59 protein-coding genes and 1 tRNA gene (2 of these 60 running past the window's edge) are annotated in these 55873 nt (G+C 71.6%); 17 read left to right on the top strand and 43 right to left on the bottom strand.

The genetic code is table 11. The annotated features are described in order from the left end of the window. From melA to HWD93_RS04560, 4 genes are all read left to right on the top strand, one after another. Nucleotides 1-107: the 3' portion of an alpha-galactosidase gene (melA, locus tag HWD93_RS04575; protein WP_261646153.1), read on the top strand. 1318 nt of this gene lie to the left of the window's left edge; the window shows 107 of its 1425 coding nt (coding positions 1319-1425); the start codon falls outside the window, past its left edge; the stop codon is at nucleotides 105-107. Between the two features lie 127 nt (nucleotides 108-234). After that, the gene (locus tag HWD93_RS04570) at nucleotides 235-1539 is read left to right on the top strand and encodes a sugar ABC transporter substrate-binding protein (RefSeq protein WP_261646152.1); all 1305 of its coding nucleotides are present in this window, start codon (nucleotides 235-237) and stop codon (nucleotides 1537-1539) included. Continuing rightward, complete coding sequence (locus HWD93_RS04565; RefSeq protein ID WP_261646151.1) at nucleotides 1523-2482, top strand: carbohydrate ABC transporter permease; 960 nt, start codon at nucleotides 1523-1525, stop codon at nucleotides 2480-2482. Before HWD93_RS04570 ends, HWD93_RS04565 begins: the two co-directional genes overlap by 17 nt. Continuing rightward, nucleotides 2482-3360: a carbohydrate ABC transporter permease gene (locus HWD93_RS04560; protein WP_261646150.1), complete on the top strand. Its 879-nt coding sequence runs from the start codon at nucleotides 2482-2484 to the stop codon at nucleotides 3358-3360. Before HWD93_RS04565 ends, HWD93_RS04560 begins: the two co-directional genes overlap by 1 nt. 42 nt (nucleotides 3361-3402) lie before the next feature. Here HWD93_RS04560 and HWD93_RS04555 read toward each other — a convergent pair whose 3' ends face one another. Continuing rightward, the gene (locus HWD93_RS04555; protein ID WP_261646149.1) at nucleotides 3403-4032 is read right to left on the bottom strand and encodes a TetR/AcrR family transcriptional regulator; all 630 of its coding nucleotides are present in this window, start codon (nucleotides 4030-4032) and stop codon (nucleotides 3403-3405) included. A gap of 52 nt (nucleotides 4033-4084) precedes the next feature. On the opposite strand from HWD93_RS04555, the gene HWD93_RS04550 reads away from it, so the two are divergent. Next, complete coding sequence (locus tag HWD93_RS04550; protein ID WP_261646148.1) at nucleotides 4085-5041, top strand: zinc-binding dehydrogenase; 957 nt, start codon at nucleotides 4085-4087, stop codon at nucleotides 5039-5041. A 70-nt stretch (nucleotides 5042-5111) separates the two neighbouring features. Here HWD93_RS04550 and HWD93_RS04545 read toward each other — a convergent pair whose 3' ends face one another. Together HWD93_RS04545 and HWD93_RS04540 are read right to left on the bottom strand one after the other, a co-directional pair. Next, complete coding sequence (locus HWD93_RS04545) at nucleotides 5112-5324, bottom strand: cold-shock protein (RefSeq protein WP_070419121.1); 213 nt, start codon at nucleotides 5322-5324, stop codon at nucleotides 5112-5114. A 14-nt stretch (nucleotides 5325-5338) separates the two neighbouring features. Continuing rightward, nucleotides 5339-6448 (bottom strand): acyl-CoA desaturase, encoded by a 1110-nt coding sequence (locus HWD93_RS04540; RefSeq protein ID WP_070416482.1) that lies wholly within the window; start codon nucleotides 6446-6448, stop codon nucleotides 5339-5341. A 167-nt stretch (nucleotides 6449-6615) separates the two neighbouring features. Here HWD93_RS04540 and HWD93_RS04535 point away from each other — a divergent pair, with 167 nt between their 5' ends. Further along, entirely contained in the window at nucleotides 6616-7653 is a 1038-nt protein-coding gene (locus tag HWD93_RS04535; RefSeq protein ID WP_261646147.1) for an LLM class flavin-dependent oxidoreductase, read from the top strand. A 53-nt stretch (nucleotides 7654-7706) separates the two neighbouring features. Continuing rightward, nucleotides 7707-8126 (top strand): GNAT family N-acetyltransferase, encoded by a 420-nt coding sequence (locus HWD93_RS04530; RefSeq protein WP_261646146.1) that lies wholly within the window; start codon nucleotides 7707-7709, stop codon nucleotides 8124-8126. A gap of 139 nt (nucleotides 8127-8265) precedes the next feature. Here the strand turns inward: HWD93_RS04530 and HWD93_RS04525 are convergent. Next, nucleotides 8266-8339: transfer RNA gene (locus tag HWD93_RS04525), tRNA-Pro, on the bottom strand. A 188-nt stretch (nucleotides 8340-8527) separates the two neighbouring features. On the opposite strand from HWD93_RS04525, the gene HWD93_RS04520 reads away from it, so the two are divergent. Next, a complete protein-coding gene (locus HWD93_RS04520) occupies nucleotides 8528-10036 on the top strand; it encodes a hypothetical protein (RefSeq protein ID WP_070416487.1) in 1509 nt (502 codons plus the stop codon). 62 nt (nucleotides 10037-10098) lie between these two features. Continuing rightward, nucleotides 10099-12237 (top strand): ATP-dependent DNA helicase RecQ, encoded by a 2139-nt coding sequence (locus HWD93_RS04515; protein WP_261646145.1) that lies wholly within the window; start codon nucleotides 10099-10101, stop codon nucleotides 12235-12237. 8 nt (nucleotides 12238-12245) lie between these two features. Here HWD93_RS04515 and HWD93_RS04510 read toward each other — a convergent pair whose 3' ends face one another. Further along, on the bottom strand, nucleotides 12246-12587 hold the full coding sequence (locus HWD93_RS04510) for a hypothetical protein (protein ID WP_071303689.1): 342 nt from the start codon (nucleotides 12585-12587) through the stop codon (nucleotides 12246-12248). Between the two features lie 108 nt (nucleotides 12588-12695). After that, complete coding sequence (locus HWD93_RS04505) at nucleotides 12696-13565, bottom strand: oxidoreductase (protein WP_071303705.1); 870 nt, start codon at nucleotides 13563-13565, stop codon at nucleotides 12696-12698. A gap of 102 nt (nucleotides 13566-13667) precedes the next feature. Between HWD93_RS04505 and HWD93_RS04500 the strand changes: the two genes are divergently transcribed. Continuing rightward, nucleotides 13668-14576 (top strand): helix-turn-helix domain-containing protein, encoded by a 909-nt coding sequence (locus HWD93_RS04500; RefSeq protein WP_261646144.1) that lies wholly within the window; start codon nucleotides 13668-13670, stop codon nucleotides 14574-14576. A 127-nt stretch (nucleotides 14577-14703) separates the two neighbouring features. On the opposite strand, the gene HWD93_RS04495 is transcribed toward HWD93_RS04500, so the two are convergent. From HWD93_RS04495 to HWD93_RS04470, 6 genes are all read right to left on the bottom strand, one after another. Further along, nucleotides 14704-15243, bottom strand: coding sequence for a hypothetical protein (locus HWD93_RS04495; RefSeq protein WP_229086680.1), 540 nt, complete (start codon nucleotides 15241-15243; stop codon nucleotides 14704-14706). Nucleotides 15244-15342: 99 nt separating this feature from the next. Further along, nucleotides 15343-15996 (bottom strand): hypothetical protein, encoded by a 654-nt coding sequence (locus tag HWD93_RS04490; RefSeq protein WP_261646143.1) that lies wholly within the window; start codon nucleotides 15994-15996, stop codon nucleotides 15343-15345. A 20-nt stretch (nucleotides 15997-16016) separates the two neighbouring features. Beyond that, nucleotides 16017-17537 (bottom strand): ribosome biogenesis GTPase Der, encoded by a 1521-nt coding sequence (gene der, locus HWD93_RS04485; RefSeq protein WP_071295441.1) that lies wholly within the window; start codon nucleotides 17535-17537, stop codon nucleotides 16017-16019. Nucleotides 17538-17605: 68 nt separating this feature from the next. Then, a complete protein-coding gene (cmk, locus tag HWD93_RS04480; RefSeq protein ID WP_267484435.1) occupies nucleotides 17606-18289 on the bottom strand; it encodes a (d)CMP kinase in 684 nt (227 codons plus the stop codon). 167 nt (nucleotides 18290-18456) lie between these two features. Then, nucleotides 18457-19581: a prephenate dehydrogenase gene (locus HWD93_RS04475; RefSeq protein WP_261646142.1), complete on the bottom strand. Its 1125-nt coding sequence runs from the start codon at nucleotides 19579-19581 to the stop codon at nucleotides 18457-18459. 19 nt (nucleotides 19582-19600) lie between these two features. Continuing rightward, nucleotides 19601-20356, bottom strand: coding sequence for a pseudouridine synthase (locus tag HWD93_RS04470; protein ID WP_070419123.1), 756 nt, complete (start codon nucleotides 20354-20356; stop codon nucleotides 19601-19603). Between the two features lie 234 nt (nucleotides 20357-20590). On the opposite strand from HWD93_RS04470, the gene HWD93_RS04465 reads away from it, so the two are divergent. Further along, entirely contained in the window at nucleotides 20591-21460 is an 870-nt protein-coding gene (locus HWD93_RS04465) for a hypothetical protein (RefSeq protein ID WP_261646141.1), read from the top strand. An 85-nt stretch (nucleotides 21461-21545) separates the two neighbouring features. Here the strand turns inward: HWD93_RS04465 and scpB are convergent, their stop codons facing one another. The 9 genes from scpB to HWD93_RS04420 all read right to left on the bottom strand — a co-directional run bounded on the left by scpB (nucleotide 21546) and on the right by HWD93_RS04420 (nucleotide 28479). After that, nucleotides 21546-22235: an SMC-Scp complex subunit ScpB gene (gene scpB, locus HWD93_RS04460; protein ID WP_254789341.1), complete on the bottom strand. Its 690-nt coding sequence runs from the start codon at nucleotides 22233-22235 to the stop codon at nucleotides 21546-21548. Further along, nucleotides 22225-23097 carry a ScpA family protein gene (locus tag HWD93_RS04455; protein WP_261646140.1) on the bottom strand — a complete coding sequence of 291 codons (873 nt, stop codon included), beginning with the start codon at nucleotides 23095-23097 and terminating at the stop codon, nucleotides 22225-22227. The genes scpB and HWD93_RS04455 overlap by 11 nt, the downstream gene beginning before the upstream one ends. Beyond that, on the bottom strand, nucleotides 23081-23959 hold the full coding sequence (locus tag HWD93_RS04450) for a ParA family protein (protein WP_070416496.1): 879 nt from the start codon (nucleotides 23957-23959) through the stop codon (nucleotides 23081-23083). Before HWD93_RS04450 ends, HWD93_RS04455 begins: the two co-directional genes overlap by 17 nt. Before the next feature lie 89 nt (nucleotides 23960-24048). After that, nucleotides 24049-24885, bottom strand: coding sequence for an SseB family protein (locus HWD93_RS04445; RefSeq protein WP_261646139.1), 837 nt, complete (start codon nucleotides 24883-24885; stop codon nucleotides 24049-24051). Between the two features lie 4 nt (nucleotides 24886-24889). Continuing rightward, a complete protein-coding gene (priA, locus tag HWD93_RS04440; RefSeq protein ID WP_071301666.1) occupies nucleotides 24890-25636 on the bottom strand; it encodes a bifunctional 1-(5-phosphoribosyl)-5-((5-phosphoribosylamino)methylideneamino)imidazole-4-carboxamide isomerase/phosphoribosylanthranilate isomerase PriA in 747 nt (248 codons plus the stop codon). A 63-nt stretch (nucleotides 25637-25699) separates the two neighbouring features. Then, on the bottom strand, nucleotides 25700-26341 hold the full coding sequence (hisH, locus tag HWD93_RS04435) for an imidazole glycerol phosphate synthase subunit HisH (RefSeq protein ID WP_070416498.1): 642 nt from the start codon (nucleotides 26339-26341) through the stop codon (nucleotides 25700-25702). Continuing rightward, complete coding sequence (gene hisB / locus HWD93_RS04430) at nucleotides 26338-26940, bottom strand: imidazoleglycerol-phosphate dehydratase HisB (RefSeq protein WP_071301667.1); 603 nt, start codon at nucleotides 26938-26940, stop codon at nucleotides 26338-26340. The genes hisH and hisB overlap by 4 nt, the downstream gene beginning before the upstream one ends. Next, nucleotides 26937-28061 carry a histidinol-phosphate transaminase gene (locus HWD93_RS04425; protein WP_261646138.1) on the bottom strand — a complete coding sequence of 375 codons (1125 nt, stop codon included), beginning with the start codon at nucleotides 28059-28061 and terminating at the stop codon, nucleotides 26937-26939. Before HWD93_RS04425 ends, hisB begins: the two co-directional genes overlap by 4 nt. 52 nt (nucleotides 28062-28113) lie before the next feature. After that, nucleotides 28114-28479 (bottom strand): LysM peptidoglycan-binding domain-containing protein, encoded by a 366-nt coding sequence (locus HWD93_RS04420; protein WP_261646137.1) that lies wholly within the window; start codon nucleotides 28477-28479, stop codon nucleotides 28114-28116. Between the two features lie 237 nt (nucleotides 28480-28716). Between HWD93_RS04420 and lexA the strand changes: the two genes are divergently transcribed. After that, entirely contained in the window at nucleotides 28717-29361 is a 645-nt protein-coding gene (gene lexA / locus HWD93_RS04415) for a transcriptional repressor LexA (RefSeq protein ID WP_070416502.1), read from the top strand. A 184-nt stretch (nucleotides 29362-29545) separates the two neighbouring features. Here the strand turns inward: lexA and hflX are convergent, their stop codons facing one another. Then, on the bottom strand, nucleotides 29546-31084 hold the full coding sequence (hflX, locus tag HWD93_RS04410; protein WP_261646136.1) for a GTPase HflX: 1539 nt from the start codon (nucleotides 31082-31084) through the stop codon (nucleotides 29546-29548). A 61-nt stretch (nucleotides 31085-31145) separates the two neighbouring features. Here hflX and HWD93_RS04405 point away from each other — a divergent pair, with 61 nt between their 5' ends. Beyond that, a complete protein-coding gene (locus HWD93_RS04405) occupies nucleotides 31146-31760 on the top strand; it encodes a class I SAM-dependent methyltransferase (RefSeq protein ID WP_071301669.1) in 615 nt (204 codons plus the stop codon). A gap of 273 nt (nucleotides 31761-32033) precedes the next feature. Here the strand turns inward: HWD93_RS04405 and dapF are convergent, their stop codons facing one another. The 17 genes from dapF to HWD93_RS04320 all read right to left on the bottom strand — a co-directional run bounded on the left by dapF (nucleotide 32034) and on the right by HWD93_RS04320 (nucleotide 50000). After that, on the bottom strand, nucleotides 32034-32924 hold the full coding sequence (gene dapF, locus HWD93_RS04400; RefSeq protein WP_070416504.1) for a diaminopimelate epimerase: 891 nt from the start codon (nucleotides 32922-32924) through the stop codon (nucleotides 32034-32036). Beyond that, nucleotides 32921-33871, bottom strand: a complete 951-nt coding sequence (miaA, locus tag HWD93_RS04395) for a tRNA (adenosine(37)-N6)-dimethylallyltransferase MiaA (protein WP_261646135.1) — start codon at nucleotides 33869-33871, stop codon at nucleotides 32921-32923. The genes dapF and miaA overlap by 4 nt, the downstream gene beginning before the upstream one ends. Beyond that, nucleotides 33858-35357 carry a tRNA (N6-isopentenyl adenosine(37)-C2)-methylthiotransferase MiaB gene (miaB, locus tag HWD93_RS04390; protein ID WP_261646134.1) on the bottom strand — a complete coding sequence of 500 codons (1500 nt, stop codon included), beginning with the start codon at nucleotides 35355-35357 and terminating at the stop codon, nucleotides 33858-33860. The genes miaA and miaB overlap by 14 nt, the downstream gene beginning before the upstream one ends. A gap of 29 nt (nucleotides 35358-35386) precedes the next feature. Continuing rightward, nucleotides 35387-36253, bottom strand: a complete 867-nt coding sequence (locus HWD93_RS19425) for a regulatory protein RecX (RefSeq protein WP_261646133.1) — start codon at nucleotides 36251-36253, stop codon at nucleotides 35387-35389. Beyond that, nucleotides 36250-37317, bottom strand: coding sequence for a recombinase RecA (recA, locus tag HWD93_RS04380; protein ID WP_070416506.1), 1068 nt, complete (start codon nucleotides 37315-37317; stop codon nucleotides 36250-36252). The genes HWD93_RS19425 and recA overlap by 4 nt, the downstream gene beginning before the upstream one ends. Nucleotides 37318-37579: 262 nt before the next feature. After that, nucleotides 37580-37804 carry a DUF3046 domain-containing protein gene (locus HWD93_RS04375; RefSeq protein WP_022907383.1) on the bottom strand — a complete coding sequence of 75 codons (225 nt, stop codon included), beginning with the start codon at nucleotides 37802-37804 and terminating at the stop codon, nucleotides 37580-37582. Between the two features lie 100 nt (nucleotides 37805-37904). Continuing rightward, nucleotides 37905-38213, bottom strand: coding sequence for a helix-turn-helix domain-containing protein (locus HWD93_RS04370; protein WP_058742950.1), 309 nt, complete (start codon nucleotides 38211-38213; stop codon nucleotides 37905-37907). A gap of 154 nt (nucleotides 38214-38367) precedes the next feature. Next, nucleotides 38368-38856, bottom strand: coding sequence for a CinA family protein (locus HWD93_RS04365; RefSeq protein ID WP_261646163.1), 489 nt, complete (start codon nucleotides 38854-38856; stop codon nucleotides 38368-38370). A 59-nt stretch (nucleotides 38857-38915) separates the two neighbouring features. After that, nucleotides 38916-39569, bottom strand: a complete 654-nt coding sequence (gene pgsA / locus HWD93_RS04360; RefSeq protein ID WP_083294987.1) for a CDP-diacylglycerol--glycerol-3-phosphate 3-phosphatidyltransferase — start codon at nucleotides 39567-39569, stop codon at nucleotides 38916-38918. After that, the gene (locus HWD93_RS04355; RefSeq protein ID WP_261646132.1) at nucleotides 39566-42508 is read right to left on the bottom strand and encodes a DNA translocase FtsK; all 2943 of its coding nucleotides are present in this window, start codon (nucleotides 42506-42508) and stop codon (nucleotides 39566-39568) included. The genes pgsA and HWD93_RS04355 overlap by 4 nt, the downstream gene beginning before the upstream one ends. A gap of 83 nt (nucleotides 42509-42591) precedes the next feature. Then, nucleotides 42592-43836, bottom strand: coding sequence for an ABC transporter permease (locus HWD93_RS04350; RefSeq protein ID WP_261646131.1), 1245 nt, complete (start codon nucleotides 43834-43836; stop codon nucleotides 42592-42594). Continuing rightward, nucleotides 43833-44579 carry an ABC transporter ATP-binding protein gene (locus tag HWD93_RS04345; protein ID WP_071295431.1) on the bottom strand — a complete coding sequence of 249 codons (747 nt, stop codon included), beginning with the start codon at nucleotides 44577-44579 and terminating at the stop codon, nucleotides 43833-43835. Before HWD93_RS04345 ends, HWD93_RS04350 begins: the two co-directional genes overlap by 4 nt. After that, nucleotides 44576-45577: an HlyD family efflux transporter periplasmic adaptor subunit gene (locus tag HWD93_RS04340; RefSeq protein ID WP_071295430.1), complete on the bottom strand. Its 1002-nt coding sequence runs from the start codon at nucleotides 45575-45577 to the stop codon at nucleotides 44576-44578. Before HWD93_RS04340 ends, HWD93_RS04345 begins: the two co-directional genes overlap by 4 nt. A 176-nt stretch (nucleotides 45578-45753) precedes the next feature. Next, nucleotides 45754-47430 carry a ribonuclease J gene (locus HWD93_RS04335; RefSeq protein ID WP_070416509.1) on the bottom strand — a complete coding sequence of 559 codons (1677 nt, stop codon included), beginning with the start codon at nucleotides 47428-47430 and terminating at the stop codon, nucleotides 45754-45756. Between the two features lie 48 nt (nucleotides 47431-47478). Further along, the gene (gene dapA / locus HWD93_RS04330) at nucleotides 47479-48456 is read right to left on the bottom strand and encodes a 4-hydroxy-tetrahydrodipicolinate synthase (protein ID WP_071295500.1); all 978 of its coding nucleotides are present in this window, start codon (nucleotides 48454-48456) and stop codon (nucleotides 47479-47481) included. A 195-nt stretch (nucleotides 48457-48651) separates the two neighbouring features. Next, complete coding sequence (locus HWD93_RS04325) at nucleotides 48652-49170, bottom strand: dihydrofolate reductase (RefSeq protein WP_261646130.1); 519 nt, start codon at nucleotides 49168-49170, stop codon at nucleotides 48652-48654. After that, nucleotides 49170-50000 carry a thymidylate synthase gene (locus HWD93_RS04320; RefSeq protein WP_092384850.1) on the bottom strand — a complete coding sequence of 277 codons (831 nt, stop codon included), beginning with the start codon at nucleotides 49998-50000 and terminating at the stop codon, nucleotides 49170-49172. The genes HWD93_RS04325 and HWD93_RS04320 overlap by 1 nt, the downstream gene beginning before the upstream one ends. A 58-nt stretch (nucleotides 50001-50058) precedes the next feature. Between HWD93_RS04320 and HWD93_RS04315 the strand changes: the two genes are divergently transcribed. Further along, nucleotides 50059-50970, top strand: a complete 912-nt coding sequence (locus HWD93_RS04315) for a TIGR01777 family oxidoreductase (RefSeq protein ID WP_175473607.1) — start codon at nucleotides 50059-50061, stop codon at nucleotides 50968-50970. Nucleotides 50971-51023: 53 nt separating this feature from the next. Here the strand turns inward: HWD93_RS04315 and HWD93_RS04310 are convergent, their stop codons facing one another. Further along, a complete protein-coding gene (locus HWD93_RS04310; protein WP_374115138.1) occupies nucleotides 51024-51485 on the bottom strand; it encodes a tetratricopeptide repeat protein in 462 nt (153 codons plus the stop codon). A 5-nt stretch (nucleotides 51486-51490) separates the two neighbouring features. After that, complete coding sequence (locus HWD93_RS04305; RefSeq protein ID WP_070419133.1) at nucleotides 51491-52237, bottom strand: 4-hydroxy-tetrahydrodipicolinate reductase; 747 nt, start codon at nucleotides 52235-52237, stop codon at nucleotides 51491-51493. Between the two features lie 23 nt (nucleotides 52238-52260). Between HWD93_RS04305 and HWD93_RS04300 the strand changes: the two genes are divergently transcribed. Both HWD93_RS04300 and HWD93_RS04295 read left to right on the top strand, forming a co-directional pair. Continuing rightward, nucleotides 52261-52737 (top strand): GNAT family N-acetyltransferase, encoded by a 477-nt coding sequence (locus tag HWD93_RS04300; protein ID WP_261646129.1) that lies wholly within the window; start codon nucleotides 52261-52263, stop codon nucleotides 52735-52737. Between the two features lie 33 nt (nucleotides 52738-52770). Next, complete coding sequence (locus HWD93_RS04295) at nucleotides 52771-53262, top strand: DoxX family protein (protein ID WP_261646128.1); 492 nt, start codon at nucleotides 52771-52773, stop codon at nucleotides 53260-53262. Here the strand turns inward: HWD93_RS04295 and HWD93_RS04290 are convergent. Further along, entirely contained in the window at nucleotides 53250-53852 is a 603-nt protein-coding gene (locus HWD93_RS04290; RefSeq protein WP_070419134.1) for a histidine phosphatase family protein, read from the bottom strand. The genes HWD93_RS04295 and HWD93_RS04290 overlap by 13 nt on opposite strands. A gap of 8 nt (nucleotides 53853-53860) precedes the next feature. Then, nucleotides 53861-55195, bottom strand: coding sequence for a pitrilysin family protein (locus HWD93_RS04285; RefSeq protein ID WP_070416515.1), 1335 nt, complete (start codon nucleotides 55193-55195; stop codon nucleotides 53861-53863). A 249-nt stretch (nucleotides 55196-55444) separates the two neighbouring features. On the opposite strand from HWD93_RS04285, the gene HWD93_RS04280 reads away from it, so the two are divergent. After that, on the top strand, nucleotides 55445-55873 hold the 5' portion of the coding sequence (locus tag HWD93_RS04280; RefSeq protein ID WP_071295424.1) for a TetR/AcrR family transcriptional regulator. Its footprint extends 219 nt past the window's final position; only the first 429 of its 648 coding nucleotides appear in the window; its start codon is at nucleotides 55445-55447; its stop codon lies off the right edge, out of view.

Raw genomic sequence — 55873 nt, 5'->3', positions numbered from 1 at the left:
AGCTGCTGCACGCGCACGCCGCGCTGCTCCCGGAGTCGCTGCGTCCGGCGACCGCGGCACCGGCCGAGCAGGGTGCCGTCCAGGAGGCGCGACCCGCCCTCGTCTGACCGCCCCGTCCGCCGACGGGGCCGGGTCCACCGCGCGACCCGGCCCCGTCACGGACGCACCCGGACCCCGGGACGCGCACCGCGCCTCCTGGACCACCACGGCACCACGACCTCGAAGGAGAGGACCATGCCGACCCGACCACCCACCCAGCTGGCCCGACGCGGGTTCCTCGCGCTGGCCGGCATCTCGATGGCCGGCGCACTCGCCGCCTGCGCCGGCCAGGGCACCGCTGCCCACGGCGGCACGAAGCACATCCGCTTGTCGACCTGGAACATCCCGTCCGACATCACGAGCTACCAGCGGATCGCCGACGAGTTCGTCGCGGCGCACCCCGGCACCAGCGTCGCCGTCGAGGTCACCACGGGCCAGTTCCACCAGTGGTTCATCACCCGGCTCGCCGCGGACCTCGCGCCCGACGTCATCCGGATCACCCCGCAGCAGATCGGCCGGTACGCAGCGAACGGCAGCCTCGTCGACATCTCCGGCTCGATCCCGAAGGACTACCAGCAGGACTACAGCACGCCGTTCTGGGCGATCGGTGCCCGGGACGACGGTGTGTACGGCGTCTTCCAGCACACCGACAACTTCATCACCTACTACAACCGCGAGGTCATGGACCGGATCGGGGTCACCCCGCCGGAGCGCCTCGCGGACGCGTGGACGTGGGACGAGTTCCTCGACGTCGCGAAGGAGGTCAAGCAGGTCACCGGCAAGTACGCGTTCGGGTACGGCTGGTCCGCGCCGGAGACCGCCTACCGGTGGCTGCCGTTCGTCTACCAGAACGGGGGTGCGTTCCTCGGCGAGGACGGTGCCACCCCCTCGATGGACACCCCCGAGGCGATCGACGCCCTGGCGTTCGGACGCAAGTGGTACGCCGACGGCCTCGCCACCACCGGCAACCTGTCGAAGAGCGGCGGCGGGGACGTCTCCCGCAACCTGTTCCTGACCGGGCAGATCGGCATGATGCTCAACAACCCGGAGTCGATCGTGCAGCTCGACACCGACATGCGGGACAACTGGGGCACGGCGCCGATGATCCGGAACGTCGGTGAGGCGAGTGACCTCGGCGGCAACGCCCTCGCCGTCACGAAGTCGAGCAAGCACCCCGAGCTCGCGGCCGAACTCGTCGCGATGATCACCTCGCGGCCGAAGATGCAGCAGTTCTGCCACGACGGCAACTGGCTGCCCGCCCGCGAGTCCCTCGACGCGGCGGACATCGGGTACGCCGCGAACTCGGACACCATGCAGCGGTTCATCGACCAGGGGTCGACCATCCCGCTGTCGATGGTGAAGGCCGAGAGCGGGCAGTACTTCTCGTCGCTCAACGCGGTGTTCGCCGACTACCTCGACCTGTGCCTGCTCGGGCAGCTCAGCCCGAAGGAGGCCTCGAGCCAGATGATGGAGGCGATGCGCAGTGTCACTGCGAACTGAGACCGCGCCGGTCCGGACCACGGCGTCGACCGCCCCGCCGACCGGTGGGCTCCCCGTCGGTGGTGCCGCACGACGACGCCAGGGCCGGTTCGTCCCCTGGGTGTTCGTCGGCCCCGCGGCGCTGCTGTTCCTCGGCTTCTCGCTCATCCCGATCGTGACCGCGATCGCCCTGAGCTTCCAGGACTCGAGAACCTCGCTCGGCGACGGCACCTGGGTCGGCGGGAAGAACTTCGTCGACATGGGCTCCGACCCGTTGATCGGGACGGCGCTGCGGAACACGCTCGTCTTCACGATCGGGACCGTCCCGACCGCGATGGCGATCGGCCTCGCCCTGGCGGTGGCGCTCAACCGACCGCTGCCCGGGCGTTCGGTGTTCCGTGCGCTCTTCTTCGTGCCGATGGTCGCCGCCGGCGTCGTGGTCGGCGTCATCATGTCGTGGATCTTCAACGGTGACTACGGCGTGGTGAACAACCTGCTCGAGGCGCTCGGTCTCGGCCGCGTGCCCTGGCTGACCGCGCCCGGCTGGGCGATGGCGACCCTGGTGATCGTCGTCGTGTGGACCCGGATCGGGTTCTGCATGGTGATCTACCTCGGTGCGCTGCAGTCCGTGCCCGCCGAGCTCAAGGAGGCAGCCGCGATCGACGGCGCCTCGCGGTGGGTGCGGTTCCGGACGATCACGTGGCCGCTCCTGCGCCCGACGACGTCGATCCTGCTCATCCTCAACGTGGTGTTCTCGCTGCAGGCGTTCGACGTCATCTACGTGATGACCGGCGGCGGCCCCGGCTTCTCCACCACGGTGCTCATCCAGTACGTGTTCCGGTCCGCGTTCATCGACGCGCGGATGGGGTACGCCGCGGCACTCGGGCTGGTGCTCGTCGCGATCCTGCTCGTGTTCACGCTGCTCCGGCAGCGGGCCAACAAGAAGGCAGAGGAGGCCATCTGATGGCGCTGTCCGTTGCGGGCTCGACCCGCGCCTCCCGTCCGACCGCCGGGCGGCGGAAGCCGCGCCCGGGCCGCTGGGTGCTCGTCGCCGGACTCACCGCGCTGGCGATCCTGATGGTCTTCCCGCTGTACTGGATGGTCGTCTCCGCGCTCACCCCTGGCGGCCAGTCGCAGAGCGGCACGTTCTCGCTCTTCCCGACCCGGCCCACCTTCGAGAACTACACGCAGGTGTTCAGCACGCAGCCGGTCTGGCGGTGGCTCGGGAACTCCGCGCTCATCACCAGTGTCGGCACCGCGCTGAGCGTCGTCGTCTCGCTGATGGCCGGGTACGCCCTGGCGAAGTTCCGGTTCGTCGGGCGGGGGCTGCTCTACTCGGCGTTCCTCGTCACGATCATGATCCCGATCCAGGTCACCCTCGTGCCGAGCTTCCTCGTCGTCGCGAAGATCGGGCTCGTCGACTCCCCCTGGGCGGTCATCCTGCCGACGGTCTTCGACGTGGTCGGGATCTTCATCGCCCGGCAGTTCATGCTCGGGGTGCCGGACGCACTGATGGAGGCCGCGCGGCTCGACGGCGCCGGCGAGTTCCAGACGTTCTTCCGGGTCGTGCTGCCGACCTGCGGTCCCCTCGTCGGGGTGCTCGTGATCCTCGGGTTCATGACGCGGTGGAACGACTTCCTCTGGCCGCTCGTCGTGCTGCAGGGCAACGAGAACCTCACCGTGCCGGTCGCGCTGTCGACGCTGACGAACAACCCGGCGTTCAGTTCGCCGTGGGGTGCCGTGATGGCGATCGCCACCGTGACGGTGCTGCCGCTGCTCGTGGTCTTCCTGGCGTTCCAGCGGCAGTTCGTGCAGGGCATCGCCTCGACGGGGATCAAGTAGGCCGCGGGCGCGCGGGCGTACCCGGTCGGGACGGCAGCACGGTCAGACCGCGGCGCGGAGCACGGCCCCCACGACGCGCGCGGGCTCGGGCAGCGGCTCGTTCGTGGCCGACGCCCGGAAGGAGTCGAGTGCGAGCGCGGCGAACCGCCGCGCGGCATCGAGTCGCTCGGCCGGGCCGTCCCCGCCCAGCCCCCGCGCCGCGAGCAGCACGAGGAGCAGGTCGTCGACGACGAAGTCGGGCCGCAACCGTCCCTCGGCCTTGGCTCGCAACGCCAGGCCCGCCATCGCGTGCAGGAGCTCGGCGCGGTGCCGTGCGAGCCGGTCGGACACCTGGCCCGCGGCGACGAGCGCATCGACGAAGCCCTGGTTGCGGGCGTTCAACTCGACGGTCCGCTCGACGACGGAACGCAGGCCCAGCCAGGGGTCCGGGAGCGCGGCACCCTCGAGGACGATGCTCCGGCAGAGCTCGAGCTCGTCCTCGAACGCGGCGTCGACGAGGTCCTGCCTGGTCGGGAACCGCCGGTAGAGCGTCGCCGGCCCGACCCCCGCGTGCCGGGCGATGTCCCGCATCGTCACGTCGAGGCCGCGCGCGCCGAACAGCTCGCGCGCGGCCTGCAGCACGCGGTCGCGGTTCTCGCGTGCGTCGGATCGGAGGTGAGACGTCTCGTCCATCATCGCTCCCACTTTAGTCAAGTGGACGTGGGCGTCCGTTAGCGTCGCGAGCATGCACGCAGTCACCATCCAGTCCTTCGGTCCGCCGGACGGCCTCGTCCCCACCGAGCTCCCCGAACCCGTCGCCGCACCCGGCCAGGTCCTCGTCGACGTCGAGGCGATCGGCGTCGGCGGCGTGGACGCCGTCATCCGGCGCGGGACGATCGCGCGCCCCGGACTCGAGCCCGGGTACGTCCCGGGCAGCGAGGTCGCCGGGCGCGTCGTCGCCGTCGGGGACCAGCGGGACGTCGACTGGCTCGGCCGCCGGGTCTGGGCGTTCACGGGCGTCGGTGGCGCGTACGCCGAGCGTGTCGTCGCCGGGACCGGGGACCTCACACCGCTCGAGGACGGGTTCGACGCCGTGGACGCCGTCGCCCTGGGGTCGGCCGCCCCGGTCGCCCGGTTCGCGCTGGCGCACGCGCACCTCGCCCCGGGCGAACGGGTGCTGGTACGCGGAGCCGCCGGCAGCATCGGGATCGCCGCGGTCGAGCTCGCCGCACAGGCCGGTGCCGCGGCGGTCGCGGTGACGACGGGTTCGGCCGAGCGAGGCGACCGTCTGCGCGGGTTCGGCGCCACCCACGTGCTCGACCGACAGGGCGCGGGCGACGGGCCGGAGTCGTACGACGTGGTCATCGACGTCGTCGGCGGCCCCGCGATGCCCGCGTTCATCGACCGTCTGGCACCGAACGGTCGGCTGGTCCTCGTCGGCGCCGTGGCCGGCATGCCCCCGGCGGACTTCGGTGCGCACCTGCTCCGCGGCTTCCAGCAGTCGCGGTCGGTCGCGACCTTCAGTCTCGACTCCGTGCCGCGCGACGCCCTGGCGTCGACGCGGACGGAGCTCTTCCGCGCGGCCGCCGCGGGGACCCTGTCCCCGGTCGTCGACGCGGTGCTGCCGCTCGCAGACGCTGCGGAAGCGCACCGCCGCATGGACGACGGCGAGGTCTTCGGACGGATCGTCCTGACGCCCTGATCCCGGCCATGGACAGACGGGAGGCGCGGTGCCAGCTGGCACCGCGCCTCCCGTCCGTCACCTGGTGACGTCAGCCGCGGATCACGGAGATCTCGTCGGCCTGCGGACCCTTCTTGCCGGGGCCGACCACGTAGCGGACGTGGTCGGTGTCCTCGAGCGAGCGCAGGCCCGTCGACGCGACGATGCTGGAGAAGTGGGCGAACAGGTCGTCGGACCCGTCGTCCGGGGTGATGAAGCCGAACCCCTTGTTGTTGTCGAACCACTTGACGGTTCCGGTGGGCATCAGAGCCACCCCTCTCAGTGGATGCGCAGTTGCGCGACCATCGGGCAGGCGAACGGGTCACGAGCAGCGAGCCCGACCCGGTTGAGGTACCGGACGACGATGCCGTACGAGCGCAGCAGGGTGGTCTCGGTGTAGGGCACGTCGAGCGTGTCGCAGTGGTCACGGACGAGCAGGCGGGCCTGCTTCAGCGCCGGACGCGGCATCGACGGGAACAGGTGGTGCTCCACCTGGTAGTTCAGGCCGCCCATGAGGAACGAGACCCACCAGCCACCGCGGATGTTGCGGGAGGTGCGGACCTGGCGCGAGAAGAAGTCGACCTTGGCGTCATGCGCGATGGTCGGCATGCCCTTGTGGTTCGGGGCGAACGAGGCGCCCATCATCACACCGAAGACGGCGAGCTGGACCCCGAGGAACGCGCACGCCATGCCGAAGGGCAGGAACCAGAACACGATCGTCAGGTAGATGCCGAAGCGGGCGACGAGCAGGCCGGCCTCGAGCCAGCGGTGCTTCACGTCGGCCTTCGTGCCGTTGCCCGTGACGATGCTCATCACGGCGTAGCGGTGCAGGTTCAGGCCCTCGAGCGTGAGGAGGGGGAAGAACAGCCAGCCCTGGAAGCGCATGAACGTCGTCATGAGCGGGCCCTTCACCGACGCGGCGTCCTCCGGCAGGAAGCGGATGCCGTCCGGCGCGATGTCCGGGTCCTTGCCGACGGTGTTCGGGTTGCCGTGGTGGCGGGTGTGCTTGTTCATCCACCACGAGTAGCTGAGGCCGACCATGAACGTGCCGAGCCAGCGGCCGGCGTGGTCGTTCCACTTCTGCGAGGCGAAGACCTGGCGGTGCGCGGCCTCGTGCGAGAGGAACGCGAACTGCGTGAAGAGGACGCCGAGGGCTCCGGCGACGATGAGCTGGAACCACGAATCGCCGAGGAACGCGAACGCGACCCAGGCGAGGGCGAGGGTGCCGATGAGGGTTCCGAACAGGGACCAGTAGAAACCGGTGCGGCGGCGCAGGAGGCCGTTGTCCTTCACCTGCGCCAGCAGCGCGGAGTAGGTCGAGGTGCCCTTGCGGGGACCTGTTGCGGGACGGGTGCGGGTGTAACCCGGTGCGAGCGGAGTGGTGGTCATGAGGACCGCCTTCCGGTACGGATCGGTCCTTCAACCAATGCGAGTGAGTTCACGCGTTTGCGCTTGGCGCGACACTAGGGGCGGAACATGCGTGTTCGCCTGGGAGTCCGGTTTGCGTCGGTCCGTCTGGCACGATCTTCCGTCGGTCCGTCTGCCACGATCGACGCATGCCTCTCGACGGACGCCCCCTCGAACGCCTCGGCTTCCTCACTATCGGGTCGTTCGACCCGGCACGGCCCCGACTCGGTCACGAGGAGACCCTCCGGGTCATCGAGCGCGCCGAGGCCCTGGGCTTCGACAGCGCGTGGTTGCGGCACCGGCACGTGCAGCACGGCATCTCCTCCCCCGTCGCACTGATGGCCGCCGCCTCACAGCGGACCTCCCGGATCGCGCTCGGGACCGCCGTCACACCGATCGGCGCCGAGAACCCGTTCCGGCTCGCCGAGGACCTGGCGACGGTCGACGTGCTCCTCGGTGGCCGTCTCAACCCCGGTTTCTCCTCCGGCACCCCGATGCACTACGACCTCTACCGGGACGCGCTGTACCCGGACACCGCCGAGCAGGAGGACTTCGGCGACGCCCGACTCCTGCGCTTCCGTGACCTCGTCCGGGGCGACCCGGTCGTCGAGGTCGCCGAGCAGCGCGGCATCGAGGAGTTCGCCACGACCGTGCAGCCGCAGAGCCCGGGCCTCGCCGACCGGCTCTGGTACGGCACGGGCAGCACGCGGTCAGCGGTGTGGGCGGCGCGGAACGGTTTCCACCTGCTCACCTCGAGCGTGACGCGGAGCGAGATCGGCACGGACTTCGCGACGAACCAGCGCGCGCAGATCGAGGCGTACCTGGAGGCGCACCCGTCGCCGGCGACCGCCCGTGTCTCGCAGGGTCTCGTCGTGATCCCCACCGACACCGCGACACCGGAACAGGAGGCCCGGTACCGCGCCTACGCCGAGGGTCGGGCGGGTCGCGGCGGGGTGCCGATGGGGCCGGGGAAGCTGCTCTTCGCCGCCGACCTGGTCGGGACGTCGGCCGAGATCGCTGATCGGCTGCGCGCGGACGCCGGGTACCAGGTGGCCACGGAGGTCGCCTTCGCGCTGCCGTTCTCGTTCGAGGCGGAGGACTACGCGCAGATCGTCACGGACATGGCGGAGCGGCTCGGGCCGGCGCTCGGGTGGGCGCCGGGGGCCGTGGCGACCATCGGGCGCTGAGACCGCCGGGCGATCGTGCGTTTCATCACCGCCACCGCGCCACCGCGCGCCTCGTGGACGAAGGGGTCGCACACGCGGCCCTGGTGTTCGAGGGCGAGGACGCGATCGCCTGGTGCCAGTTCGGCAGCCCGGTGGAGCTGCCGAACATCTACCACCGCAAGCAGTACGACGCCGGCGAACCCGCGCCGCCTCCGTGGCGCATCACGTGCTTCTTCGTCGACCGGGACCACCGGCGGTCCGGGGTCGCTCGCGAAGCGCTCGACGGTGCGCTGGGGTTGATCGCGGAGGCTGGCGGCGGCGAGGTCGTCTCGTTCCCGAACGAGCTCACTCCGGGCACGCGGACCTCATCGTCCTTCCTGCACAACGGCACGAGGGCGATGTTCGAGCAGGCGGGCTTCACGTTCGAGCGCCACATCGGCACGAGCAAGACCGTCATGCGGTTGACCGTCCCCCCGGCTCCGGTGGTCGGCTGACGGCAGCTCCACCGCCTTCCAGGAGGCACGGTGCGGGCCCGCCACGCGCCTCCGGTCCGATGACGTGGACGTCCGACCTGGTGGCTGCCGCGAACGACTGAAGCCCCGACGGAACCAGCGTTCCGTCGGGGCTTTCCGGTCGGGCTGACAGGATTTGAACCTGCGACCCCTTGACCCCCAGTCAAGTGCGCTACCAAGCTGCGCCACAGCCCGCGAGCCCCGAGGGACCCACGTCGCCCGCGTCCGACCGGAGCGCGGAGCAACCCGACCAGCATAGCGGACGCCGGCCCCCTCCCGCGCCACGCGGTGTCGTCCCGCGCGAGTCGTCCAGTGCGTCGCGGCTCCACACGACACCCGTCGGATTCCCAGGGTCCCCGCCGGCCGGCTCGTAGGGTGGCCGGATGCGTTCCGGTCCCACCTCCCGTGTCCTCCTCGCACTCGCAGCAGCCGGCCTGCTGCTCGGAGCCGCCGGGTGCACCGGGTCACAGACCGAGACACCCCGGCCGACCCTCGCGAAGGCGACGGCGGAGTCCGTGTCGGTCGCGGCCCAGTCCGACGCCGCCGAACGGTCCGTCCGGACGAGCCGCGCGCTGTTCGCGTCCGCTCCCGGAGCCGTCGTCGCGCCCGCCGACGACGCCGACGCCGTGCGGTCCGCGGCGAGCGCCGCCGAGGCGGCCCACGTCCCGGTCCTCCTCACCGGGAAGGACGAGTCGACGGGGAAGGGCGAGTCGACGGCGAAGGACGGGTCGCCGGCGGCGCACGAACTCGAGCGCCTCGGCGCCCGCTGGTACCAGGCCGAGGGCGACGTCGCGATCGACACCGACGTCCCCGAGCAGGACGCGCCGGACGGCGGGGACGCGCCGGAGCCGAGCCGCGCCTCCAGGCAGGCCACCGTCGTCGTGGCGGACGCGACCGCCGACGCCGCATCCGTGGCGACCGCGAAGGCGGCGGGTGCCCGCGTCGTGACGATGCCGGACGGTGTGACGGACCCCGCGGCCGCGCCGGACGTCGTGACCGCACTGCACGAGCGGAGCGACCACCCGACGGTGCTGGTGGGGGCGGCGTTCGCCGACCTGCCGGACCCGGAGTGGACCGTCCGCGCCGCCGAGAACGGGTGGCAGCTGCCCGACGGCGGTCAGCGGCCGTTCGACGGCCACCGGTACGTGGCGCTCTACGGTGCGCCGGGAGCGCCGGCGCTCGGCGTCCTCGGCGAACAGGACCCGACGGCGACGGTGCAGCGCGCGAAGTCCGTCGCGGCGTCCTACAAGGGGCTCGGCGACGTGCCGATCACGCCCGCGATGGAGGTCATCGCGACCGTCGCCGCCGGGGACGCCGGCGCGGACGGGGACTACTCGACCGAGCTGCCCGTGTCGACGCTCGAGCCCTACGTCGACGCCGCGCACGACGCCGGCATGCCCGTGATCCTCGATCTCCAGCCGGGGCGCGCGGACTTCCTGTCGCAGGCGAAGCGGTACGAGTCGCTCCTGTCGAAGCCGGGCGTGTGGCTGGCGCTCGACCCCGAGTGGCGGCTCGGGCACGACCAGGTCCCGCTCGAGCAGATCGGGAGTGTGAAGGCCTCCGAGGTGAACGAGGTGTCCTCGTGGCTCGCGGACCTGGTCCGCTCGAAGGGGCTCCCCCCGAAGGCGTTCGTGCTCCACCAGTTCCGGCTGTCGATGATCCAGGACCGCGCGTCGCTCGAGCAGCACCCCGAGCTCGACATGCTCGTACACGTCGACGGACAGGGGTCGCAGCCGGACAAGCAGGCGACGTGGAAGGCGCTGCACGTCGGGGCGCCCGAGGGCATCCACTGGGGATGGAAGAACTTCTACGACGAGGACCAGCCGATGCTGACGCCGCAGCAGACCATGGCGGACGTGGCGCCGACACCGTCGCTGATCACGTACCAGTAGCGTTTTCCACAGACTGGAGGCGCGACCCACGTTTCGTCGGTCGGTGCTGACAGCATGGGGTCATGTCTGTAGCCCCGTCACCTGCTCCGCCGTCCCCCGCGATCGCTGCGGAGGCGCAGGAGGCGCTGCACGCCCTGACCGGGCGGCCCGACGCGGTGTTCCACCCCGGGCAGCTCGAGGCGATCTCGGCGCTGGTCGAGCATCGGCAGCGCGCCCTCGTGGTGCAGCGCACCGGGTGGGGGAAGTCCGCCGTGTACTTCCTCGCGACCCTGCTGCTCCGGCGACGCGGGGGCGGCCCGACCGTGCTCGTGTCGCCGCTGCTCGCACTCATGCGCGACCAGGTCGCCGCGGCTGCCCGGGCCGGGGTGCGTGCGGTGTCGATCAACTCGGCGAACGCGCACGAGTGGGGTGAGACGCAGGCGGCGCTCGCCCGCGACGAGGTGGACGTCCTGCTCGTCTCCCCCGAGCGGCTCAACAACCCGAGGTTCCGCGACGAACAGCTGCCGACGCTCATCGCCCGCATGGGCATGCTCGTCGTCGACGAGGCGCACTGCATCTCCGACTGGGGGCACGACTTCCGGCCGGACTACCGCCGGCTGGCCGAGCTCATCCGGTCGCTCCCCCACGGCGTGCCCGTGCTCGCCACCACCGCGACGGCGAACGAGCGCGTGGTCGAGGACGTCGCCGAGCAGCTGACCGCCGGCCCCGACGAACCCGTGTTCACCATCCGCGGGTCCCTCGCGCGGGCCTCGCTGCGGCTCGGCGTGCTGTCGCTCCCCGACGCCCGACAGCGGCTCGGCTGGTTGCTCTCGCACCTCGGCGACCTGCCGGGCAGCGGCATCATCTACACGCTCACCGTCTCGGCGGCCGAGGACATCGCCCGGCTCCTGCGCGACAACGGGTACGGGGTCCGCGCATACACCGGGCGCACCGACACCGACGAGCGCGAGCAGCTCGAGCAGCAGCTCAAGGGCAACGAGCTGAAGGCACTCGTCGCGACGAGTGCGCTCGGCATGGGGTTCGACAAGCCGGACCTGGGCTTCGTCGTCCACGTCGGGGCGCCGTCCTCCCCCGTGGCGTACTACCAGCAGATCGGTCGCGCCGGTCGCGCCACCGACAACGCCGACGTGCTCCTGCTGCCCGGGCGTGAAGACCAGGAGATCTGGCAGTACTTCGCGAGCGCCTCGATGCCGACCGAGTCCCGGGCGTCCGCGGTGCTGCACGCGCTGTCCCGTGGCTCCGCGATGTCGACCGTCGCCCTCGAGGGACTGGTCGACATCAAGCGCTCCACCCTCGAACTCCTGCTCAAGGTGCTCGACGTCGACGGCGCGGTCCAGCGCGTCGCCGGCGGGTGGGTCGCCACCGGGCAGCCGTGGGAGTACGACGCACCCCGCTACGAGCGGGTCGCCGCAGCCCGCGCTGCCGAGGCCGCCTCGATGCTCGACTACGAGTCCACGTCGCAGTGCCGCATGCAGCTCCTGCAGCAGGACCTCGACGACCCGTCCGCCGAACCGTGCGGTCGCTGCGACAACTGCACCGACGCCTGGTACCCGACGTCGGTGTCGTCGTCGGACGCCTCGGGTGCCGCCGCGGCGCTCGACAAGGTCGGGGTCGAGATCGCCCCGCGCGCCCAGTGGCCGTCGGGGATGTCGTCGCTCGGCGTCCCCGTGCGCGGCAAGATCAGCGCTGACGAGCTCGTCCAGCCCGGACGCGCCGTCGCCCGACTCACCGACCTCGGGTGGGGTGGGCCGCTCCGTGCCCTCTTCGCACCGGGGGTTCCCGATGCCCCGATCTCGCGGGAGCTCGTCGACGGGTGCGTCCGTGCGCTCAAGGACTGGCCGTGGGAGACACGTCCGACCGGGGTCGTCGCGATGTCGTCGCGGTCACGGCCCGAACTCGTCGGGTCGCTCGCGCAGGCACTGTCCTCGATCGGGCGGTTGCAGTTCCTGGGCACCCTCGGTCGGAACGGTGGGACGCCGCGCGGCGACGGTGCGACGAACAGCGCCTACCGGTTGTCGGGGGTGTGGGACACGTTCGTGGTCGATCCCGCGCTTGGGGCCGCGCTGCAGTCGCACGAGGGGCCGGTGCTGCTCGTGGACGACCTCGTCGACAGCCGGTGGACGATGACCGTGGCGGGGCGCGAACTGCGGCGGGCCGGAGCGTCGGCCGTGCTCCCGTTCGCGTTGGCCACGGTCGCCTGACTCCGGCGTCAGCCGCTCGGGTTGCTCAGGCCGTCGGCAACCCACTGCAGGAAGACGACGACGGCCACGTCGACCAGGAGCGTCCCGCCGGCCACGAACAACCCGGCCGCTGCGACGACGACCGCTGCCGGACGCGGCCCGGGCACCCGGAACAGGGCCACCACCGTGGCGAGGAGCGCGGCGAGCGAGACGATCCCCGTCACCACCCACCACGGTGGGAACCCCTCGGTGAACACGCGCGCTAGGCCGACCGCGTGTGCGACGCCGGCGATCAGTGCGACGGCCCCGGGCGCAGCCAGCCACCAGCTGCTCGCGCCGATCGTGCGGTCGCCGGACGAACGTGCTGTCATGTCGGACCTCCCCCGGACGCCCCGATGGGCGCCGCCCCGGCGGTCATCGTCGCACACCGGAGGCACGGTGCGGGCCGGCACCGCGCCTCCAGTCCGCCGGGGTGCGGTTCAGGCGCCGATCGCGTCCAGCTCGGCGAGCGCGTCGGACGGCAGGGCGAAGCCCGCCGACGCGACGTTGTCGCGCAGGTGCGCGACGGACGAGGTCCCCGGGATGAGGAGCATGTTCGGCGAGCGCTGGAGCAGCCACGACAGCGCCACGGTCAGCCGCGACACTCCGAGCCGCTCCGCGACGGCGTCGAGCGCACCGGACTGCAGCGGCGAGAAGCCGCCGAGCGGGAAGTACGGCACGTAGGCGATGCCCTGCGCGGCCGTGCTGTCGACCATCGCGTCGTCCTCGCGGCGGGCGACGTTGTAGAAGTTCTGCACGCAGACGACGGGGGCGATCGACTGCGCCTCGGCGAGTTGCTCGGCGTTCACGGTCGACAGCCCGAGGTGCTTGATGAGGCCCTGCTGCCGGAGTTCGGCGAGGGCTTCGAACTGCGGCGCGAGGCTGCCCGGCTCCGGGGCGTCGAACCCGCCGACGCGGAGGTTCACCACGTCGAGCTGCTCGAGCCCGAGGTTGCGCAGGTTGTCGTGCACCTGTTCGACGAGCTCGTGCGGCTCGCGGGCGTGCGGCCAACCGCCCTCCGCGTCACGCCGGGCACCGACCTTCGTCACGATGTGCAGGCCGTCGGCGTACGGGTGGAGGGCCTCGCGGATGACCTCGTTCGTGACGTGCGGGCCGTAGAAGTCGGCCGTGTCGATGTGGGTGATCCCGAGCTCGACGACGGTGCGGAGGACGCGGATCGCCTCGTCGCGGTCGGTGGGCGGCCCGAAGACGCCGGGGCCCGCGAGCTGCATGGCGCCGTACCCGACGCGGGTGAGGTCGAGGTCGTCGGCGAGGCGGAAGGAACCGCCGGGGAGTGTGGTGTCGGTCATGTCCACCACGATGCTCCCGGTCCGCCGGGACGGACAGGTCCCCGTCGACCCTGGGACCACGGGGACCAGGAACGGACCGCGCCGGGTCCGTAGCATCGAGGGGTGAGCGACAACACCCTCGGCGAGTACCTCCGGGCGAGGCGTGCGCTCGTGCGCCCGGAGGACGCCGGGCTGCGCGTCACCGGCGTCCGACGCACGCCGGGGCTGCGCCGCGAGGAGGTGGCGACGCTCGCCGGGATCAGCGCGGACTACTACCTCCGTCTCGAACAAGGGCGTGACCGGAACCCGTCGGGGCAGGTGCTCGACGCGATCGCACGGGTGTTCGGCCTCGACGCCACGGCGAACGCGTACCTGCGGGGTCTGGCCAGCGCATCCGGGTCGGGTGCCGCTGCGCCCGATCGGGCCAGGGGATCCCGCGGAGGCCGGAGTGACCGGGTCCCGACCGGGACGCTGCAGTTGCTCGACGTCGTCGGGTTGCCCGCCTTCGTCGAGAACCGTGCGTTCGACGTGCTCGCCGCCAACCGGCTCGCGTCCGCGTTGGCGCCCGGGATGCGTGCCGGCGAGAACCGGCTGCGCACGATGTTCCTCGGCCACACCGAGCAGGGGCGCTACCCGGACTGGGAGCAGCAGATGGGCGGCATGGTGGCCGCGTTCCGGTCCTCCATCGGGACCCGTGTGGACGATCCGGCGATCACCTCGCTCGTCGGCGAACTGTCCCTCGGCAGCGAGGACTTCCGTCGGCTGTGGGCGCGGCACGACGTCCGGCCGCTCGCCGGGGGCACCGTGCGGATGTGGCACCCGGAGGTGGGCGAGCTCGAGCTCCGGCGGGAGAAGCTCGGCATCGGCGGGACGGACGGGCAGCTGCTCGTGCTGCACCACGCCGAACCGGGGTCGCCCTCGGCGGGGGCGTTGGCGCTGCTCGCGAGCCTGGCCGCGGGGGCTGCGGGCGGCGCGGGCGGCGCGGCGGGCCGACTCGGAACGACATCGTCGACGTCGTACGACCTCGACTGAGTCGTTGCCCCGCGCGTGCAACGGTGTGCGCCTGCAACGAGCGACATCACCGGTGTCGAACGACGTCGACGATGTCGCATCGGCTCGGCACTACCCAGCGCTCTCACCGCGTGCCGCCACCGCCCCCTCAGCCCGCCGCAGGCCCCGAGCGTCGCGCCGGCTTCGGGAACGCGGCCCGCATGTGGTCGGTCGTCAGCACGTCCCCGATACCGATCATCAGCAGCGAGAACACGATCTGCTCGATGACCATCCAGAACGGGTAGAGCCCTGGGATCGCCGCGACCACGAGCGTCACGACCGGGAAGATCCGGCTGAACAACCGCAGCCGCTGGTACGCCCAGTAGTACCCGAGCTGCGCTCGCCACGCGAACACGTAGAGCGTCAGCGTGATGAGCAGGACGACGGTCGCACGGAACCACACCGCCCACGGAACCGTCTGCCCGGCGTGCGTCAGGAGGATCGCCACGACGATCGCCGTCAGGCCGACGACGGTCTCGGCGACGAGCAGCCACCGGATCCACCGGAAGGAGCGGACGGTCTCGGGGTGGTCGAGCATGTCCTCGCGGATGACGTAGTCCGCCTGCCGTCCGCCGGCCAGTCGGTCGAGGTGCAGACGGCACCACAGGCGGTCGGCGAGGGCACCGAGCCCGGCGTTCTGCTGCGTCACCCTCCCATGGTGCCGTATCCGGCGGCGCGATCCGGCACCGCACCACCCTGCCGTGTCCCCCGGCGTGAACCGGCACCGTGCCTCCAGACCGACGACGCCTCAGTCGGTCGGCAGGAGCGCAGCTCCCCCGAGGACCGCACCGGAGTCGGGGTCCAGCAGGACGAGCGAGCGGACCGGGTCCGGGATGCCGCGGGGTGCCTCGAGGTCGAAGGTGATCGTCCCCACGTCGGACGGGATCGTGCCGAGGTCGTCATCGTCCTCGTGCCCCGTCCAGAGCCCGGGCCGCGCGCCGACGACCGTGCCCTCGGAGAGCACCACCCGGACCCCCGGCAGCTCCGTGTCGGAGGACGCCACTCGGAGGTCCGTGATCCTGACGAGCAGGTGCTCCCCGGCGCGGGCGATCCGGACGTGTCCCGAGGCGGACCGGTCGTGTCCCGAGGCGATCCCGTCGATCGGAGCGATCGGGACGAGGTCGCCGGCCACCGGCGGGACGCGCCGCCACCACGGGTCGATGGGCGACCCGTCGGCATGGTCATCCGTGGCGGGCTCGGGGACCGGGGCGCCGAGCGTGTTCGACGGGGACACGAGCGCGCCGCCCTGCAGACCCTGTTCGGCGAGCGGGGTCGTCGTCGCGACCGGCTCCGCAGCGTCGATGCCACGCTCGGTCTGGATGGCGCGCCAAGCGACCAGGACCGCGACGAGGGCGAGCAGAGCGACCGCTGCGAACAGCCATCGTCGACTCGCCCTCGTCATGTCGGATCCCCTGATCGACCTCAGCGCTTGCGGCGCTCGCGCACCCGCATGTTGACGTTGATCGGCGTGCCCGAGAAGCCCCAGACCTCGCGCAGTCGACGCGTGATGAAGCGTCGGTACTGCGGGTCGAGGAAGCCCGTCGTGAAGAGCACGAACGTCGGCGGCTGGCTCGACGCCTGGGTCCCGAACAGGATGCGGGGCTGCTTGCCACCACGCACCGGGTGCGGGTGCTCCTGCACGAGCTCGGCGATGAAGGCGTTGACCTTGCCCGTCGGGATGCGGGTGTCCCACGAGTCGAGCGCGGTCTCGAGGGCCGGCACGAGCTTCTCGAGGTGGCGACCGGTGCGTGCGGAGATGTTGACGCGCGGGGCCCACGCCACGTGCGCGAGGTCCTGCTCGATCTCGCGCTCGAGGTAGCGACGGCGGTCGTCGTCGAGCAGGTCCCACTTGTTGTAGGCCAGCACCAGCGCACGACCGGACTCGAGGACGAGGTCGATGATGCGGAGGTCCTGCACGGAGATCGGCTCGGTGACGTCGAGGACGACCACGGCGACCTCGGCCTTCTCGAGCGCTGCCGTCGTGCGGAGCGAGGCGTAGAAGTCGGCCCCCTGCTGGAGGTGCACGCGCTTGCGGATGCCGGCGGTGTCGACGAAGCGCCAGACACGGCCGCCGAGCTCGATCTGCTCGTCCACCGGGTCGCGGGTCGTCCCCGACAGCTCGTTGACGACGACGCGCTCTTCGCCGGCGGCCTTGTTCAGGAGCGAGCTCTTGCCGACGTTCGGACGGCCGAGGATCGCGACGCGACGGGGTCCGCCGACCTCCTGCTTGGCGACGGCCGAGGTGTCGGGGAGTGTCTTGATGATGAGGTCGAGGAGATCGGCGACGCCACGACCGTGCAGCGCCGACACCGGGTACGGCTGCCCCAGACCGAGGTTCCAGAGCTCGTAGGCGTCGAGGTCGCGCCGGTCGTCGTCCGACTTGTTCGCGACGACGATGACCGGACGGTCGGTGCCGCGGAGCATCTTCACGACGTGCTCGTCGGTGGCGGTGATGCCGACCGTGACGTCCACGACGAAGAGCACCGCGTCGGCGAGGTCGATCGCGACCTCGGCCTGGGCGGCGACGGAGGCGTTGATGCCCTTGGCGTCGGGCTCCCACCCGCCGGTGTCGACGAGGGTGAAGCGCTTGTCGTTCCACTCCGCCTTGTAGGCGACGCGGTCACGCGTGACACCCGGGGTGTCCTGCACGACGGCTTCGCGGCGACCGAGGATGCGGTTCACCAGCTGCGACTTGCCGACGTTCGGTCGCCCGACGATCGCGAGGACCGGGTAAGCCGGCAGGTACGTGATGCCGTCCTCGCCGAGCTGCCCGGCTTCGAGCAGGGCGACGTCCTCTTCGTCGAGCTCGTAGTCTTCGAGCCCGGCGCGGAGCGCGTTCGCCCGCTGCTCGGCCTCGGCTTCGTCGAGCCCGGCGATCCGCTCGCCGAGGGCGTCGTCGTACTCGGGGAAGTCGTCGTGTTCTGGGTTGTCCAGCTGCGCCATGTGGGTGTCCTTGCCGGCGACCCTTCGGCCGCGTGTTGTCAGTGCGTGGCCGCGCGTGGCCCTGGTGGTCAGTGCCCGGTCGCGCGGGCCAGGTCGACGACCGCTTGCACGGTCTGGTCGAAGTCGAGGTCGGTGGAGTCGAGCGTCGTGACGCCGTCGGCGGCGTTCATGAAGTCGACGACCTTCGCGTCCGCCGCGTCGCGACGAGCGAGTGCGGCGGAGGTCTCGGCGGCCGACTGGGTGGTGACCTCAGCCGAGCGCCGAGCCATTCTAACGGACTCGTCGGCCGTGAGGAGGATCCGGACTTCGGCGTCGGGCGCGACGACCGTGGTGATGTCACGCCCCTCGGTGATGATGCCCCGGCCCTCGGCCTTGCGCATCACGTTCCGGAAGAGCTGCACGAGCCGCTGCCGGACCTCGGGCAGCTTCGCGATGTGGGCGACCGCGGCGGTGACCTCGGGCGTGCGGATCGCGTCGGTGACGTCGGTGCCGTTCACCTGGACGAAGTAGGCGTCCGGGTCGGTGCCGATCTCGTAGTCGAAGGTGTCCCAGCTCGCCAGGACCGCGGCAGCGTCGTCGAGGTCGACCTGCTGCTGCAGGGCGTGCCAGGCGAGCGCACGGTAGGCGGCGCCGGTGTCCTGGTAGCCGAAGCCGAGCGCGCGCGCCGCGGCACGGGACACGCTCGACTTGCCGCTGCCCGCGGGACCGTCGACCGCGATCACGAACTTCGCGACGAAGGCGCCGTCCGGCAGTCCGGCCGGCAGGGGGTCGCGCGTCGAACCGGGCTCGCCGCCGCCCTGCCCGTCGAGACCGCCACCCGCACCGCCGGCGCCGCCGATCGGGCCGGGCTGGTCGCCGGGCGTGGGCAGCCCCGTGTCGGGTCCGTCGGGTCCACCGGTCACGCCGGAGTCGTCGTTGTTCAGGCCCATGCTGCTGCGATCCTCCATCCGCGACCCTCGAGTTCGTCGACGAGTCGCTGTTCCTGCTCGGGCACGACCGACACCTCGACGATGCCGATCTGCGCGCCCGGTGAGTGTTCGAGGCGCATGTCCTCGAGGTTGATGCCGATCTCCCCGATGAACGTGAGGAGCGCGGCGATCTGGCCCGGGGTGTCGTCGACGAGGACGACCACCTGGGCGAAGCGCTTCGTGGTGCCGTGCTTGCCCGGCAGCCGTTCGACGCCGCGGTTGCCCGCGGCGATGGTCTCGGCGAGGGCGCGGGGCGAACCGGGGGCGGTCGGGTCGTCGAGTGCGGCGAGCACCCGGTCGAGGTCGTCGCGGAGGTCCGCGAGCACCGGCCGGATGCGCGACGCGTTCGCACCGATGATCTGCACCCACAGCCCCGGGTCGCTCGCGGCGATGCGGGTCACGTCGCGGACGCCGCCGCCCGCGAGGCCGAGCGAGCCGTCGGGGGCGTCCCGCAGCCGGGAGGCCATCAGCGTGGACACCAGCTGCGGTGCGTGCGAGACGTACGCCACCGCGAGGTCGTGCGACTCCGGTTCCATCGGGACCACGGTCGCGCCGACGTCGAGCGCCAGGTCTTCCACCACGGCGGCACGCTGGTACGTGATGTCATCGTGCCCGGCGATCACCCACGGCTGCCCGAGGAAGAGATCGGCGCGCGCGGCGGTCGGCCCGCTGCGTTCGCGGCCCGCCATGGGGTGCGAGCCGATGTAGCGCGAGATGTCGGCGCCGGCTGCCCGGAGCGCGGCGAGCGGCCCCGACTTCACGCTCGCCACGTCGGTCACCACGGCATCGGGGAACGCCGCGAGCTCACGCTCGACGACCGCTGCCACGACGTCCGGGGGAACCGCCACGACCACGAGTTCCGGACGGTCACCGGGAGCCGGTCGACGCCCGGCGCCGTAGTCGACGGCGAGCGCCAGGGCTGCGGGCGAGACGTCGTCGAGGACGACCTCGACACCCTTCTCACGCAGCGCCAGGCCGATGGACGCACCGAGCAGGCCCGCACCGACGATCCGCACGGGTCCCCGGAGCCGCCGGTCGATGGCCGGTTCGGCGAGCGGGGTGGTGGCGTCGGTCACCCCGCAAGCCTACCGATCGTCAGTCCGAGGACTCTTCGCCGTCCGAGGCCTGGGGAGAACCCTTCGCCTCACGGGCGATGCGGAGGAGCGAACCGAGCTCGACCGTCGACAGCTCCCGGGTCTTGCCGATCGGCAGGGACCCGAGGTGCAGCGGCCCGAACGACCGCCGGACCAGCTCGAGGACGGGGTGGTCGACCTCGTCGAGCATGCGGCGCACGATCCGGTTGCGACCGGAGTGCAGCGTGATCTCGACGAGCGACTCCCCGCGCGAGGACTCGAGCAGGCGGACCTTGTCGGCCGCGATCGGACCGTCCTCGAGCTCCACACCGTCGAGCAGCCGCTGCACCGTCGCGGGGTTCACGTTGCCGCGCACCTTCGCGATGTACGTCTTCGTCACCCCGAACGACGGGTGCGCCAGGACGTGCGCGAGGTCCCCGTCGTTCGTCAGCACGAGCAGCCCGGACGTCTCGGTGTCGAGCCGCCCGACGTTGAACAGGCGCTCCTCGTACCGGTCGACGTACTCGGAGAGGTCACGACGTCCACGCTCGTCCTGCAGGCTCGAGACCATGCCGGTCGGCTTGTTGAGCAGCACGTAGCGGCGCGAGCTGTCGATCTGCACCGGGACGCCGTCCACCGCGATCTGGTCGGTCTCGGGATCGACACGCCGGCCGAGCGCGTCGACGACCTCGCCGTTGACCGTCACGCGGCCCTCGACGATCAGGTTCTCCGCGACGCGGCGAGATGCCACGCCCGCAGCGGCGATCACCTTCTGCAGGCGCTCCCCCTCTGCCTGGAGGCGCGGCGCGGCCCCGGCGGTCGCCGTCCCGTCCGCCGCGTCCCAGTCCGGGATGATCGGGCGCTCGGGCGTGCCCTCGAGCGGCTGGCCCTGCTGGTCGCGGGCGCCCTCGGGCTGCGGGGTGGTGCGGCGGTCGGTGCCGCGCGGGCCGGTGTTCCGGGGCCGGTCGCCGTTGCGCGCCGTGGTGGTGCCGCCGACGTAGCGTCGGCCGTTGTGCCACACCGTGCTGGGTCGGCCGTCCGGGGCACGGCGGTCCTCGCGGGCCGGGTCGCGGCGGCGGTCGTCGTCGCGTCGGGGGGCGTCACGACGGTCGTCACGCCGATCGTCACGGCCACGGTACCCACCGGACGCGGGGCGCTCGTCACGACCCCGGTACCCGCCGCGGTCGTCGTCACGGCGGTTGAACCCGCCGCGGTCGCTGCCGCGGCGGTCGTCCTCGCGGCCGACGAACCGACCCCGGTCTCCCCCGCGGTCATCGCGCCCCCGGTACCCGCCGCCGGACGCCGGACGCTCGTCACGCCCGCGGTAGCCACCGCGGTCATCGTCACGGCGCGGGGCATCACGGCGGTCGTCACGACCCCGGTACCCGCCACCGGACGCCGGACGCTCGTCACGGCCGCGGTAGCCTCCACGGTCATCGTCACGGCGCGGAGCATCACGGCGGTCGTCACGCCCCCGGTACCCACCAGCGGACGACGGACGCTCGTCACGGCCGCGGTATCCACCGCCGCTCGACGGACGGTCATCACGGCCGCGGTACCCGCCGCCGCTCGACGGACGGTCATCACGACCGCGGTACCCGCCGCCAGTCGACGGACGGTCATCACGACCGCGGTACCCGCCGCCAGTCGACGGACGGTCGTCACGGCCGCGGTAGCCCCCGCGGTCTTCGTCACGCCGGCCGGACCCCGCACGGTCGTCACGACCCCGGTACCCGCCACCGGAGGACGGACGCTCGTCACGGCCCCGGTACCCACCGGAAGCAGGACGCTCGTCCCGCCCGCGGTACCCGCCGCGGTCGTCGCGACCAGCGCTCTCGGACCGGCCACCCGCACGGCCGGAGCCTGCGGTGCGGTCGCGTGACGCGCCTCCAGGACGACCCGCGCCGTCCCGACGACCTGCGCCGTCCCGGCCCGCGCCACCCCGTGGGCCGCCTCGTCGTTCTTCCTCATACGCGGCCATCGGGGATCCCTTCGTTCTGCTCGAAGCCGCCGGCACCGTCGTCCAGGAGGGGCGAGATGAGCGGCAGCTCGTCGAGCGAGTTGATGCCGAGCTGCTGCAGGAGCAGGTCGGACGTGACGTAGTTGATGGCGCCGGTCTCGGCGTCGGTGAACGACTCCTCGATGAGGCCGCGCGCGACGAGCGTGCGGACGACGCCGTCGACGTTGACGGCGCGGATCGAGGCGATCTGCGACCGGGTGATCGGCTGCTTGTACGCGACGACCGCGAGGGTCTCGAGCGCGGCCTGCGACAGGCGGGAGGGGCGTTCGGCCTCGACGAACTGCTCGACGACGTCGTCGAGGTCCTGCCGGACGTAGAAGCGCCAGCCGCCGCCGACCTCGCGGAGTTCGAACCCGCGGCGGATCGTGCCGTCGACCCCGTCGAAGTCCGCCACGAGACGCTCGATGGCCTGCCGGACGACCGGGACGGGAGCCCCCACTGCCGCGCCGAGGGACACGAGCGACTGGGGTTCGTCGGCGATCATGAGGATCGCCTCGAGCTGTCGGTCGACGGGGATCTCTGGCCGGGCGGCACGCTCGTGCGCCTCGTGGATCTCGCGCTCGATCGCGCGGGCGTCGGCCATCTCGTCGGCGCCGCCGGGTTCGGCACTGGACGTGTCGTGCACGTCATCCGTCATAGTCGGCTCCCAGGTTGGCGAGGCTCTCGTCGGACCAGTCGTCGGCGGTCCAGCGCAGCGTCAGCTCCCCGAGCGGTTCGAACTGTTCGAACGAGATGGATGCGTTCCGGTAAAGCTCCAGGATCGCGAGGAAGCGAGCCACCACGATACCCGTCTCCGAGACGCCGGCGACCAGTTCGCGGAACGAGACGTCCTCGTCGGCACGCGTGCGGAGGATCGAGACGACGATCGCGGCCTGCTCCCGGATGCTGACGAGCGGGGCGTGCAGGTGGTCCAGTCCGACCGTCGGGAGCTCCCGCGGCGCGAACGCCAGGGTCGCCAGCGCAGCGAAGTCCTGCACCGAGAGGGTCCAGACGAGCTCGGGGGTCCGGACGCGGAACCGTTCCTCGAGCCGGACGCTCCGCACGTGGCGCCGGGACTCGGTCAGCCAGCGGGAGCCGAACCAGTCGGCGGCCTGCTTGAACGCCCGGTACTGCAGCAGTCGGGCGAACAGGAGGTCACGGGCCTCGAGCAGGGCGACGTCCTCGGCGTCGACGAGCTCGCCCTGCGGCAGGAGCCCGGCGATCTTGAGGTCGAGCAGCGTGGCGGCGACGACGAGGAACTCGCTGGCCTCGTCGAGTTCCTCCTGGGACTCGGCTTGGCGCACGTACTCGATGAACTCGCCCGTCACGGCGCCGAGGGAGACCTCGGTGATGTCGAGCTCGTGCTTCGTGATGAGCGAGAGGAGCAGGTCGAACGGGCCGTCGAAGTTGCGGAGCCGGACCCGGAAGCCGGCCGCGGTCTGCGTGCTGGCGGGGGCCGGCTGCCCGGCAGGTCCGGGGGCCGGCTGCCCGGCAGTTCCGGGGTCAGGCGACGGCGCCACGCTCGACGAGCTCCCTGGCGAGCTGCCGGTACGCGTGTGCGGCCGCGTGGTCCGGCGCGGTCTGCGTGATCGGCCGCGCCGAGACCGTGGCGTCCGGGAACTTCACGGTCCGACCGATGACGGTGTCGAGCACGCGGTCGTCGAAGGTGTCCACGACGCGCTCCATGACCTCGCGCGAGTGCAGCGTGCGCGAGTCGTACATCGTCGCGAGGATCCCGTCGAGCTGCAGCGCCGGGTTGAGGCGGTCGCGCACCTTGTCGATCGTCTCGATGAGCAGCGCCACACCACGCAGGGCGAAGAACTCGCACTCGAGCGGGATGAGGACGCCGTGCGCCGCCGTCAGGGCGTTCACGGTCAGCAGCCCGAGCGACGGCTGGCAGTCGACGAGGATCACGTCGTAGTCGTTCGCGACCTTCCGGAGCACGCTCGCGAGGATCTGCTCGCGCGCGACCTCGTTCACGAGGTGCACCTCGGCCGCGGAGAGGTCGATGTTCGCGGGGATCACGTCGAGGTAGGGCGTGTTCGTCGGCTGGATGACCTGGTTCGGGTCCTTGATCGACCCCATCAGCAGGTCGTAGACGGTGGGGATGTCGTGGGTCCGCACGCCGAGGCCGGCCGACAGCGCGCCCTGCGGGTCGAAGTCCACCGCGAGGACCTTGCGCCCGTACTCCGCCAGCGCCGCGCCGAGGTTGATCGACGTCGTGGTCTTGCCGACGCCGCCCTTCTGGTTGCACAGCGCGATGATGCGAGCGGGGCCGTGGCCGTCGAGCTCCTCGGGCACCGCGAACTGCCGGACGGGCCGTCCGGTCGGACCGTAGGTGGTCTCGCCGGTTCCGGGGGTGGTCGTCGGGTTCGTGCTCACCCCGTCATCGTACCGGCGACCGGCCGCCGGGCCGGGCCGCACCGCCGGGCTGGGCCGCACCGCCGCAGGTCGGGGCCAGGAGGCGCGACTCACGCTGGGCGCAGCGCCACCCGCATGCTGTCCACGCGTTCCGCGATGACGGCGTCCGCCGTCCAGCGCTGCTGGAGGCGCCCCACGAGCTCCTGCACCTGCGTCTGGTCGAGTCCGGGGCGGAGCGCCAGCCCCACCGTCAGTTCTGCACCGGCGAACCGTCCGAGCGGGTCCCCCGGGGCCAGCTCGACCCGCGCCACCGCACGTTCCCCCACGACGGAGTCCGCGAAGGCCCGGGCCACTTCCGGGTCCTCGAAGCAGGGCGTCCACGGCAGGTCCTGCCCGATCGCCCACACCGCGGGGCGACGGAGCACGAACTCGGTCGGCGCCGTCGGGTCGAGGACCACGAGCTGGGTCTCCTCGCTCGCCGCGGCCATGGCCACGCGGCGGGAGTCCGCGGGAACCGGTCGGGCGTCCGGATCCCAGGAGCGCATCGCCTCGACGGAGGTGAAGGCGGGCATGACGCTGCGACCGTCCGGGCCGGCGACCGTCACGATGGAGAGCTCCTGCGTCTTGTCGACGAGCTTGCCGGCGTCGGTGTGCCCGATGTCTCCGGCCTCGGCGATGAGCGGGATGAGCAGCCGTGCGGTGCGGAGCGCGTCGACGACCGCCCGCTGCGACCCCCCGTCCGGCAGCGCCGTGATCGCGCCGACGACGGCCGGGTCGGCCAGACCGTCGTCGTCGTCGAACGTCGTGTCGTGCTGGTCGAACGTGCGACCCGCCCAGGCGAAGCCCGCGGAGTCCGCAGCCCCACCGGGGGTGTGCGCGTCGTCCGGGTGCCCGTCGCCCGCGGGCCCGTCGGGTCCGGTGCCGCGACCGTTCGAGATGCCCGCCACGCGCCTACTCCGAGGCGATGTCGAGCGCGGCCGGGAGCGTGAACGCCCCCGAGTAGAGCGCCTTGCCGATGATCGCGCCCTCGAGCCCGTGCGGCACGAGCGCACGCAGTGCACGGAGGTCGTCGAGCGTCGAGATCCCGCCGGAGGCCACGACGGGCTGGTCGGTACGGTCGCAGACCTCGCGGAGGAGGTCGACGTTCGGGCCCTGCAGGGTGCCGTCCTTCGTCACGTCGGTCACGACGTAGCGGGCGCAGCCGGCTTCCTCGAGGCGGTCGAGGACCTCCCACAGGTCGCCGGCGTCCTCCGTCCAACCCCGGCTGGCGAGCGTCGTGCCGCGCACGTCGAGCCCGACGGCGATCTGCTCGCCGTACGTCCGGATCACGCGGGCCGCCCACTCCGGGTCCTCGAGCGCGGCGGTGCCGAGGTTCACGCGTGCGGCGCCGGTCGCGAGGGCTGCCTCGAGCGAGGCGTCGTCGCGGATGCCGCCCGAGAGCTCGACGGCGACGCCCTCGACCTCGCGGATGGCGTGCGCGATGACCTTGCGGTTGTCACCGCGGCCGAACGCTGCGTCGAGGTCGACGAGGTGGATCCACTCGGCGCCCTGGTCACGCCAGGTCCGGGCTGCCGACACCGGGTCGCCGTAGGAGGTCTCGCTGCCGGCCTCGCCCTGGGTGAGGCGCACCGCCTGGCCGTCGACGACGTCCACGGCGGGCAGCAGGACGAGGGGCGGGGTGGTGGAGAGCTCGGTCATGGTCCTGTCTTCGTTGCGGGGGTCGTCGGGCGCGTCGTCGTTCGCGACGTGTCGCCGCGGGTCTCAGAGCGACTGCACCCAGTTGCGGAGCAGCCGGATGCCCGGCTCGCCGGACTTCTCGGGGTGGAACTGGGTGGCGGTGAGCGGACCGTTCTCGACCGCGGCGACGAACCGCTGCCCGTGCTCGGCCCAGGTCAGGCGCGGTGCGCGGAACGGCCCGTACGCCTCGAGCGGAAAGTCGGTCACGCCGTACGAGTGCACGAAGTAGAAGCGCTCGTCGTGCAGGCCCTCGAACAACACCGAGTCCGCAGGAGCGTCGACCGTGTTCCACCCCATGTGGGGCAGGACGTCGGCCTGGATCTGCTCGACGGTGCCCGGCCACTGGCCGAGCCCCTCGACGTCGGCACCGCGCTCGATGCCGCGCGAGAAGAGCACCTGCATGCCGACGCAGATCCCGAGGACCGGACGGCCGCCGGCGAGACGGTGGTCGACGATCTCGCCGCCCCGGACGCCCTCGAGCTGCTCGACCACGGCTCCGAACGCCCCGACGCCGGGGACCAGCAGCCCGTCGGCCCGGAGCGCCGCCTGCTTGTCCGACGTCAGGGTGACGTCGGCGCCGGCGCGTTCGAGGGCCTTGGCGGCGGAGTGGACGTTGCCCGACCCGTAGTCGAGGACGACGACGTTCGGCTTCGCCCCGGCGGTCACAGCGTGCCCTTGGTGGACGGGATGCCGTCCACGCGAGGGTCGAGTTCGACCGCCGTGCGCATCGCCCGGGCGAACGCCTTGAACTCGGCTTCGGCGATGTGGTGCGGGTCGCGGCCCTCGAGCACGCGGACGTGCACCGTGATGCCGGCGTTGAAGGTGATCGCCTCGAACACGTGGCGGACCATCGAGCCGGTGAAGTGGCCGCCGATCCGGTGGAACTCGAAGCCCGCGGGCTCGCCGGAGTGCACGAGGAACGGCCGGCCGGAGACGTCGACCACGGCCTGGGCGAGCGCCTCGTCGAGCGGCACGAGGGCGTCCCCGTACCGACCGATGCCGGCACGGTCACCGAGGGCCTGCTTGAGCGCCTGGCCGAGCACGATGCCGGTGTCCTCGACGGTGTGGTGGACGTCGATGTGGGTGTCGCCGGTCGACCGCACGCGGAGGTCGATGAGCGAGTGCTTGCTGAACGCCGTCAGCATGTGGTCGAAGAACGGCACGCTCGTCGAGATGTCGGACGTGCCGGTGCCGTCGAGGTCGAGTTCGAGTTCGATGCTCGACTCGCTCGTGCTCCGGCTGATCGTGGCGGTGCGCGCGGTCATGCTGCAACCCTAACCGGCGGCTGATCGGCGGCGACGCGGCGCATGGCGTCGAGGAACACGGTGGTCTCCTCTTCCGTGCCTGCGCTGACCCGCAGGTGGTTCGGGATGCCGAGGTCGCGCACGATGACGTCCTGCTCGAGCAGCGCTTCGAACGCGGCGTGCGGGTCGGCGACGCCGCCGAACAGGACGAAGTTCGACCACGTCTCGTACGTGCGGTAGCCCATCGCCCGGAGTTCGGTCACCATGCGGTCGCGCTGCTGCGTGATGTCGTCGACCATCGCGAGCATCGCGGGGGCGTGCCGGAGCGCCGCCACCGCTGCCGCCTGGGTCAGGGCGGAGAGGTGGTACGGCAGCCGGACGAGTCGGATCGCGTCGATGACGGCCGGGTGGGCGGCCATGTAGCCCACGCGGGCACCGGCGAACGCGAACGCCTTGCTCATCGTGCGGGACACGATGAGACGCTCCCGCCCGGGCAGCAGCGTGAGGGCGCTCGGGGCCTCGGCAGGCATGAACTCGGCGTAGGCCTCGTCGACCATCACGATGCCGTCGGTCGCGGCGTAGGCGGCCTCGATCGTCTCGATCGGGAGCGGCGTACCCGTGGGGTTGTTCGGCCCGCAGAGGAACACGATGTCCGGCTGGTGCTCACGGATGGCGGCCACCACGGTCTCGGGCGCGATGCGGAACTCGTCGTCGCGCTGCGCCGGGATCCAGGTCGTGCCGGTGCCCGACGCGAGGATCGAGTGCATCGAGTAGGTCGGAGGGAACCCGAGCACGGTGCGGCCCGGCCCACCGAAGGCCTGGAGCAGCTGCTGGAGCACCTCGTTCGAGCCGTTGGCCGCCCAGATCTGCTCCGGACCGAGCGCCTGGCCCGGGGCGAGGTCGCGCTGGAGGTAGTCCGCGAGGGACTGCCGCAGCTCGGTGAACTCACGGTCGGGGTAGCGGTTCACGGTCGTCAGCGCCTGGCGGATCGACGACACGATGTCCTCGGCGACGTCGGCTGGCACCGGATGCGTGTTCTCGTTGACGTTGAGCTGCACGCGCACGTGCTTCTGCGGGGCGCCGTACGGGCTCTGCCCGCGCAGGTCGTCTCGGATCGGGAGGTCTTCGAGCGTGAATGCCACCGATCCATCGTAGGCCGCTCGAACGGCATGGTGACCGGCCGTCCGGACGGTGCTAGTGCGCGGCGGTGTACTGCGCCGGGATCGAGATCTCCTGCCCGGCCTGCAGCCCGGAGCCGTCGAGCGCGTTCAGGCTGACGACGTCCTGCACGAAGTCGCGCGGGTCGGCGTTCGGGGCGGTCTCTTCCGCCAGCTGCCAGAGCGTCTCGCCCGGCTGGATGGTCACGGTCTCGAAGTGGGCGTGCGACTCGGTGTTGCCGGCCGATGCCTGTCCGCCGTTCAGCACGGCGAGTGCCACACCGATCAGCAGCGGGATCGCGGCGAGCGTCGTCAGGACGAGCCGGCCGCGACGCGTGAGGCGCAGGCGCGTACGCACGGCGGGCGCGGTGCGCTGGATGTCAGCGATGGCGATGGTGCTCATGTCGTTCTTGCCTTCCCGTTCGGATGAACCGAAGTCCTGTACCGAACATAGTTTCGAATGACGAGCCGCACAAGTCCTGCGCGGAGATTTCTGGGGGGTTTTCTGCCGACACGCTCGAACAGGTGTTTGTCCGGCGATGACCGGTCGGATACTGTTTCGATCGACTGGGACAAGTCAAGCGGGCACCACCGACATTCCCGCGGGCACGGTCCCGGCACCGACGAAGGGCGAGACGACGTGGCGGACGAACTGCGGGGCCAGAAGCCGCTGACGGCGAAGCAGCAGGCGATCCTCGACGCGATCCGTGCGTCGATCGCCAGCCGGGGTTACCCGCCGAGCATGCGCGAGATCGGTGACGCCGCGGGCTTGTCCTCGCTGTCGAGCGTCTCGCACCAGCTCGGCCAGCTCGAGCTCGGCGGGTGGATCCGCCGCGACCCGAACCGGCCCCGCGCGCTCGAGGTCCTCGTCGACGAGCCGACCCCCGACGTCGAGGGCCCGGACGTCGACGCGACGACGCTCGTCCCGCTCGTCGGTCGGATCGCCGCCGGTGTGCCGATCACGGCCGAGCAGCACGTCGACGAGATCGTGCCGCTCCCCCGGCAGCTCGTCGGCACGGGTGACCTCTTCATGCTCAAGGTCGTGGGCGAGTCGATGATCGACGCCGCGATCTGCGACGGCGACTGGGTGGTCGTCCGGTCGCAGCAGACGGCCGAGAACGGTGACATCGTCGCCGCCATGCTCGACGAGGAGGCGACCGTGAAGGTCTTCCGCCAGCGGGACGGTCACACGTGGCTGCTCCCCCGCAACACCGCGTTCGAGCCGATCCTCGGCGACGCGGCCACCGTGCTCGGCAAGGTCGTGGCGGTCCTCCGCTCGATCTGACGGCGCAGGCACCGCGTGCCTCTGCGACGGGCACGACCAAAGCCGGCTCGAACCACACGATCACGTGGTTCGAACCGGCTTTCGTTGTGCGGCGCCGAACGGAACCGCGCAGCCGCGGTGGGTGCGGGGCGGGCGTGCACCGCGCCTCCTGGACCGCACGCCGCGCGTCAGCGCAGGGCGCGCCTCAGGACGCGACGGGCGCGACCACGAACGGGTCGAGCTCCGCGACCTGCCGCTGGAACACGCGCACCCGCAGGCGCGTGCCGTCCTCGACGTAGTCGACGGTCTCGACCGCGCCTGCGTCGTGCAGCGACGACACCAGGTCACCGCGGTCGTACGGGACCACCACGGTGAGCTCGACGTCGGGTTCGGGGAGACGGGCCTCGATCACGTCGAGGAGGTCCTGGATGCCCTCGCCCGTGCGCGCCGAGACGAACACCGCGTCCGGCACGAGGCCGACCAGCACGAGCCGCTGCGACTCGTCGATGAGGTCGGCCTTGTTGAAGGCGACGATCTCGGGGATCTCGCGGGCGCCGACATCGCCGATGACCTCGCGCACGGTCGCCAGCTGGGCGGCCGGGTCGGGGTGCGAGCCGTCGACCACGTGCACGATGACGTCGGCCTCGCCGACCTCTTCGAGGGTGGAGCGGAACGCCTCGACGAGCTGGTGCGGTAGGTTGCGCACGAAGCCGACGGTGTCGACGAAGGTGAACTCGCGGCCCTTCGCGCTCTCGGTCCGGCGGACCGTGGCGTCCAGCGTCGCGAAGAGCTGGTTCTGGACGAGCACGCCGGCGCTCGTCAGCCGGTTCAACAGCGAGGACTTGCCCGCGTTGGTGTACCCGGCGATCGCGACGCTCGGGACGTCGTTGCGGTGTCGGTCGGCCCGCTTCGCCTCGCGCGCGGGGCGGAACCCGGCGATCTGGCGACGGAGCTTGGACATCCGGGTGTGGATGCGGCGACGGTCGAGCTCGATCTTCGTCTCACCGGGACCACGCGAACCCATGCCCGCACCGCCGGACACCTGGCCACCGGCCTGGCGGGACATCGACTCACCCCAACCACGGAGTCGCGGCAGGAGGTACTCGAGCTGGGCGAGTTCGACCTGCGCCTTGCCCTCGCGGCTCTTGGCGTGCTGGCTGAAGATGTCGAGGATCACGGCCGTCCGGTCGATCACCTTGACCTTCACCACGTCCTCGAGCGCGCGGCGCTGGGACGGGGCGAGTTCGGTGTCGGCGATGACCGTGTCGGCGCCGGTGGCCTTGACGACCATCGCGAGCTCTTCGGCCTTGCCCTTGCCGAGGTACGTGGAGGGGTCGGGGTTCGGCCGGCGCTGCAGGAGCCCGTCGAGCACCACGGCCCCCGCGGTCTCGGCGAGGGCGGCGAGCTCACGCAGGGAGTTCTCGGCGTCCGAGGCGTCGCCGTGCGGGTACACGCCGATCAGGACGACCTGCTCGAGCCGGAGCTGCCGGTACTCGACCTCGGTGACGTCCTCGAGTTCGGTGGAGAGGCCGCCGACGCGGCGGAGGGCAGCCCGGTCTTCGCGGTCGTACTGGTCGCCGTCGCCCGTCCAGGCGTGGTCGTCGACCGATCGGGTCTGGATCGCCTGCGCGGGGGCGAAGATCGAGGAGCTCGCGCGGGAGTTGGCGTTGCGCAGGACCCGCTCGACGACACCAGCAGCGCTGTCGTCGGTGGTCTCTGCGTCTCGGTTCGTGGTGTCCGTCATCTTCTCCACAGGGTACCGCTCGGGGCCTCGGGACACACGGGGTTGCCGGTACGGTTCATCCATGGCGAACGACCACTACTTCTCCGCGAACCCGTCGTCGGACACCCGCGAACGCCAGATCCACGTCACCCTCGCCGGTCGCCCGCTCACGCTGACCACCGCCGCGGGTGTCTTCAGCCCGGACGGGCTCGACCGTGGCACGCGGGTGCTGCTCGGCTCGGTGCCGCCGCCCGCGCACGAGGGGGCACTGCTCGACGTCGGCTGTGGCTGGGGTCCGATCGCCATCACCATGGCCCTCGACTCCCCCGCCGCCCAGGTGTGGGGCGTCGACGTGAACGAGCGGGTGCTCGGTCTCGCCCGGGCGAACGCTGCTGCTGCGGGGGCCGACAACGTCACCGTCGCACTGCCGGACGAGGTACCGGCCGACCTGCGGTTCCGGACGATCTGGTCGAACCCGCCGATCCGGGTCGGCAAGGACGAGCTGCACCAGATCCTGCTGACGTGGCTGCCCCGGCTCGAGGTCGGTGGGGACGCGTGGTTGGTCGTGTCGAAGGACCTCGGGGGCGATTCGCTGCAGCGGTGGTTGCGGGAGTCGCTCGACGCGGGGTTCCACGTGTCGCGGGCGTCGACGGACAAGGGGTTCCGGGTGCTGCGGGTGCACCGCGCAGCCGAGTAGGCGCCGCGTGCGCGCGTGCCGCGTGCCGCCGCCGCGCGAGGCGCGCGGTCCGAGTGGAACCACGATTCCGACATCGAACCAGCGCACGCGGGCAGTTCGATGTCGGGAACGTGGTTCGACACGTCACGCGACCGGGCAGCGCGGCCAGTCGGCCGCAGCCGGCCAGCGCGACCGACCCGCCCGTCCGCACCACGGCAGTGGCCAGGACGCGCGACCCAGGTGACGAGCGCCGGCGCGCCGAACCGCGCCTCCTGGCCGGAAGCCCCGCCCAGGTCAGACCGTCAGGTCACCCGAGAACACGAGTTCCGCCGGCCCGGACAACGCGACGTGCTCGCCGTCCTCCGCCGCGAAGATGCGCACCGTGACGACCCCACCCGGCACGCGCACGCGCCACGTGTCCGGCGCCCCGTTGCCCGCCCAGTACCGCGTCGCGAGGGCCGCGGCGACGGCCCCGGTGCCGCACGACAGGGTCTCACCGCTGCCGCGCTCGTGGACCCGCATCGTGATCTGACCGACGCCGTCCTGCACGAGCGGGTCGCCCGGCAGCACGAACTCGACGTTCGCGCCGGCCGCGGGAACCGGATCGAGCACCGGGACGTACGTGAGGTCGACCTCGGCGAGTTCGTCCTCGGTCGCGACGGCGACCACCACGTGGGGGTTGCCGACGTCGATGCCGAGCCCGGGGCGTGCTCCGTCGAGGTTCTTCGCCCGCACGAGCACGTCGTCCGCGCCGCCGCCCTCGATGCCGAGCCCCCAGCGCCCGAGGTCGGCGGAGAAGCCGTTGGTCGTCCGCTGGATGTCGACGAGTCCCTTGCGGCTGCCGACCGTCAGGGTCTCGCCGGGGGTGAGGTCGACGAGCCCGGACTCCGTGAGGTAGCGCGCGAACACGCGGATGCCGTTCCCGCACATCTCGGCGACCGTGCCGTCGGCGTTGTGGTAATCCATGAACCAGGTCGCCGCGGGGTCCTCGGCGACGAGCGCCTGCCCTTCCGGCAGCGCTTCGGACCGGACCGCCCGGATGACGCCGTCGCCGCCGACACCGAACCGGCGGTCGGCGATGGCGCGGATCCGCTCGGGGGTCAGGTCGACCGACGCGTCGGGGTCGGCGAACAGGACGAAGTCGTTGCCGGTCCCCTGGCCCTTGGTGAAGTGCAGCTCGGTCACGGGACGATCCTACGGGCAGCCGCTGTCAGCGCAGCCCGATCGGCGCCGGTGACGTCGAGCAGCTCCGCGTCGGCGTACCGCCGGAACCACGACACCTGCCGGCGGGCGTACTTGCGCGTCGCGATGCCCGTCGCCTCCACCGCCTGGTCGACGGTCGCGTCCCCGCGGAGCACCTCGAGCGCCTGCGAGTACCCGATCGCCGCCCGCGCGGTCCGCCCCGACTCGAGGCCCTGCTCGCGCAGCCCACGGACCTCCTCCACGAGCCCGGCGTCGAACATGCGCGCCGCGCGCTTGTGCAGCGCGGCGACGAGCTGCGCCCGGTCGCGGTGCAGGTGCAGGATCCGAGCGGGTCGCCAGGCGCGGGGCGCGGACGGGAGGCTCGGCGTGACCACCTCGGATCGGCTCGCGATCTCGAGTGCACGGATCAACCTCCGCGGGTTGCGTGCGTCGATGGTCGCCGCGGCCGCCGGGTCCAGACCGCGGAGTCGTTCCAGCAGGATGCCCGGCCCGAGTTCCTCGTGCTCGCGCTCGAGGTGGGCGCGGAGTTCGGGATCGGTGCCGGGGAACGCGAGGTCGAAGAGCACAGCCGAGACGTACAGCCCGCTGCCGCCGACGAGCAGGGCGACGTTCCCGCGGCCGTGGATGGCCTCGACCTCCGCCCGCGCATCACGCTGGTAGGCGGCGACGCTGGCCTCGTCCGTGACGTCGAGCACGTCGAGCTGGTGGTGCGGGATGCCCCGGCGCTCCTCGACGCCGAGCTTCGCGGTGCCGATGTCCATGCCGCGGTAGAGCTGCATGGCGTCGGCGTTGACGATCTCGGCGGGGCGCCCTGCGGCGCGGAGGCGTTCGGCGATCGCGATCCCGAGGTCGGACTTGCCGGTGCCGGTCGCCCCGACGACCGCGATCAGGTCGCCGCCGCCGGCGCGCTCCTCGTCAGCGGCCGACACGGATGCTGGGCAGACCGAGCGACACCGGCCGCGGGCCGTCGGCGGCCCCGACGGGTGCCGGCGTCGGGACGCCACAGCTCTCCGCCTGGGCACGGTCCCACGCGTCGCCCGCGCGGGTCCGGCGGATCCGCAACGGTGCGTCCCCGTCGGCGATCAGGAAGTGCGGGGCCGAGCGGGTGACCTCGACGGTGACGACGTCCCCGGGGCGCGGCACGTCCGATCCGCCCGGCACCGAGAAGTGCACGAGTCGGGAGTCCTCGGCGCGGCCCGACAGCCGGTGCGTGGCGTCGTCCTTCTTGCCCTCACCGGTGGCGACGAGGACCTGGACCGTGCGCCCGACCTGCTTCGCGTTCTCCTCTGCCGTGATGTGCTCCTGCAGGGCGACGAGCCGCTCGTACCGCTCCTGCACGACGTGCTTCGGCAACTGCTCGTCCATCGTCGCCGCGGGTGTCCCCGGCCGGATCGAGTACTGGAACGTGAACGCCGAGGCGAACCGCGACTGCTCCACGACGCGCAGGGTGTCCTCGAAGTCCGCGTCGGTCTCGCCGGGGAAGCCGACGATGATGTCCGTCGAGATCGCCGCGTGCGGGATCTTCGCCCGGACGCGGTCGAGGATGCCGAGGAACCGTTCGCTCCGGTAGCTGCGGCGCATCGCCTTGAGGACGTGGTCCGACCCGGACTGGAGCGGCATGTGCAGCTGGGGCATCACGTTCGGCGTCTCGGCCATCGCGTCGATGACGTCGTCCGTGAAGGCGGCGGGGTGCGGGCTGGTGAACCGGACCCGCTCGAGGCCCTCGATCTGACCGGCGGCACGGAGCAGCTTGCCGAACGCCTGGCGGTCCCCGAACTCGACGCCGTACGAGTTGACGTTCTGCCCGAGCAGGGTGACCTCGATCGCGCCGTCGTCGACGAGTGCCTGGATCTCGGCGAGCACGTCACCCGGGCGGCGGTCCTTCTCCTTGCCGCGCAGCGACGGCACGATGCAGAACGTGCAGGTGTTGTTGCAGCCGACCGAGATCGACACCCAGCCACTGTGCGTCGAGTCGCGCTTGGTCGGGAGGGTCGACGGGAAGACGTCCAGCGACTCGAGGATCTCGATCTGCGCTTCGTCGTTGTGCCGGGCGCGCTCGAGCAGCGTCGGCAGTGAACCCATGTTGTGCGTCCCGAAGACGACGTCCACCCACGGCGCCTTCTCGAGGATGACGTTCTTGTCCTTCTGCGCCAGGCACCCGCCGACCGCGATCTGCATGCCGGGGTGCTCGCGCTTGATGCCCGCGAGCTGCCCGAGGTTGCCGTACAGACGGTTGTCGGCGTTCTCGCGCACGGCGCACGTGTTGATGACGACCACGTCCGCCTGCTCGCCGTCGGCAGCGACGTACCCGGCGGCCTGGAGCGACCCGCTCAGCCGCTCGGAGTCGTGCACGTTCATCTGGCACCCGTAGGTGCGGACTTGGTAGGTGCGGGGGCGCGCTGCGACGGTGGCCATGGTCGTCCCAGTGTAAAACCGTCGCGACGCTACTCGAAGCGGACGGAGCCGCGAGGTCCTGCCGGCGGACGCCCACCGCCGTCGAGCGCACGCTCGACCGCGATCCGCACGATGCCGCCGTTGTAGCCCTTGCGCATCAGGAAGCCCGAGAGCCGTCGTTCCGCCGTCGCCCGGTCGAGCCCGCGGAGCTGCCCGGCACGCTTCTGCGCGAGGTCGATCGCCCGGACGAACTCGTCGTCCTCGTCATCGGCGGCTGCGTCGAGCGCCGCGTCGATCGCGACCTGGTCGATGCCGCGGCGCCGCAGTTCGGCGACGACGCCTTGGCGCCCCAGACCCTTGCGGTCGTGGAGGCGGTCGACGAGGTCGGTCGCGAGCGCCACGTCGTCCACGAGTCCGACGCGGGTGAGCCGCTCGATCTCGTGCTCGACGACGTCCGGGTCGAGGTCGTTCTTGGTCAGCATCGTGCGCAGCTCGGACTCGCTGACGCCCTTGCGACCGAGCGCGCGCATGCTGAGCCGCTCGGCGTCGGCACGCTGCTCGTCGATCGGCCGTGGGGCGTCCGCTGGGTCGAGTTCGGCACCGCCGTCGATCGCGAACACGGACGCCGTCGTGGCGTCTGCCGTCCGGTCGTCGTCGTAGCCGTCCTGCTCGGCACGGGCACTGCGGCCGCTGCCGTCCCCGACGACGGGCGAGAGCCACTCCGCCTGCGCCCGAGCGCCCTGGATCGGCAGCGGAACCGGCGCGTCGGCGTCGGCTCCGCCGTGGTCCGTCACGGCATCCGTGTCGCCCGCCGTCTCCGGCCCAGCCGCGGGTCGGCGACGGGACCGCGCACCGCGCGCACCGAACAGGTCGGTGACCGGTGCGAGGTCCTCATCGCCGTCGTGGTCGGTCGTCACGCGCCCTTGCGCTCCGCGATCTTCGGCGCGATCGACTCGACGGGAGCCTCGACCGCCTCGGCCGACGCACCGCCGACACCGAGCTTGGCGAGGATCTTGCCCTCGATCTCAGCAGCGATCTCGGGGTTCTGGATCAGGAACGACCGCGAGTTCTCCTTGCCCTGCCCGAGCTGGTCGCCGTCGTACGTGTACCAGGCACCGGACTTCTTGACGATGCCGTGGTCGACGCCGAAGTCGAGCAACGAGCCCTCGCGCGAGATGCCCGTGCCGTACAGGATGTCGAACTCGGCCTGCTTGAAGGGCGGGGCCATCTTGTTCTTGACGACCTTGACGCGGGTGCGGTTGCCGACCGCGTCGGTGCCGCTCTTGAGCGTCTCGATGCGACGGATGTCGAGACGGACCGACGCGTAGAACTTGAGCGCCTTACCACCGGCGGTGGTCTCGGGGCTGCCGAAGAACACACCGATCTTCTCGCGCAGCTGGTTGATGAAGATCATCGTGGTCTGCGTCTGGTTCAGGCCACCGGCGAGCTTGCGGAGTGCCTGCGACATGAGGCGGGCCTGCAGACCGACGTGCGAGTCACCCATCTCGCCCTCGATCTCGGCGCGGGGCACGAGCGCCGCGACGGAGTCGATGACGACGAGGTCGATGGAGCCGGAACGGACGAGCATGTCGGCGATCTCGAGCGCCTGCTCACCGGTGTCCGGCTGGGAGACGAGCAGCGCGTCGATGTCGACGCCGAGCTTCTTCGCGTACTCGGGGTCGAGCGCGTGTTCCGCGTCGATGAAGGCCGCGATGCCGCCGGCGCGCTGGGCGTTGGCGATGGCGTGCAGCGTCAGGGTCGTCTTACCCGACGACTCCGGGCCGTAGATCTCGATGATGCGGCCACGCGGGAGCCCGCCGATGCCGAGCGCGACGTCGAGGGCGACCGAACCGGTCGGGATGGTGGCGACGGGGGCGCGCTCGTCCGAGCCGAGGCGCATGACCGTGCCCTTGCCGAACTGACGGTCGATCTGGGCGAGAGCGGTCTCGAGGGCCTTTTCGCGGTCCTGGGGTGAGGGCATGGTGTGCTTCCTTCGTGCTCGGTGTCGGCCGCCTGTAGGCTGTCGCGTCCACCCGGCCGGTGGTGCAGGGCCGGTGCTTCAGCGACAAGGCTTCGGGCTGTTCCCGTTGACTCGAACCTAGGGCGGGCCACCGACATCACTGCCGACGACCGCGCGATCTGTGGACGAACTCTCCGGACAGCGCCGCTGTGGAGGAAGCTACCACCGATCGAACACCCGTTCGAGCAACACGCCGAACAGAGTTTCGGACGGAGACCGCGCGTCAGTCCCGCGGTTCCGCCAGCCCCTTGCCGTGCCGCTTCTCGAGCGGGACGTCCTGCGACTCGCACAGCGCCTCCCACACGCGGCGCGCATCGATGCCCGCGTCGAGCGCCTCGGCCGCCGAGCGTCCGCCGAGTTCCTCGAGCACCACGTCACGACTGACGACGGCACCGTAGGCATCGCCGAACACCTGGTCGACGGCTCGCCAGAACTCACTCACACGCATCATCCCAGCGTAACCGCGCCGCCCCGCCGCCAGAGCACGGCCCTGGAACGCCGAACGCCCCCGCTGGCGGACCAGCGGGGGCGTTCGGGAAGCGGTGGCGTCAGCGCACCGCGAGGTCGTTGTCGAACTCGGCGACGAGGTCGTCCGGGAGCGTGTCGGGCACCGGGGTGAGCCCCTCGACCACCGCGAGACGGTCGCCGACCTCACGCATGATGGTCGAGATGGGGGTGTCCAGCGCGTCCGCGACGGACGCGAGGATCTCCGAGCTGGCTTCCTTCTGCCCACGCTCGACCTCGCTGAGGTACCCGAGAGCCACGCTGGCCTTGGACGCGACCTGACGGAGGGTCCGGCCCTTCTGCAAGCGGAAGTCCCGCAGAACGTCGCCGATTTCCTGACGAACGAGAACCATGAGAACTCCTCCTCTCTGTCGTCTCCGCGCCCGCTCGGTCCTGATGGCCGAGTTCGGGTTCAGCAACAGTAGCGTTGCCGGTTGCAGCATGCTAACCACGCCGGCTGCTCTACTGCTGGAGATTGCGTGAGATGTAACCCAGTGGAAACGGGACCTATTCCCGGGCCCGGATCGTGGACGACATCCGTGCCAGGAGTTCGGAGACGGTCGCCCAGCGGATTGCATCGCGATCGCCGTCGAGGTGCAACTCGTACGCCTGGGCACCGTCGGCGTCCGCGATGCCGACGAAGACCGTCCCCACCGGCTGACCGTCCTGCGGGTCGGGTCCGGCGACACCGGTCGTGCTGATGCCCCAGGTCGCGGGTGCTCCGTCGACCGCGAGTGCTGCTCGCACGCCCGAGGCCATCTGCCGAGCCACCTCGGGGTCGACGGCACCGTTGGACGCGAGCAGCGCCGACGAGACGCCGAGCACGGTGTGCTTCACGGGCGTCGCGTAGGCCACGACTCCCCCGCGCACCACGGCGCTGGCGCCCGGCACGCCGACGAGGGTCGCGACGACGAGTCCACCGGTGAGCGACTCCGCCACAGCGACGGTGTCGCCCCGTTCGGTCAGGCGCGCGACGAGGTCGCGAGCGGACTTCAGGACGTCGGGTCCGGTGTCGTGTCCTGGAGGCGCGGTGCCGGTGACGTCGTCGGCCGCCGTCACGCGGTGGTCCGGTTGTGCTTCCACGCCTGGTACAGGTAGTCGATCCCGCTCAGGATGGTCGCCAGGAAGGCCGCGGTCATCAGGATGCCGTTCACCCAGTGCGCCCAGTCCCCCACGAGGTTCCACCACGGGAAGAGCGCGGCGGTCAACGCGACGGCCTGCAGCACGGTCTTGATCTTGCCGCCCCGGCTCGCCGGGATCACCCGGTCCGAGAGCACCGCGAACCGGAAGACCGTGATGCCGATCTCGCGCACCATGATCAGCACGGTCACGTACCAGGGGAGCTCGCCGAGGATCGACAGCGCGACGAGCGCACCGCCGATGAGGACCTTGTCCGCGATCGGGTCGACGAGCTTCCCGAAGTCCGTGACGAGGTTCTGCCGGCGGGCGATGATGCCGTCGGCGCTGTCCGTGACGATGGCAACGACGAACACGACGGCCGCCCAGATGCGCAGCGGCCCGTCGGTGCCGGCGTCCGTCAGGAGCAACACGAAGAACAGCGGCGCCATGAGGATGCGCACGACCGTGATGATGTTCGCGACGTTGCCCGTCGACGCCGGGCCGGGGCCCTTGCGCAGGAGTCGTCCGCGCCACGGGAAGCGTGCGCCGTGCGTGGTCTCCGTGCTGTCCGAGGCGGTCATCGCACTCACTCCCTGCCCGTCAGTCCCCACGCGTCCTCATCGGGCTCGTCGTCTGCTTCATCGTACCCGCGCGTCATGTCCGCCACCGGGTCGGCACCGTAGCGGTCGCCGTCGTCGGTCGGGGCGGACGCCGGCGCCGGTGCCGCGGGCGCCGGACCGGCAGCGGGGGCTGCCGGGGCAGCACCCGCTGGTGGCTCCTCGCCCCGGAGCTTCGCGAGCACGGCCGGCAGCTGGTCGGTCGTCACGAGGACGTCGCGCGCCTTCGAGCCCTCGGACGGCCCCACGATGTCGCGGGACTCCATGAGGTCCATCAGACGGCCGGCCTTGGCGAACCCGACGCGGAGCTTGCGCTGGAGCATCGAGGTCGACCCGAACTGCGTCGACACGACCTGCTCGACCGCCGCGAGGAGCAGCTCGAGGTCGTCGCCGATGTCCGCGTCGATCTCCTTGCGCTCGACCACGGCCTGGACGTCCTGGCGGTACTCCGGACGGGCCTGGCGGGTGACGTGCTGGACGACCTCGGCGACCTCGCTCTCCTGCACCCAGGCACCCTGGACGCGGAGCGACTTCGACGAGCCCATCGGCAGGAAGAGCGCGTCGCCCTGCCCGATGAGCTTGTCGGCGCCCGGCTGGTCGAGGATGACCCGGGAGTCGGTGACGCTGGTCACCGCGAAGGCGATGCGCGACGGCACGTTCGCCTTGATGAGCCCGGTGATGACGTCGACCGACGGACGCTGCGTCGCGAGCACCAGGTGGATGCCGGCGGCACGGGCGAGCTGGGTGATGCGGACGATCGACTCCTCGACGTCACGCGGTGCGACGAGCATGAGGTCGGCGAGCTCGTCGACGACCACGAGCAGGTACGGGTACGGCTTGAGCTTCCGCTCGCTGCCGGCCGGAAGGACGATCTCGTTGTTCGCGATCGCCTTGTTGAAGTCGTCGACGTGCCGGAACCCGAACGACGCGAGGTCGTCGTACCGCATGTCCATCTCCTTCACGACCCACTGCAGCGCCTCGGCCGCCTTCTTCGGGTTCGTGATGATGGGCGTGATGAGGTGCGGGACGCCGGCGTAGATCGAGAGCTCGACTCGCTTCGGGTCGACGAGGACCATGCGGACCTCGGACGGCTTCGCGCGCATGAGCAGCGACGTGATCATCGAGTTGATGAACACCGACTTGCCGGACCCGGTGGAGCCGGCGACGAGCAGGTGCGGCATCTTCGCGAGGTTGGCCACGACGAAGCCGCCCTCGACGTCCTTGCCGACGCCGATCGTCATCGGGTGCTTGGACTTGCGAGCGGCGTTCGAGCGCAGGACGTCACCGAGGGAGACGGTCTCGCGGTCGGTGTTCGGGATCTCGACGCCGATCGCGCTCTTGCCCGGGATCGGCGACAGGATGCGGACCTCGTTCGAGGCGACCGCGTACGACAGGTTCTTCGACAGGGCGGTGACGCGCTCGACCTTCACGCCGGGGCCGAGCTCGATCTCGTACCGGGTCACCGTCGGCCCACGGGAGAACCCGGTGACCTTCGCGTCCACCTTGAACTCGGTGAGGACGCTCGTGATGGCGGCGACGATGTCGTCGTTCGCCTGGCTGCGCGCGACCGACGGCGTGCCGGAGCTCAGCGTCGTGGCGGCCGGCAGCCGGTAGGGCGCGGCCGGGTCCTCGTCGGGGCCGGCCACCGGGGGCAGGCCGTCCGTGTCGTCGGCGGCGTCGACGGCGAGGTCCTCGGCCGGGAGCGACGGCGAGACCACCGGCGACACCGAGGCGTCCGGACGGACGACCTCGGCCGGCGCGGGGCGTTCCGGCACCGGGGTCCCGAAGTCACGCAGGGCCTGTTCGGCGATCTGCAGGTCCTGCTCGACCGAGTCGTTGAGGTTGACCGAACCGGGCTCGGCCGGCGTGTGGTCGACCAGACCGGCGGCGGCACCGGCGTTCGGGCCGGGTGCCGGCGCGGCTGCTGCGGCCGGGGGGACGGTCGACGTCGCACCGCTGATCACGGGGCTGTCGTACGCGGGGTCCTCTTCGCGACCGGACTTGTTCCGGCGCCACCACGGGATGGTCCCGCCCTCGGCGTCGGACTCGGCGGCCTTGTCGTCCTCGAAGCCGAGGTCGTCGAACAGCTGGAAGTCGGTGTCGCCCTTCGCGCCGCGCTTCTTCGTCGGCTTGGTCCGTGCGGCGGGCGCCTCGGCGACGGGCTCGTCCGTCTCCGTCGCGGGGGCCGGCGCGCCGAACAGGTACGCGTAGAGCTCGTGCAGGCGCCGACCGATCTTGTTCGGCGGCGTCTTGGTGATGATGAAGAGGGAGAGCACGAGCAGCAGCACCGCGACCGGCACCGCGACCCACTCGGTGGCGACCGCGACGAGCCAGGCGATCACGACCCAGCCGATGACACCGCCGGCGGTCGCCAGCGCGGGCATGCCGTCCGAGGCGCTCGGCTGCCCGCCGAACACGTGGCAGAGCGCCGCGATGGAGACGAGCAACAGGCCGAGACCGATCCCGATCCGGGTGTTGTCGTGCACGGACGCCGGGTGCCGGAAGAGCCACCCGGCGAACACGACCATGATGACGGGCAACGCGAAGGCCAGCCGACCGAACAGCCCGCCGAACGTGTACGCGTCGAGCGCCACCGAGACGGCGTTCGACGGGTTGAGCCACTCGACCACCGCGCCGGCGACCGCCAGCACGAAGAGCAGGAACGGGAACCCGTCGCGCCGCTGGTCCTTCTCGAGCGTCTCCGTGCCGAGCAGGCGGAAGACCGCGCCGACGCCGTGCGCCATCGCGAGCCAGAACGTCACGAGGGGGTTCTGTTCGCGGAAGACCGGGGTCGGTGCGGCCTGCGGCAGCTTCTTCGTCGTGGCCTGGGTGCGCGACGAGCCACGCGTCCCGCTTCCACGGGACGACGAGGACGCGCGCGAGCGCGTGGTCGACTTGGTGCCTCCGGCCATGGGCAGAACCCTAATCCCCCCTCAGGACAAACCGAGCGCGGCCCGCCGCAGCATCCGCGACGGATGCCACGGCGGGCGCGGTGTCAGTACCGGATCGCGTCGATGACCTTCACCCGGACCGCGAGCACCGCGGGCAGGAAGCCGGCGAGCGCGCCGACGAACACCGCCGACCCGACGCCGATGAGCGCCGCCTCGAGCGGGAACGGCGCCCCACCGACCTCGACCCCGCTCGTGATCAGTCCGCGCACGGTGTCGTTCCCGAGGACCGCGGCGCCGATCATCACGCCGATGCCGCCGGCCACCGCGGTGCCGAGGACGTTCTCGAGCAGGACCGCCACGAAGATCCGCCCCGCCGAGGCGCCGACGCCGCGACGGATGCCGATCTCACGGATGCGCTGGCGGACGCTCACGAGCGACACGTTGAGCAAGCCGAGGCCACCGAGCACGAGGACGAGCACCGCGACGCCCGCGATGACGTAGCGCATCGCGCCGAGCGGGTCGCCGTCCACCGAGCCCGCGGCGTCCATGCGGCCGGCGTCCACCGACACGTCGCCACCGACCGCGCGCTCCGCGTCGCTGGCGATGCGGTTCGCGAGTGCCTTCGCACCGTGCTCGGGGATCCAGACCTCGAACGTCCGCTGGTTGCCGTCGTCCGCGCCGGGCGTGACGCTCGCCGTCGCGACGGAGTTCGCCAGCTGGTAGAACATCGGGTCGGTGTCGTACTCCGACGACACGTACTGCCCGACGACGACCGCGGTGACGCCGGGGGTGCCCGGCATCCGGACGGTCGGGTGCGTGACCACGTCCGCGCCACCGAGCCGGTCGAGGAACGCCTGGTTGACGACGAGCGCCGGTGCCAGGCGGTCCCGGTCGGATTCGGAGAACCAGTCCCCCGCGGCGATCCGCAGCCGGTGGATCTCGGCCCACGGCGGGTCGACCGTCATGCCCTGGACCTCGGCGACACCGTCCGGGAACTGGATGCGACGGGACGTGTACGACGCCTCGGTCGCGTACTGCACGTCGTACCGGTCCGCGGCCGCGCGGAGTTCCCGGTCGACCGCGTCCGCCGTGGCCGCCGCGGCCGCACCGGTGCCGTCGCCGGAGCCGGGCGTCCCGGTGATGCTGTAGGTCGCGGGACGTCCGCCGTACTGCTCGTTGAACGCCGCCGTCACGCGCTCCGCGAGCGACCCGAACCCGACGACGACGGCGAGCGAGGCCACCGCGATCGTGACGCCGACGAGGCTGAGCACGACCCGGCCACGGTGGACCCGGAGTTCCTGCCAGGACTCGACCAGCGTGCCGACGACGGTCGTCACGACCCGGTTCACGGCGTCACCCCGACGACCTCGGCGGCGATCCCGGCGACGGACACGTCCGTGGGGTCGACGACCAGGCCGTGGTCGATGCGGTGGACGACGTCCGCTCGTGCGGCGACGGCGGCGTCGTGGGTGATCGTCACGAGCGCCGCCCCGGTCTCGCCGGCGACGGTCTCGAGGAGCTCCATCACGACACGACCCGTGTCGACGTCGAGTGCGCCCGTCGGTTCGTCCGCGAGGATCAGGCGCGGCGCACGCACGAGCGCGCGGGCGATCGCGACGCGCTGCTGCTCACCGCCCGAGAGGCGGTGCGGCTGCGTGTCGGCGCGGTCCGCGAGTCCGACCCGGTCGAGCATCTCGAGTGCGAGCCGACGCCTGGCCCAGAAGGCTCGTCCGGTCGCGTAGAGCAGGGGGACCTCGACGTTCTCGAGCGCGGTGCGCCCCTGCAGGAGGTTGAACTGCTGGAACACGAACCCGACGTCCTCCCCGCGGATCCGGTCCCGCCGGAGCGACCCGGCACGACCGACGTCGACACCGCCGAACTCGTGGACGCCGTCGGTCGGGGTGTCGAGCAACCCGAGCACGTTGAGCAGGGTGGACTTGCCCGACCCCGAGCGCCCGACGATCGCGACCCGGCTGCCCGCGTCGACGTCGAGGTCGACGCCACGCAGGATCTCGAGCTCGGACCCGTCCGGGAGCTCGACCGACTTGCGCAGCCCGCGCACCCGGACGAGGGACGCTGCCCGCGCGCTCATCCGACCACCACGGAGCCGTCGTCGGCGAACTCGTCGCCCTCGACCTGCTCCTTGCCCGGGACGAACTGCAGGACGGTGTCGCCCTCCGACAGCCCCGACCGGACCTCGACGCTCTCCCCGTCGTTGAGGCCGAGCGCGACGGTCTTCTCGGCACGCTTGCCGTCCTCGCCCACGACCGTGACGACGCCCTTCTGCGCCGTGCCCTGCACCGCGGTCGTCGGGAGCGTCAGGACGCCCTCCGCCTTCCCCGCGGGGACCGCGACCGTGACCTCGAGTCCGGGGAACACGGTGACCCCGCTCGGCACGTCGCACGCGAGTTCCGTGCCCCCGGCCGAGGCGTCACCGGAGCCGTCGTCGCCGGCGTCGCCGTCGTCCGCGGAGGACGCCGCAGCACTCGTCAGTGTGAGGTGGGTGCAGGTGAACGGCGCCGGGCCGTCGGTGACGGTGACGGTCGCCTCGGACGGACGCGAGGTGAGGCGGTAGAGCTGGGCGGCATCGAGGGTCGCGGTCGCCCGGTAGGCCTCCGGTGCCACGCGTGCCACGGTGTCACCGATGGCCACGGGCTGCTTCGTGACGAGGTCGAGTCCGGACACGGTGCCGGACGCCGGCGCGACGACGGTCGAGAAGGTCACGGTCGGGGGCAGCGGTTCGCCGTCGTCGGTCGTCCCCGTCGACGGGGTCTCGACCCGGACGTCGATCACCGGGGCGCCCTGCTCGACGTGCGCGCCGTTGCCGGCGAACACCTTGTTCACCGTGCCCTCGACCGAGGAGCGGACGGCCGTGGCGGCCACCGACCGGATCGTGCCGGTCGCCTCGACGTCGTTCACGATGTCGCCGGTCGCGACCGTGACGGTCGGGTCCTCGATCGCGCCGGTCGGGACGGTCTCCTCGCCCTCGGGCTGGGCTGCGAAGAACGCGAGGCGGACGAGGGACACCGCGATGGCGGCGAACACGAGGAACTTGAGGCCGGGCCACACCCAGCGACGCAGGACAGTCACCCCGGAACACTATTGTCTGACATACCGACAGAAGATCATCCTGTGGGATGAAACCGGTCAGCCGACAGGCCGGAACGTGCCAGGAGGCGCGGTGCACGTCCGTCAGGAACGTGCACCGCGCCTCCTGGACACGGCCACTGCGACCACCGCGACGTCCGCGGTGGTCGCGACGAGCACTACGCCTCGATGACCACCGGCACGATCATCGGACGACGACGGTGCTTCGTGTTCACCCAGCGACCCACGGTCCGGCGGACGACCTGCCCGAAGGCGTGCCCGTCGCGCGTGCCGTTCGCGGCCGCCTCGGCGAGCGCCTTCGCGATCTGCGGACGGACGTCGTCGAAGACCGAGTCGTCCTCGGCGAAGCCGCGCGACTGGATCTCCGGGCCGACGACGCACTGGCCGGTGGTGAAGTCCACCGCGGCGAAGATCGAGATGAAGCCCTCTTCCGCGAGGACCCGGCGGTCCTTGAGGTCGGCGTCGGTGATCTCGCCCACGGTCGACCCGTCGACGTAGACGTACCCGATGTCGAGCTGGCCGGCGACCCGGACCTCGCCGTCCTTCAGGTCGACGACGATGCCGTCCTGGCCGAGGATGACGTTCCGCGGCGGCACACCGGTCTGGATCGCGAGGTCCGCGCTGGCGTACAGGTGGCGGTGCTCGCCGTGCACGGGCAGCACGTTCTTCGGCCGGAGGATGTTGTAGCAGTAGAGCAGTTCGCCGGCCGACGCGTGTCCGGAGACGTGCACCTTGGCGTTGCCCTTGTGCACGACCTTCGCGCCGAGCTTGGTGAGCCCGTCGATGACGCGGTACACGGCGTTCTCGTTGCCCGGGATCAGCGACGAGGCGAGGATGACGGTGTCGCCCTCGCCGATCTCGATCTGGTGCTCGAGGTTGGCCATGCGCGCGAGCACGGCCATCGGCTCGCCCTGCGACCCGGTCGACATGTAGACGATCTGGTCGTCGGGGACGTTCTTCGCCTTCTTCGTGTCGATGAGCACGTTCTCGGGCACCCGGAGGTAGCCGAGGTCGGCGGCGATCGTCATGTTGCGGATCATCGAGCGGCCCATGAACGCGACCTTGCGGTTCGCGGCGGCAGCGGCGTCGAGGACCTGCTGCACGCGGTGCACGTGCGACGAGAAGCTCGCCACGACGACCTTCTTGCGGGCGCGCGTGATGATGTTCTCGAGCACGGGTCCGATGTCGCGCTCGGGCGCGGTGAAGCCCGGCACGTCGGCGTTGGTCGAGTCCGGCAGGAACAGGTCGACGCCCTGCTCCCCCAGGCGTGCGAAGGCACGGAGGTCGGTGATGCGGTCGTCCAGCGGGAGCTGGTCCATCTTGAAGTCGCCCGTGTGCAGGACACGACCGGCGGGGGTCGTGATCGCGACGGCGAGGGCGTCCGGGATGGAGTGGTTGACGGCCACGAACTCGAGGTGGAACGGGCCGAGCTGCTCGGTCTGGTCCTCGGCCACGACGAGCGTGTACGGCTTGATCCGGTGTTCCTTGAGCTTCGCCTCGACGAGGGCCAGGGTCAGCGTGGAGCCGATCAGCGGGATGTCGTCGCGGAGCTTCAGCAGGTACGGGACGGCGCCGATGTGGTCCTCGTGGCCGTGCGTGAGCACGACGCCGAGGACGTCGTCGAGGCGGTCCCGGATCGGCGCGAAGTCCGGCAGGATCAGGTCGACCCCGGGCTGGTGCTCCTCGGGGAAGAGCACGCCGGCGTCGACGATGAGCAGCTTGCCCTCGTACTCGTACACGGTCATGTTGCGACCGATCTCGCCGAGTCCCCCGACGGGGATGACGCGGAGGGTGCCGGCTTCGAGCGGCTGCGGTTCGGAGATCTGTGTGGGCATTCGGTCCTACGGATTCGGGCGACGCGCGTCCTGCGCGCCGCGTGTTCGCTAGCGGGTGGTGCCTGGCACCTTCGGAAGAGCACCGCCGGCCGCTGCGTTGCGGTCGGGGCGGAAGTTGGAGAAGTCGGCGCCCGGGATGTCCCGGACGGCTTCGAGCGAGGTCTCGATGGCGTACGCCTCGGAGTCCTCGGGGCCGACGAGCGGCAACCGGACGCGCGGGCTGCCGATGCGGCCGAGCCCGTGCAGGATGTACTTCGCCGCCACGGTACCCGGCACGTGCGTCATCACGGCACGGACGAGGGGTTCGACGCGCTTGTGCTCGGCGGTCGCGGTGGCCAGGTCGCCCCGGTTCACGGCGTCGACGATGGTGCGGTACGGCGTCGACGTGATGTTCGCCGTGACGCCGATGAGCCCCGTCGCGCCGATCGACAGGTGCGGGAGCACGTTCGTGTCGTCGCCCGAGAAGTACATGAGGTCGGTGTTGTTGAGCACCCGGGACACCTCGGCGAAGTCGCCCTTGGCGTCCTTCACCGCGAGGATGTTCGGGTGGTGCGAGGCCCGCACGATCGTCTCGTACGTGATCGGGATGCCCGTGCGACCGGGGATGTCGTACAGGATCACCGGCAGGTCGGTCGCGTCGGCGATCATCCGGAAGTGGGTGAGCACACCGGACTGCGTCGGCTTGTTGTAGTACGGCGTGACGATCATCACACCGTCGGCGCCGGCCTTCTCGCTCTGCTTGTAGAGGTGGATCGCGTGCGCGGTCTCGTTCGACCCGCCACCCGTGATGATCTTCGCGCGGCCCGCGGCGACGGACTTGCCGACCTCGACCAGCCGGAGCTTCTCGGGGTCGGTCAGCGTGCTCGTCTCACCGGTCGTGCCGGTGACCACGATGCCGTCGGCGCCGGCGGTGATGCAGTCGTCGATGTGCTGCTCGACGCCGGGCCAGTCGACCTCGCCGTCGGCCGTGAACGGGGTCACGAGGGCGACGAGGACCTGACCGAAGGGATTCTCACGCGGGGACACGGGCACCAGCGTACCGGGGATGCGCGCGAGGGCTGCCGTCCGCGTGGACGGTGCGGCTCCGGAACCTGTCGAACCAGGTTTCCGACGTCGAACCATCGCCGACGCCTGGTGCGATGTCGTTTCCGTGGTTCCACGCCGCAGGGCCCGCCGCGGCGGCGCCCGCCGCGGCAGAGCCCGCCGCGGCGGCGCCCGGCGCTACGCGCGCCGGCGCCACTCGAGGAAGCAGTAGCGCGTCCCGTCGACGCGCGACTCCTGCCACGGCCCCTCGTCGACGAGCGACCACCCGGCCACCCCGGCGAGCGTCGGCGCCACGGTGTCCCCCGGCACCTCGACGTCGATCACCGTCTCGGAGACCCGGTCGGCGAAGGGCACCCCCGCCGCGTACACCTGCCCGCCGCCCATGATCCACACGGGCTCGTCGGTGTCCAGCGCGGTCGCCAGGTCGTGCACGGCCTCGGCCCCGTCGGCCGTCCATGAGGCGTCTCGCGTCAGCACGACGTTCCGCCGCCCGGGCAGCGGCCGGAAGCGCTCCGGCAACGACTCCCACGTGCGGCGCCCCATCACGACGGTCGCGTCGCCGGTGACCTGCCGGAAGTGCGCGAGGTCCTCCGGCACGTGCCACGGCATCCCGCCGTCGGCCCCGATCACGCCGTTCGTCGACCGCGCCCAGACCATCCCGACACCACGGACGGGCTCGGTCCACGAAGACGACATCAGACGGCGACCGCGGCCGTGATCGCCGGGTGGTGGTGGTAGCCGACGACCGTGAAGTCCTCGTACTCGTAGTCGTCGATCGAGTCCCGCGGCGCGAGCTCGAGCGTGGGGAGCGCGTACGCGGTCCGGGACAGCTGCTCCTCCACCTGCTCGACGTGGTTGTCGTAGACGTGGCAGTCGCCGCCGGTCCACACGAACTCGCCGACCTCGAGCCCGGTCTGCGCCGCGATCATGTGGGTGAGCAGCGCGTACGAGGCGATGTTGAACGGGACGCCGAGGAACATGTCCGCGCTCCGCTGGTAGAGCTGGCACGAGAGCTTGCCGTCGTTCACGTAGAACTGGAAGAACGCGTGGCACGGGGCGAGCGCCATCTCGGGGATGTCGGCGACGTTCCACGCCGAGACGATCAGGCGGCGGCTGTCCGGGTTCGTCGTGATCTGCTCGATGACCTGGGCGATCTGGTCGACGTGCTCCCCCGACGGCGTCGGCCACGAGCGCCACTGCACGCCGTACACCGGGCCGAGGTCGCCGTCCTCGTCCGCCCACTCGTTCCAGATCCGGACGCCGTGCTCCTGCAGCCAGCGGGCGTTGCCGTCGCCGCGCAGGAACCAGAGCAGCTCGTAGGCGACGGACTTGAAGTGCACCCGCTTCGTCGTGACGAGCGGGAAGCCCTTCGACAGGTCGTACCGGAGCTGTGCGCCGAACAGGCTGCGGGTCCCCGTCCCGGTGCGGTCGCCCTTCGGAGTCCCTTCGGTGAGGACACGCCGCAGCAGGTCCTCGTAGGGGGTCGCGACGGTGGGGTCGGGCTGCACGGTCTCGCTGTCGGTCACGACCACGAGCCTACGACGAGCCGGAGACATCCACGGGCAGTTGAGTAGCGTGAGCGACATGACGACAGCGCCGCTCTCGATCCTGCTCGCCGGTGCGTCCGGCTTCATCGGTACGCCCCTCGTCCACGCCCTGCGCGAGGCCGGGCACCACGTCACCACCCTCGTCCGACGCGAGCCGCGCACGGCGAGCGAGTTCCGCTGGTCCCCGGGCACCCGGAAGCTCGACCCGGCAATCCTCGACGGCGCCGACGTCGTGATCAACCTCGCCGGCGCGAACATCGGCAAGCTCCCCTGGACCGAGACCTACAAGCAGGAGATCCTGCAGTCGCGGGTGTCCGCCACCGAGACCCTCGTCGAGGCCATGCGCCACGCGACGAACCCGCCGCCGCTGTTCCTCTCGGGGTCTGCCTCGGGGGTCTACGGCGACCGTCCGGCCGACGTCCTGCAGGACGACGCGGCCGCCGGCACCGGCTTCCTGGCCGAGGTCTGCACCGCGTGGGAGGCCGCCGCGAACGCCGCTCCCGAGGGCGTCCGCGTCGTGACGCTCCGCACCGGCATCGTCGTCGGGAAGGGCGGCGGCGCGCTCGCACCGCTCGTCCCGCTCACGAAGACCGGGCTCGGCGGCCGCCTCGGCACCGGTGGGCAGCACTGGCCGTGGATCGCCCTCGAGGACGAGGTGGGCGCGATCGTGCACCTCGCGACCAGCCCCGACGCCTCGGACGTCGTCGGGCCGGTGAACCTCGCCGGCCCCGAGGCCGCCGTCGCCGACCGCATCACCAAGCGCGTCGCCGAGGACCTGCACCGGCCCTACCTCTTCCGGATCCCGGAGTTCGCGCTCCGGCTGCTCCTGCAGCAGGCGGCCGACGAGATGCTCCTGTCGAGCCAGCAGATGGTGCCGACGAAGCTGCTCGAGTCCGGCTACGCGTTCCGGTACCAGCGCGCCGAGGACGCGGTCGACGCCGCGTTCTGACGCGACCGGCTGCGGGCCCGGAGGCGCGGTGCGGGCCTGCACCGCGCCTCCTGTCAGGACACGCGTGCCCTGGTGAGCGCTTCGCGCATCGCGGCCCGCGCCCGCTTGCGGTCACCCGCGGCGTCGTAGACGACGCCGAGTCGGTACCACCCCCGCCAGTCCGCCGGGTCGGACTCGACGGCGGCCCGGTACTCGGGGAAGAGCTCGTCGGCGGCCTCGCGCGTGGGACGCCCCGAGGGACGGACCGGGACGACGTCCGAGGGAGCGCCGCCCTCCTGCTCGAGCCGGGCGCCGAGCCGGGTGATGCGCAGGCCGAAGCGGAACTCGAGCACGAGCAGCAGCGCACCGATCGCCGCGACGACGAAGAGCGCGACGCCGATGCCGATGCCGATCGGGATGCCCGTCGCGATGAACGCCACGGCACGCTGTCCGACGAGCACGATGTACAGCGCCAGCAGCACTGCCATGAGCGCCGCGCCCCAGAAGGGCGAACGGAGGGACCGGGTCAGGCGCACGACGGTCAGCCGATACCGAGGACGCTGCCGAGGCCGACCGTGAGGCCGCGCATCGACCCCACGGCGGACAGGGCTGCACGGATGCCAGCCACGTAGGCGACATCGTCGTTCGTGTCGTGCCGGATGGTCAGGGTCTCGCCGGGGCCGCTCAGCACCACGTCCTGCACGGCCGTGACGCCCGGCAGACGGAGCGAGTGGATCGGGACGCTCGCGACCTGCTGCCCCCGCGCGCGCTGGTCGACGTGGGGTGCGTCGACCGGACCGACCTCGCGCCGGGCGTCGGCGATGAGCTCGGCCGTGCGGACGGCGGTGCCCGACGGGGAGTCGATCTTGCCGGCGTGGTGCGTCTCGACGATCTCGACCGAGGGGAACCAGGGGGCGGCGATCGTCGCCAGGTGGGTGCCGAGCACGGACCCGATCGAGAAGTTCGGGACCACGAAGACGCCCTGCTCCGGACGCGACTCCAGCCCCGCGCGGAGTGTCGCGAGTCGGTCGCCGGACCACCCGGACGTCCCGACGAGCACGTTCGCGCCGCTCACGAGGGCGTTGTCGACGATCGCGGGGCTGAGCGCCGGGACGGTCACGTCCACCACGATCGCCGCGCCGCCGAACACGTCGGGACCGGCCTCGTGCGCGCCGTCCTTCGAGGACAGGCTCGCGACGAGCTCGAAGTCGGGCAGTTCCTCGACCACGGCGGCCACGAGGCCCCCGAGACGACCGGTGGCGCCGACGACGGCGACGGGAGTGACCATGTCCACCATCCTAGGATCGACGCATGACGCTCGAGGTCAGGACCGTGCCGGCAGACATCCCCGAGGTCGACGCCCTGCTCGACGCGTACCTCGACGAGCGCGAGGCCACGTTCCCGAGCGCGCAGGGGTCGTACTCGCGGAAGCGCACCCCGGCGGCCGAGTTCACGCCGCCGGTCGGCACCTTCGTCGTCGCGTACGACGGAGGTCGCGCGGTCGGGTGCGGCGGCCTCCGTCGGCTCCCCGACGACGGCGACGACGTCCGGTTCGAGGTGAAGCACGTCTTCGTGACCCCGGAGGGACGTGGACGCGGCGTGGCGACGGCGGTCATGGACGCGCTCGAGGCGAGCGGTGTCGAGCTCGGCGCGACGGCGATCGTGCTGGACACGAACGACTCCCTCGTCGCCGCCGGTGCGATGTACCGCGGTCGGGGCTACGAGCGGGTACCCGCGTTCAACGACAACCCGAACGCGACCGCCTGGTACCGCAAGCCGGTGCGCTGAGGCGATCCGCGCCTCCGCTCCGAACGGCAGGGCATGGTCCTGCTCCTCCGTGCCCTCGACTCCCCGACCCGCCTGCCGTTCCTCTCGATCTCGCTCGTCCGGGTCGCGCTCGGGCTGTTCTTCGCCGCGTCCGGGTGGAACAAGACCGTGACCGCTCCGGGTCGCGCGGCGATGGCGGAGACGATCCGCTCGATCGGCGCGCCGGTGCCCGACGTCACGGCCGCGGTGGTCGCGGGCTGCGAGCTCGTCTTCGGCGTGCTGCTCGCCGTCGGCCTCGTGACGCGGGCGGCTGCGGCCGTCCTCGCCGTGATCAGCACGGTCGCGCTCACGACCGTGGCGGTCCACCAGCTCGGGCCGGCGGACGCAGTGACCTGGTTCAGCGACCTGCTGTACCTGCCCGAGGTGCTGTACCTGCTCCTCGCGGTGGTGCTGGTCGCGCTCGGCGGTGGGCCGTTCGGGCTGGACCGGGTGCTCCGAGCGCGGGTCGCCGCACTCCGGGTGCGCAGGGCCCGTCAGACGGGCTGACCGACCGGCAGGCCCGTCCTGAGCTCGACGGGCAGGTGCGCCAGGTCGTTGAGCGCGACGACCTCGGCCGGCTTGGCCGAGCGGATCCGGATGATCGTCAACGCCGTGTGCGCCACGTTCGTCCCCATCCAGCGCCACTCCGGCGCCTGGAACGCCTCGCGCACGAACCAGCCGATGACGGCGTTGTGCGTGATGAGGAGGTCGTGCCGGTCCTCGCGGGCAGGGGTGAACCACTCCGCCACCGCATCGCCCATCTGGGCCTGCCCGGCGACGATCTCCTCTTCCGTGATGCCGCCGTACCACCCCTGGTAGGCGTGCGGCATGTCCGGCGTCGGACCCGACGGGATGCAGTCGAAGAGCAGGGTCGACGGCTCGGGCTCGATCGCCGGGAGCCGCTGCGACAGGAACGACGCGGTCTCGCTCGGCGCTTCGAGCGGCGAGTGGTAGACGCCGTCGAACGGCACGCCGCCGAGACGGTCCGCGACGAGCATCGCCTGCCGCTTGCCGCGCTCGGACAGCTTGCCGTCCCGCAGCCCGTGTTCGGCGTCCTGGTGTTCGCCGTGCCGGACGAGGTAGAGGTAGTGCGACATGTCGGTGCTCAACCGCCGATCCCGATCGCGGCCGCGAGCTCGTCCTGCTGCACCGCACCGACCACCGAGGTGATCGTGGGCCGGGTCAGGAGGTCGCGGGCCAGGTCGAGGACGTCGTCGGTGGTGACCCGGTCCACGCGCTCGAGGGCGGTGGCCAGGTCGGTGAACTCCCCCGTGCCGAGCTCGGACCGGCCGAGTCGGGTCATCCGGGCGTCGGAGTCCTCGAGCGAGAGCGTGAGCGCCCCCTCGATCTGCCCCTTCGCGCGACGGAGCTCGTCGCTGGTGATGCCGTCGTCGACCATCCGGCGGAACTCCGCGTCGACGATCTCGACGACCCCGGCGACGTTGTCGGGGGCACACCCGGCGTAGACGCCGAAGGCACCGTTGTCGAGGTAGGCGGGCGCGAAGGAGCTCACCGCGTAGGCGAGTCCGCGGCGCTCGCGCACCTCTTGGAAGAGTCGGGAGCTCATGCCACCGCCGAGCACGGCGTTGAGCACGCTGAGGACCGGCCGCCGTTCGTCACGGAGGTCGAGGCCCTGCGACCCGCGGAGCATCGAGACCTGTTCGGTCGGACGGTGCACGACCGAGAGCTTGGGGATCGCCGGGTCCGCCACCGGCTGCGGCGTGCGCCGTGCCAGCGGAGCAGCGTTCGGGGCGCCCTGGAACACGGCCTCGACGAGCTCGCAGAAGCGGTCGTGGTCGATCGCCCCGGCGGCGGTGACGACGATGCCGTTCGGCGCGTAGTGCTCGCGGTAGTGAGCGAGGACCTCGTCCCGCTGCACGGCGCGGATGCTCTCCGGCGTGCCGCCGATCGGCCGGCCGAGGGCGTGCCCGTCGAAGGCCGCGGCGAAGAACGCCTCGCCGGCGACGTCGGCCGGGTCGTCCGCCGCCATCGCCAGCTCTTCGAGGATGACCCCGCGCTCGATGTCGAACGCCGCGTCGTCGAGGACGGAGCCGGTGACCATGTCCCCGATGACCGAGACGGCCATCGGGACGTCGGCGTCACGGACCCGTGCGTAGTAGCACGTGTACTCCTTGGCGGTGGCGGCGTTGTGCTCGCCACCGACGGAGTCGAACGAGATCGCGATGTCGAGGGCCGACCGGGTCCGGGTCCCCTTGAACAACAGGTGTTCGAGGAAGTGCGTCGAGCCGTACTGGCCGTCGCGTTCGTCGCGGGAGCCGACCCCGACCCAGAAGCCGAGGCTCGTCGAACTCGCTCCGGGCATGGCCTCGGTCAGGACCCGCACGCCGGACGGGAGGACGGTTCGGCGGACGAAGGCGCCCCCGGACGTCAGGAACGACGTGTCCGGGGCCTCGAGCGGCAACGGCACTGGGTGGTTCATCGCAGACGAGCCTACTGACCCCGGAGCGCCCGCCGCCCAGTTTCCACAGCCGCTCACGGTGTCACTCGAAGTGGGGTACAGATATGGAGGATAGAAAGACTCGTCTGTCTGTCCTCCTTGTGGTACAGTTCTCGTACCGGATCGGAAGCCCCCCTATATTCCGATCCGGTGGCTCGGGACATCAGTCCTCGCGCGGCACGAGTCCCCCCGCTCCGCCGCGGAGCCGATGAGCCCAAGGAGAGCCACGCTGTGACGGTCGATTCCCCCCAACCGACCGTCCAGCGTCTCCCTGGCCCGAGCACGAACCTCGCGTCGCCGGACGGGTCGAGCGTCCCCCCGGCTCCCCGTTCCGGCGGCGCGAAGGTCCGGATCCTCGAGACCGCCACGCGGCTCTTCTACGAAGAGGGCATCCACGGCGTCGGCGTCGACCGTCTCATCTCCGAGGCGAGCGTCACGAAGGCGACGTTCTACAAGCACTACGGGTCGAAGGACAACCTGATCCTGGCCTACATCCGGACGCAGCACGAGCGCGTGCAACAGCGGATGGAACAGCTCATCGCCGATGCCGGCTCGCCCGAGGCAGCCGTCCGGGCCTGGGTCACGGCCCTCGCCGACGAGGTCAACGACCCCGACTTCCGCGGCTGCGCGTTCCTCAACGCCGCCGCCGAGTACCACGAC

Source organism: Curtobacterium sp. C2H10 (assembly GCF_025407985.1).
GTDB lineage: Bacteria > Actinomycetota > Actinomycetes > Actinomycetales > Microbacteriaceae > Curtobacterium.
Note: the sequence above shows the minus strand (reverse complement) of the source record. Positions and strands in the feature narration are given on the sequence as shown.

Coding starts and splice junctions, on each gene's coding strand:
- HWD93_RS04570 (WP_261646152.1), top strand. CDS start 235: ATGCCGACCCGACCACCCACCCAGCTGGCCCGACGCGGGTTCCTCGCG.
- HWD93_RS04560 (WP_261646150.1), top strand. CDS start 2,482: ATGGCGCTGTCCGTTGCGGGCTCGACCCGCGCCTCCCGTCCGACCGCC.
- HWD93_RS04555 (WP_261646149.1), bottom strand. CDS start 4,032: ATGGACGAGACGTCTCACCTCCGATCCGACGCACGCGAGAACCGCGAC.
- HWD93_RS04550 (WP_261646148.1), top strand. CDS start 4,085: ATGCACGCAGTCACCATCCAGTCCTTCGGTCCGCCGGACGGCCTCGTC.
- HWD93_RS04545 (WP_070419121.1), bottom strand. CDS start 5,324: ATGCCCACCGGAACCGTCAAGTGGTTCGACAACAACAAGGGGTTCGGC.
- HWD93_RS04540 (WP_070416482.1), bottom strand. CDS start 6,448: ATGACCACCACTCCGCTCGCACCGGGTTACACCCGCACCCGTCCCGCA.
- HWD93_RS04535 (WP_261646147.1), top strand. CDS start 6,616: ATGCCTCTCGACGGACGCCCCCTCGAACGCCTCGGCTTCCTCACTATC.
- HWD93_RS04520 (WP_070416487.1), top strand. CDS start 8,528: ATGCGTTCCGGTCCCACCTCCCGTGTCCTCCTCGCACTCGCAGCAGCC.
- HWD93_RS04515 (WP_261646145.1), top strand. CDS start 10,099: ATGTCTGTAGCCCCGTCACCTGCTCCGCCGTCCCCCGCGATCGCTGCG.
- HWD93_RS04510 (WP_071303689.1), bottom strand. CDS start 12,587: ATGACAGCACGTTCGTCCGGCGACCGCACGATCGGCGCGAGCAGCTGG.
- HWD93_RS04505 (WP_071303705.1), bottom strand. CDS start 13,565: ATGACCGACACCACACTCCCCGGCGGTTCCTTCCGCCTCGCCGACGAC.
- HWD93_RS04490 (WP_261646143.1), bottom strand. CDS start 15,996: ATGACGAGGGCGAGTCGACGATGGCTGTTCGCAGCGGTCGCTCTGCTC.
- der (WP_071295441.1), bottom strand. CDS start 17,537: ATGGCGCAGCTGGACAACCCAGAACACGACGACTTCCCCGAGTACGAC.
- scpB (WP_254789341.1), bottom strand. CDS start 22,235: ATGACGGATGACGTGCACGACACGTCCAGTGCCGAACCCGGCGGCGCC.
- priA (WP_071301666.1), bottom strand. CDS start 25,636: ATGACCGAGCTCTCCACCACCCCGCCCCTCGTCCTGCTGCCCGCCGTG.
- hisB (WP_071301667.1), bottom strand. CDS start 26,940: ATGACCGCGCGCACCGCCACGATCAGCCGGAGCACGAGCGAGTCGAGC.
- HWD93_RS04420 (WP_261646137.1), bottom strand. CDS start 28,479: ATGAGCACCATCGCCATCGCTGACATCCAGCGCACCGCGCCCGCCGTG.
- hflX (WP_261646136.1), bottom strand. CDS start 31,084: ATGACGGACACCACGAACCGAGACGCAGAGACCACCGACGACAGCGCT.
- HWD93_RS04405 (WP_071301669.1), top strand. CDS start 31,146: ATGGCGAACGACCACTACTTCTCCGCGAACCCGTCGTCGGACACCCGC.
- miaB (WP_261646134.1), bottom strand. CDS start 35,357: ATGGCCACCGTCGCAGCGCGCCCCCGCACCTACCAAGTCCGCACCTAC.
- recA (WP_070416506.1), bottom strand. CDS start 37,317: ATGCCCTCACCCCAGGACCGCGAAAAGGCCCTCGAGACCGCTCTCGCC.
- HWD93_RS04375 (WP_022907383.1), bottom strand. CDS start 37,804: ATGCGTGTGAGTGAGTTCTGGCGAGCCGTCGACCAGGTGTTCGGCGAT.
- HWD93_RS04370 (WP_058742950.1), bottom strand. CDS start 38,213: ATGGTTCTCGTTCGTCAGGAAATCGGCGACGTTCTGCGGGACTTCCGC.
- HWD93_RS04355 (WP_261646132.1), bottom strand. CDS start 42,508: ATGGCCGGAGGCACCAAGTCGACCACGCGCTCGCGCGCGTCCTCGTCG.
- HWD93_RS04345 (WP_071295431.1), bottom strand. CDS start 44,579: ATGAGCGCGCGGGCAGCGTCCCTCGTCCGGGTGCGCGGGCTGCGCAAG.
- HWD93_RS04335 (WP_070416509.1), bottom strand. CDS start 47,430: ATGCCCACACAGATCTCCGAACCGCAGCCGCTCGAAGCCGGCACCCTC.
- HWD93_RS04325 (WP_261646130.1), bottom strand. CDS start 49,170: ATGTCGTCTTCGTGGACCGAGCCCGTCCGTGGTGTCGGGATGGTCTGG.
- HWD93_RS04315 (WP_175473607.1), top strand. CDS start 50,059: ATGACGACAGCGCCGCTCTCGATCCTGCTCGCCGGTGCGTCCGGCTTC.
- HWD93_RS04305 (WP_070419133.1), bottom strand. CDS start 52,237: ATGGTCACTCCCGTCGCCGTCGTCGGCGCCACCGGTCGTCTCGGGGGC.
- HWD93_RS04300 (WP_261646129.1), top strand. CDS start 52,261: ATGACGCTCGAGGTCAGGACCGTGCCGGCAGACATCCCCGAGGTCGAC.
- HWD93_RS04295 (WP_261646128.1), top strand. CDS start 52,771: ATGGTCCTGCTCCTCCGTGCCCTCGACTCCCCGACCCGCCTGCCGTTC.
- HWD93_RS04290 (WP_070419134.1), bottom strand. CDS start 53,852: ATGTCGCACTACCTCTACCTCGTCCGGCACGGCGAACACCAGGACGCC.
- HWD93_RS04285 (WP_070416515.1), bottom strand. CDS start 55,195: ATGAACCACCCAGTGCCGTTGCCGCTCGAGGCCCCGGACACGTCGTTC.